49 protein-coding genes (2 of these 49 cut by a window edge) are annotated in these 57671 nt (G+C 60.9%); 21 read left to right on the forward strand and 28 right to left on the reverse strand.

Annotation, left to right across the window (positions count from 1 at the left end; genetic code table 11):
- The 12 genes from tagQ to tagH form a co-directional block, all read right to left on the reverse strand.
- Window positions 1-123, reverse strand: partial view of a type VI secretion system-associated lipoprotein TagQ gene (gene tagQ / locus AC3WK5_RS10515; RefSeq protein ID WP_103314763.1) — the 5' end (the start) only. It extends 807 nt beyond the left edge of the window; only the first 123 of its 930 coding nucleotides appear in the window; its start codon is at window positions 121-123; its stop codon lies off the left edge, out of view.
- Between the two features lie 84 nt (window positions 124-207).
- Window positions 208-1950 carry a formylglycine-generating enzyme family protein gene (locus AC3WK5_RS10520; protein WP_103314764.1) on the reverse strand — a complete coding sequence of 581 codons (1743 nt, stop codon included), beginning with the start codon at window positions 1948-1950 and terminating at the stop codon, window positions 208-210.
- Window positions 1943-3139 (reverse strand): ABC transporter permease, encoded by a 1197-nt coding sequence (locus AC3WK5_RS10525; protein ID WP_103314765.1) that lies wholly within the window; start codon window positions 3137-3139, stop codon window positions 1943-1945. The genes AC3WK5_RS10520 and AC3WK5_RS10525 overlap by 8 nt, the downstream gene beginning before the upstream one ends.
- Window positions 3139-3855, reverse strand: a complete 717-nt coding sequence (locus AC3WK5_RS10530; protein ID WP_103314766.1) for an ABC transporter ATP-binding protein — start codon at window positions 3853-3855, stop codon at window positions 3139-3141. The genes AC3WK5_RS10525 and AC3WK5_RS10530 overlap by 1 nt, the downstream gene beginning before the upstream one ends.
- The gene (locus AC3WK5_RS10535) at window positions 3855-6899 is read right to left on the reverse strand and encodes a serine/threonine-protein kinase (protein WP_103314767.1); all 3045 of its coding nucleotides are present in this window, start codon (window positions 6897-6899) and stop codon (window positions 3855-3857) included. Before AC3WK5_RS10535 ends, AC3WK5_RS10530 begins: the two co-directional genes overlap by 1 nt.
- Window positions 6896-7627 carry a PP2C family protein-serine/threonine phosphatase gene (locus AC3WK5_RS10540; RefSeq protein WP_054594699.1) on the reverse strand — a complete coding sequence of 244 codons (732 nt, stop codon included), beginning with the start codon at window positions 7625-7627 and terminating at the stop codon, window positions 6896-6898. The genes AC3WK5_RS10535 and AC3WK5_RS10540 overlap by 4 nt, the downstream gene beginning before the upstream one ends.
- Window positions 7628-8281 carry a type VI secretion system-associated protein TagF gene (gene tagF / locus AC3WK5_RS10545; RefSeq protein ID WP_103314768.1) on the reverse strand — a complete coding sequence of 218 codons (654 nt, stop codon included), beginning with the start codon at window positions 8279-8281 and terminating at the stop codon, window positions 7628-7630.
- Complete coding sequence (gene tssM / locus AC3WK5_RS10550; protein ID WP_103314769.1) at window positions 8278-11778, reverse strand: type VI secretion system membrane subunit TssM; 3501 nt, start codon at window positions 11776-11778, stop codon at window positions 8278-8280. Before tssM ends, tagF begins: the two co-directional genes overlap by 4 nt.
- A complete protein-coding gene (locus AC3WK5_RS10555; protein WP_103314770.1) occupies window positions 11775-13073 on the reverse strand; it encodes a DotU family type VI secretion system protein in 1299 nt (432 codons plus the stop codon). The genes tssM and AC3WK5_RS10555 overlap by 4 nt, the downstream gene beginning before the upstream one ends.
- A 6-nt stretch (window positions 13074-13079) precedes the next feature.
- Window positions 13080-14414: a type VI secretion system baseplate subunit TssK gene (gene tssK / locus AC3WK5_RS10560; RefSeq protein ID WP_054594703.1), complete on the reverse strand. Its 1335-nt coding sequence runs from the start codon at window positions 14412-14414 to the stop codon at window positions 13080-13082.
- A 15-nt stretch (window positions 14415-14429) separates the two neighbouring features.
- Entirely contained in the window at window positions 14430-14948 is a 519-nt protein-coding gene (gene tssJ / locus AC3WK5_RS10565; RefSeq protein ID WP_103314771.1) for a type VI secretion system lipoprotein TssJ, read from the reverse strand.
- Window positions 14949-15020: 72 nt separating this feature from the next.
- Window positions 15021-16442 carry a type VI secretion system-associated FHA domain protein TagH gene (gene tagH / locus AC3WK5_RS10570; protein WP_103314772.1) on the reverse strand — a complete coding sequence of 474 codons (1422 nt, stop codon included), beginning with the start codon at window positions 16440-16442 and terminating at the stop codon, window positions 15021-15023.
- Between the two features lie 404 nt (window positions 16443-16846).
- Here tagH and tssA point away from each other — a divergent pair, with 404 nt between their 5' ends.
- From tssA to AC3WK5_RS10625, 11 genes are all read left to right on the forward strand, one after another.
- A complete protein-coding gene (tssA, locus tag AC3WK5_RS10575) occupies window positions 16847-17872 on the forward strand; it encodes a type VI secretion system protein TssA (protein ID WP_054594706.1) in 1026 nt (341 codons plus the stop codon).
- A gap of 80 nt (window positions 17873-17952) precedes the next feature.
- Window positions 17953-18462, forward strand: a complete 510-nt coding sequence (gene tssB / locus AC3WK5_RS10580; RefSeq protein ID WP_007894500.1) for a type VI secretion system contractile sheath small subunit — start codon at window positions 17953-17955, stop codon at window positions 18460-18462.
- Between the two features lie 15 nt (window positions 18463-18477).
- Complete coding sequence (gene tssC, locus AC3WK5_RS10585) at window positions 18478-19971, forward strand: type VI secretion system contractile sheath large subunit (protein WP_054598202.1); 1494 nt, start codon at window positions 18478-18480, stop codon at window positions 19969-19971.
- 141 nt (window positions 19972-20112) lie between these two features.
- On the forward strand, window positions 20113-20601 hold the full coding sequence (locus AC3WK5_RS10590; protein ID WP_054594707.1) for an Hcp family type VI secretion system effector: 489 nt from the start codon (window positions 20113-20115) through the stop codon (window positions 20599-20601).
- A gap of 82 nt (window positions 20602-20683) precedes the next feature.
- A complete protein-coding gene (locus AC3WK5_RS10595; protein ID WP_103314773.1) occupies window positions 20684-21136 on the forward strand; it encodes a type VI secretion system amidase effector protein Tae4 in 453 nt (150 codons plus the stop codon).
- Window positions 21137-21168: 32 nt separating this feature from the next.
- Entirely contained in the window at window positions 21169-21561 is a 393-nt protein-coding gene (locus tag AC3WK5_RS10600; protein ID WP_256588199.1) for a hypothetical protein, read from the forward strand.
- Window positions 21555-22067, forward strand: a complete 513-nt coding sequence (tssE, locus tag AC3WK5_RS10605; protein WP_054594710.1) for a type VI secretion system baseplate subunit TssE — start codon at window positions 21555-21557, stop codon at window positions 22065-22067. Before AC3WK5_RS10600 ends, tssE begins: the two co-directional genes overlap by 7 nt.
- Window positions 22064-23923: a type VI secretion system baseplate subunit TssF gene (tssF, locus tag AC3WK5_RS10610; RefSeq protein ID WP_103314775.1), complete on the forward strand. Its 1860-nt coding sequence runs from the start codon at window positions 22064-22066 to the stop codon at window positions 23921-23923. The genes tssE and tssF overlap by 4 nt, the downstream gene beginning before the upstream one ends.
- Complete coding sequence (tssG, locus tag AC3WK5_RS10615) at window positions 23887-24939, forward strand: type VI secretion system baseplate subunit TssG (protein ID WP_054594712.1); 1053 nt, start codon at window positions 23887-23889, stop codon at window positions 24937-24939. Before tssF ends, tssG begins: the two co-directional genes overlap by 37 nt.
- Complete coding sequence (gene tssH / locus AC3WK5_RS10620) at window positions 24932-27610, forward strand: type VI secretion system ATPase TssH (protein WP_054594713.1); 2679 nt, start codon at window positions 24932-24934, stop codon at window positions 27608-27610. The genes tssG and tssH overlap by 8 nt, the downstream gene beginning before the upstream one ends.
- A 168-nt stretch (window positions 27611-27778) precedes the next feature.
- Window positions 27779-29719 carry a type VI secretion system Vgr family protein gene (locus tag AC3WK5_RS10625; protein ID WP_492574149.1) on the forward strand — a complete coding sequence of 647 codons (1941 nt, stop codon included), beginning with the start codon at window positions 27779-27781 and terminating at the stop codon, window positions 29717-29719.
- Between the two features lie 48 nt (window positions 29720-29767).
- Here the strand turns inward: AC3WK5_RS10625 and AC3WK5_RS10630 are convergent, their stop codons facing one another.
- The 5 genes from AC3WK5_RS10630 to AC3WK5_RS10650 all read right to left on the reverse strand — a co-directional run bounded on the left by AC3WK5_RS10630 (window position 29768) and on the right by AC3WK5_RS10650 (window position 32872).
- Window positions 29768-30031 (reverse strand): hypothetical protein, encoded by a 264-nt coding sequence (locus AC3WK5_RS10630; RefSeq protein WP_103314777.1) that lies wholly within the window; start codon window positions 30029-30031, stop codon window positions 29768-29770.
- Window positions 30028-30360 carry a hypothetical protein gene (locus AC3WK5_RS10635; RefSeq protein ID WP_103314778.1) on the reverse strand — a complete coding sequence of 111 codons (333 nt, stop codon included), beginning with the start codon at window positions 30358-30360 and terminating at the stop codon, window positions 30028-30030. Before AC3WK5_RS10635 ends, AC3WK5_RS10630 begins: the two co-directional genes overlap by 4 nt.
- Before the next feature lie 197 nt (window positions 30361-30557).
- On the reverse strand, window positions 30558-31091 hold the full coding sequence (locus AC3WK5_RS10640; RefSeq protein ID WP_103314779.1) for a hypothetical protein: 534 nt from the start codon (window positions 31089-31091) through the stop codon (window positions 30558-30560).
- The gene (locus AC3WK5_RS10645) at window positions 31088-32383 is read right to left on the reverse strand and encodes a PAAR domain-containing protein (RefSeq protein WP_103314780.1); all 1296 of its coding nucleotides are present in this window, start codon (window positions 32381-32383) and stop codon (window positions 31088-31090) included. The genes AC3WK5_RS10640 and AC3WK5_RS10645 overlap by 4 nt, the downstream gene beginning before the upstream one ends.
- Window positions 32384-32437: 54 nt before the next feature.
- Entirely contained in the window at window positions 32438-32872 is a 435-nt protein-coding gene (locus AC3WK5_RS10650) for a DcrB-related protein (RefSeq protein ID WP_054594718.1), read from the reverse strand.
- Between the two features lie 250 nt (window positions 32873-33122).
- Here AC3WK5_RS10650 and AC3WK5_RS10655 point away from each other — a divergent pair, with 250 nt between their 5' ends.
- From AC3WK5_RS10655 to AC3WK5_RS10675, 5 genes are all read left to right on the forward strand, one after another.
- Window positions 33123-35060, forward strand: a complete 1938-nt coding sequence (locus tag AC3WK5_RS10655) for a type VI secretion system Vgr family protein (RefSeq protein WP_103314781.1) — start codon at window positions 33123-33125, stop codon at window positions 35058-35060.
- An 18-nt stretch (window positions 35061-35078) separates the two neighbouring features.
- Complete coding sequence (locus tag AC3WK5_RS10660; protein ID WP_103314782.1) at window positions 35079-35513, forward strand: DcrB-related protein; 435 nt, start codon at window positions 35079-35081, stop codon at window positions 35511-35513.
- A 32-nt stretch (window positions 35514-35545) separates the two neighbouring features.
- A complete protein-coding gene (locus tag AC3WK5_RS10665; protein WP_103314783.1) occupies window positions 35546-35827 on the forward strand; it encodes a hypothetical protein in 282 nt (93 codons plus the stop codon).
- 96 nt (window positions 35828-35923) lie between these two features.
- Window positions 35924-40339 (forward strand): RHS repeat-associated core domain-containing protein, encoded by a 4416-nt coding sequence (locus tag AC3WK5_RS10670; protein ID WP_103314784.1) that lies wholly within the window; start codon window positions 35924-35926, stop codon window positions 40337-40339.
- An 11-nt stretch (window positions 40340-40350) separates the two neighbouring features.
- A complete protein-coding gene (locus AC3WK5_RS10675) occupies window positions 40351-40962 on the forward strand; it encodes an imm11 family protein (protein ID WP_103314785.1) in 612 nt (203 codons plus the stop codon).
- Window positions 40963-41074: 112 nt separating this feature from the next.
- On the opposite strand, the gene AC3WK5_RS10680 is transcribed toward AC3WK5_RS10675, so the two are convergent.
- The 3 genes from AC3WK5_RS10680 to AC3WK5_RS10690 form a co-directional block, all read right to left on the reverse strand.
- Window positions 41075-41350 (reverse strand): HU family DNA-binding protein, encoded by a 276-nt coding sequence (locus AC3WK5_RS10680; RefSeq protein WP_003195589.1) that lies wholly within the window; start codon window positions 41348-41350, stop codon window positions 41075-41077.
- A gap of 188 nt (window positions 41351-41538) precedes the next feature.
- Window positions 41539-42687 (reverse strand): NAD(P)/FAD-dependent oxidoreductase, encoded by a 1149-nt coding sequence (locus AC3WK5_RS10685; RefSeq protein ID WP_054594750.1) that lies wholly within the window; start codon window positions 42685-42687, stop codon window positions 41539-41541.
- Between the two features lie 34 nt (window positions 42688-42721).
- The gene (locus AC3WK5_RS10690; protein ID WP_054594751.1) at window positions 42722-42892 is read right to left on the reverse strand and encodes a rubredoxin; all 171 of its coding nucleotides are present in this window, start codon (window positions 42890-42892) and stop codon (window positions 42722-42724) included.
- A 201-nt stretch (window positions 42893-43093) separates the two neighbouring features.
- On the opposite strand from AC3WK5_RS10690, the gene AC3WK5_RS10695 reads away from it, so the two are divergent.
- Window positions 43094-43657, forward strand: coding sequence for a chorismate--pyruvate lyase family protein (locus tag AC3WK5_RS10695; protein ID WP_103314786.1), 564 nt, complete (start codon window positions 43094-43096; stop codon window positions 43655-43657).
- Window positions 43657-44547: a 4-hydroxybenzoate octaprenyltransferase gene (gene ubiA, locus AC3WK5_RS10700; RefSeq protein ID WP_054594753.1), complete on the forward strand. Its 891-nt coding sequence runs from the start codon at window positions 43657-43659 to the stop codon at window positions 44545-44547. The genes AC3WK5_RS10695 and ubiA overlap by 1 nt, the downstream gene beginning before the upstream one ends.
- A 213-nt stretch (window positions 44548-44760) precedes the next feature.
- On the opposite strand, the gene AC3WK5_RS10705 is transcribed toward ubiA, so the two are convergent.
- Entirely contained in the window at window positions 44761-45138 is a 378-nt protein-coding gene (locus AC3WK5_RS10705) for a COG4315 family predicted lipoprotein (RefSeq protein WP_103314787.1), read from the reverse strand.
- Window positions 45139-45289: 151 nt separating this feature from the next.
- Between AC3WK5_RS10705 and phoB the strand changes: the two genes are divergently transcribed.
- From phoB to AC3WK5_RS10720, 3 genes are all read left to right on the forward strand, one after another.
- Window positions 45290-45979, forward strand: coding sequence for a phosphate regulon transcriptional regulator PhoB (phoB, locus tag AC3WK5_RS10710; protein WP_003177195.1), 690 nt, complete (start codon window positions 45290-45292; stop codon window positions 45977-45979).
- 81 nt (window positions 45980-46060) lie between these two features.
- Complete coding sequence (phoR, locus tag AC3WK5_RS10715) at window positions 46061-47347, forward strand: phosphate regulon sensor histidine kinase PhoR (protein ID WP_256585114.1); 1287 nt, start codon at window positions 46061-46063, stop codon at window positions 47345-47347.
- A gap of 124 nt (window positions 47348-47471) precedes the next feature.
- The gene (locus tag AC3WK5_RS10720; protein ID WP_103314789.1) at window positions 47472-48812 is read left to right on the forward strand and encodes a hemolysin family protein; all 1341 of its coding nucleotides are present in this window, start codon (window positions 47472-47474) and stop codon (window positions 48810-48812) included.
- A 173-nt stretch (window positions 48813-48985) separates the two neighbouring features.
- Here AC3WK5_RS10720 and AC3WK5_RS10725 read toward each other — a convergent pair whose 3' ends face one another.
- The 7 genes from AC3WK5_RS10725 to AC3WK5_RS10755 all read right to left on the reverse strand — a co-directional run.
- Complete coding sequence (locus AC3WK5_RS10725) at window positions 48986-49882, reverse strand: M23 family metallopeptidase (RefSeq protein ID WP_103314790.1); 897 nt, start codon at window positions 49880-49882, stop codon at window positions 48986-48988.
- Window positions 49883-50097: 215 nt separating this feature from the next.
- Window positions 50098-50487, reverse strand: a complete 390-nt coding sequence (locus AC3WK5_RS10730) for a DUF6124 family protein (RefSeq protein ID WP_103314791.1) — start codon at window positions 50485-50487, stop codon at window positions 50098-50100.
- Between the two features lie 490 nt (window positions 50488-50977).
- On the reverse strand, window positions 50978-51913 hold the full coding sequence (locus AC3WK5_RS10735; protein WP_103314792.1) for a response regulator: 936 nt from the start codon (window positions 51911-51913) through the stop codon (window positions 50978-50980).
- 180 nt (window positions 51914-52093) lie between these two features.
- Entirely contained in the window at window positions 52094-52855 is a 762-nt protein-coding gene (phoU, locus tag AC3WK5_RS10740) for a phosphate signaling complex protein PhoU (protein ID WP_054594760.1), read from the reverse strand.
- 74 nt (window positions 52856-52929) lie between these two features.
- A complete protein-coding gene (gene pstB, locus AC3WK5_RS10745) occupies window positions 52930-53763 on the reverse strand; it encodes a phosphate ABC transporter ATP-binding protein PstB (RefSeq protein WP_054594761.1) in 834 nt (277 codons plus the stop codon).
- Window positions 53764-53934: 171 nt separating this feature from the next.
- Window positions 53935-55605: a phosphate ABC transporter permease PstA gene (pstA, locus tag AC3WK5_RS10750; RefSeq protein WP_054594762.1), complete on the reverse strand. Its 1671-nt coding sequence runs from the start codon at window positions 55603-55605 to the stop codon at window positions 53935-53937.
- 15 nt (window positions 55606-55620) lie between these two features.
- Window positions 55621-57671, reverse strand: partial view of an ABC transporter permease subunit gene (locus AC3WK5_RS10755; RefSeq protein ID WP_103314793.1) — the 3' portion only. 232 nt of this gene lie beyond the right edge of the window; 2051 of the gene's 2283 nt are visible here — the last part of the coding sequence; the start codon falls outside the window, past its right edge — the gene reads right to left on this strand; the stop codon is at window positions 55621-55623.

Consider the following 57671-nt stretch of genomic DNA (forward strand, 5'->3'; position numbering starts at 1 on the left):
GCTCGAGGCGACCTTGGCGGTCGGCGACGTGGCGCAACCGGTCAGTACGGTGCTGAAGCCGACGGCAATCAGCACCAAGTGACGCTTGGAAAGCGAAGCAAAAGGTTTACGGGAGGAAAGCATAGTTGTGTTCTCTTTTAAGTTTGACCAGCTCAGCACGGCCCATCGCCGCCTGAGTCCCTTCCAAGCTTGCTGTACAACGAACAATCAAGACCGCTGAGCGTTCGATGCGAGCAATTCCTTTAATATCGCCGCCGGGTCGGCTCGTCGTTGCTGACGATAATCACCGACATGGCGCACGAATAACGTCGCGCGCGTGACCAGGCTCTTGCCCAGTACTGGCTTGCGATCCAACTCTTCCTTGATACGTTGAAGCTGCGCCTGGATCACGGCATCGGTGTAGCGCGTGCCGGTTGCCAGGTTGTCGATGTAGATCGCCACCGCGCCGTCCAGCGCGCTGCGGCCGTTGTCGATGGCCGTGGCGAACAGCTTGGCGCTGGCCTCGTCCTTGGCGTCCACGGCCTGCTGGCGACTCTTCTGCAAATTGGTCAGGCGAATGTTGTAGTTGTTGACGGTCTCGGCCACCAGGGCCGCCGACTGGATCAGGTTGCCGGCCGCTTCCTCGCGCTGCTGGGCGATCAGCGAGACGTTGCGCTTGAGCTCTTCGTTGACCAGCCCCAACTCCGCTTGCAGGCGCGGGTCGATACTGGCGGAGATGATGCTGTCCAGGCGTTTGGTCGGATCCTGGGCGTCGTCGATGGCATCGGTCAGCGAAGCCAGCCGACCTTCTTTCTGCCATTGGGTAAACAGTTCCTTGTAGCGCGAACGTGGCGCCGACAACGCGCCAATCGCAACCCGGAACCCGGTGGTTTCGTTGCTTTGCTCGGTTCCGTCGGCGGCGAACAGCGGGTACTCACGACGCATCCCGGTGAACAAGGTGCCCTCGCCTTCCAGGTAGTTACCGCCCTTGACCACGAAGCCGCCGTAGGCGCCTTGGCGACGTCCGGCGTGCACGAGCTGGAAGGACTCCTGGACCATCTCGGCGGCGTTGCCGATCACGTCGAACAGGCCGATAGGGTTAGGCAGTTTGGTACCGATCGGCATCAGCCGCGCTGCCTGGCCAGTGCCACCGGCCACCTGGTTGAAGACCGCCCAGTCCGCCAGTGGCCCGTCGCCTTCACTGCCTTCCAGACGACGGGGAAACAGGCGCCCTTCCAGTTCCTGGCGGCTAACGGCCTGCCCGCCACGGGCAGCAAATTCCCATTCGACCTCGGTCGGCAAGCGCACAAAACCCAGCCCGCCCTCTTCAGCCGAGGTGCCGCGACCACTCACCGGTAGCAGGTCCTTGTGGTATTTCGTCAGCCAGGCGCTGTACACCGCAGAGAAGCGTTCGGCCTCGAATCGCGACAATTTCACCTTGGGCAAACGCCCGGCCATGCCTTGCGGGACCTCGGTTTTCAAGGCCTCGCAGGCCGGTGCCGGCTCGCCGCTGGCCAACGATTGCGCCTGGGCCATGACTTCGGCGTATTGGCGGGCGGTGACCTCGTATTTGCCGATGAAATAGAGCATCGGTTTGAGCGGGGTCTTGCTGTCGGTCTTGGGCATCAACGGTGTGATGGTCTTGCCCCAATCCTTGGGCAGATCCTTGAGGGTGAACTGGCCGTTGATAAAGTCCCGGCGGTAACCGGAGATGAACGACTGTTGATAACCGGCCTCGTCCTCACTGAATGGATAGCCGAGGCTGATCTCGCGGTCGTCCAGAGTGCCCTGGGCCAGGATGTAGACGTAACGAAACACCATCTGCCCTTCGCACGGCAGCGGCAGGCTGACGTCATCGGCTAACGGCTTGGGGTTGTCCAGTTTGTCTGCGCTTTCATCGGCACTCGCAAAACCAGCCATGCCCAAGCTGGCCAGGCTCAGCGCCACGGCGGCGCCCAGTAACTTATACATCTCGGATTCCTTCAAACGCCTGGATACGCGCCACTCGCCAGCCACCACACGCCGCTGCCACAGCGCTGACGCCGAGCACGGCCACGATGGCAAACGCGTAGTGACGCGCCAGCAGATGGCTGGCGTACTCGCCTGGCATCTGCACAAATAAATGGTTCAGGCCCGATTGCGCCAGGCCATACAGCCCGACACTCAATAGGGCGGCAAGGCCGGCGCTGTACAGCGCCTGCAACACCACAAACAAAAGCAACGCCGCCGTGGAAAACCCCAGTAGGCGCAACACCGACAAGTCTCGGCGTTTGCGCTCGACCGCCGCCAACGCGCCGGCAAAAATCGCCGCGAACGCTCCCGCCAAGGCCAATCCGGCGATGATCCAGAACACGATCGACAGGTTGCGGCTCAGCGATTGCACTTGGGCAATGGTCTGGGCCTGGGTCGAGACCAGCAGGTTCTGCGCAGCAAAGTACTGGCGCAGCGGCTCGACATCCTTGAGGCTGCGGGCGTACAGGCGAAACGCCGGATACACCCGCTGCTCCGACACGCCCACCGCATCGCCTGGCCAACCGAACGCCGGCACGGCGCGGCCGTCCCGGTAATCCTCAGCCGCTTCCAGTAACGTCAAGGGCGCGAACAATCCGTCCCGGGCGAAGGCTTCCAGCGGCAGAACGCGCAGCACCTGGACGCGAGTGCGTTGCGCTTCGCCACGACCGGCCACCTGCCGGCCGACACTGGCCACCAGCCAATCACCGGCCTTGGCCCCGAGCTTTTCGGCGGCTGTCTGGCTGAGCAGTACCTGATCCAGCCCTTGGGGCACCGGAAGACTGCCGAGCGAGGGGTCGTTGGCCGCGGTGGGGATCATTTCGACGGTCACCGTCGCGGCGCCAGCGGTCAGATCCGCCGTCGCGGCAATCTGTCGGGTGCGCGGCAAGGCGAAAGCCACGTCACTGCGCTGGCTCAACTGTGCGATAAACGTGGCACTGAACCGGCCGCCACCCAGGGGGATGATTTCCCGGGTGGCCGGGTCGTTTTCCAAGCGTTCGGTCAAACTGCTGACCAGGCCGAATTTCAAGCCGAACAGCACCAGCAGCGGCGCGACCACAGCCACCAACGCCAATACCGAACAGGCCGACAGCCACACATCGTTGCGGTAATCCTGCCAGGCCAGGGAAGCCACTAGCGTGTTGCGCATCAGCTGGCCTCCCCGAGGGTGGCGGTGACACCGCCATCGACGTCACGACGACAACTGATGCGCCGCACCTGCAAGCCGCTGGCACGTGCCAGCGACTCGTCGTGGGTGGCGACAACGCAGCACACGCCGTGTTCGCGGGCCTGGGTCACCAGCAATTGCATCACTCGCGCAGCATTCAGCGGATCAAGGGCGGCGGTCGGTTCATCGGCCAGCAGCAGACGCGGCCCATGGGCCAGGGCGCGGGCGCAACTCACCCGTTGCCGTTGGCCGACGGACAAATCACCCGGCTTTTTGCCCAGTTGATCGGCGATATCCAACGCCCCGGCCAGACGATCCACGCTACCGTCGTCTTTCAAGCCGAGCAGTTTGCGCGACAGGTCGATGTTGCCGCGCACGTCCAGAAAATCCAGCAGGCCACCGGTTTGCAGTACATAGCCCAAGTGCTGGCTGCGCAGGTCCGCCAAGGCGCTTTGCGCATCTGCGCGCCACAGCCCGCTGATGTCTGTCTTGGTGTGGCCGGGCGCAAAATCAAACTGCCCGGCCTGATCCGGAGCCAGCACCAGCGCCAGCAAATCCAGCAATGTGCTTTTGCCGCAACCGCTGGGACCAACCACCGCCAGTTGTTCACCGGCACGCAGTTGCAGCCGTGGAATTACCAGGCTGTAGCGCTGGCTGCCGGCGCCCCGGCTCTTGTGCACCGCGCTCATGTTCAGCATCACGGCAGCGTCGACAACGGAACGCGGTACAAGGCATCACCCGGCTCGGCATCGCCGAAACGCACCCAGTTGGCCAAGTCGTTATGGAAGGTTTCGTAGAGGCGGATTTTCGAATCCAGCTCGTCGATAAAGTCTTCCTGCTCGGCCACGCTCAGGGAAAGCCACAAGTCCTGGGTCATGCTCAACGACTTGCTGCGGTAGGGCAGCCCTTCCAGGTACTCACCCAGAACCCCGCCATCGGCCAGGTTGCCGCCCTTGCGCAAGGCCGAAGGATCACGGCTCATGTAGGCACTGGCACTGGCGATTTCCTGGAAGAAATTCTTCGGCGAGGTCTGGGTCTTGCGGGCGGCATCGACGATCAGTTTCAGCGATTGCTGCAAGTCGTTGAGCTGCAATTTGGTCAGCATCACGCACACCTGGAACGCCGGCAGTGCCGAGTTGGTCAGGTCGCGGTCGGCGGTCCAGGCGCTGACCAGTTGTGGCGCCTGACTGGCGGCTTTACGCCCCAGGAAGTCCATGTGCATCGCGTAGCCGACGGCTGCCGATTTGTCGGTCAGGCTCGGCGCGGCGCTCAGCAGCGGCACGGTTTGCGGCTTGTTGCTGCGCACCTGATGCACCAGGTCGGCAAACACCGAACCGATCTCGTCCACCCGCTCACCCAACTTGCGCACATCGGCGCCCGGTACCGGAATGTACAGGTCGCCGATCTGCGGGTTGGCGTCGGCGGTCAGGGTGCGATATTGGCTTTGCGCACCGGCGTGGGTTTTTTTGCCAGCGTCGCTGAGCAAGTGCAAGGCGTAGATTTTGATCTGCTTGCCTAGCGCAGCCTGACGCACTTCGGCCTCGTTCATTTGTGTGGAGGCATACGGGTCGTTCTTGCGCAGGGCGCCAGCATCGGTGACCAACAGAATCAAGCGCCCACCATAACCGGACCAATCCATGCCCTCGACCGCTTCCATCACACCGGCAAACGCATCTTCGTTGAACGAATGGCTCGAGACCGTGGTCGCCTTGACCTGCCGCGCCATGTCCATGAAACGCTGTGGGTCGCGACCCTGTTCCAGGGTGATCAAGGTTTTAGCGACGTACTCCAGACCCGGTGTTTTCTTGATGCTGTTGCGAAACCCCACCAGGCCGAAGCTGACGCTGTCCTGCTCGCCGCGCTCGGCGATGCGGGTTTGCAGCTGGTGCACGACCTCGCGCACCTGATCGATATAGGGCTGCATGGACACAGTGGTATCGACCACCAATACCACGGCGGTGCGGAATGCGTCGGCGTTGGCGGTAGTGATTGGCGTGTTGCTGGCGGCAGCCTTCGGAGCGCTACCGGGGTCGATGGACGCCACATTCAGCAACTGCACCGGCTGGCCGTTCTCATCGAAGCTCTCGCGCGAATCGAAGATCGGCAACAGGTAAAACTGGTTCTGCGGCACCGCGCTCGCGGCCGGTTCCAGGGCCAACACGCGTTGATTGTCTTCGTGGTTTTGCTGGCTCTTGAGCAGCAGGTTTTTTGCCGCTGACGGGTCGGCCAGCAGCTTCTCCACGTCGCCGGCCTGACGCAGAAACATCACCGGCGCACGGCCGGAGCGTTCGGTGAACTTGAGCACCAGGCTTTGCTTCCAGTCGCTGACCTGCGCGGCCGGTAACCAGCCGTCACTGCGCCCGTCAGTCGCCGCGCCGACACGCAGCCAAGGGCTGCCATCAACCTCTTTGCGCTGATAGACGTAAAGCACGGAAAACGCCGGCAAGGCCTTGCCAGGCGCCGCCCCCGCTTCGCTGGCGAGCGTCGCACCCGGCTTGCTGAGCACCCGCTGGAACAAGGTTTTTTTGCCGGCCATCAGCAGCGGACGCTGACCGCCATCAACCTCCATCGTCGCCACGGCGGGCGGCGTATTGACCTGGGGTGTAGAGGTCGGCGGCGCGGAAACCAGCGGCGGCTTCACGTCGGCATCGACTTTAGCATCACGGCCCAGCCACCAATAACCCACGCCGCCCAAGGCCAGCGCCACGGCCACCGCGACGGCAGCGAGTGCGAACATCGAGCCCTTTCGTTGCTCCGAGATCGAGGACTGCGGCGTCGGCTTCACGGTTGGCGGAGTTGGCGTGGGTCGGGGTTGCGGCTGCACAGGACCGCTGGGTATGTCGATAGACACCGGCGTCAATCCCGCCAGGTCATCGCCGGTCGACTTCAGCGACGTCGGAATCGGCAACGGGCGGATCGTGGTTGCTTCAACCGATTCCCCGGGCAGATTATCCAGCGCCCGCAATAGTGCCGCCGCATCCGGGAAACGGTCGGCCGGGTCCTTGGCCAACAGCTGGCGCAGCACCTCTTGATAACGACCGTGGTGCACCGGCAGCTCCGGCAAGGGTTCGGTCAAATGTGCCAAGGCCGTGGAGAGTGCATCGTTGCCGGTGTAAGGCAGTTTGCCGACGAGGATTTCGTAGAGCACCACGCCCAGGGCATAAAGGTCGGCCCGGCCGTCAATGTCCTGGCCGCGCGCCTGTTCCGGGCTCATGTAGCTGGGCGTGCCGACGGCGAAACCGGCCTGGGTGAACTGAGTACGGTCGTCCAGGGACTTGGCGATGCCAAAGTCCGAGAGCACCGCCGTGCCATCGGCACGGAACAGAATGTTCGCTGGTTTGACGTCACGATGAACCAGTCCCAGCCCATGGGCATAGCCCAGGGCCGAGGCGATCTGGCGGATGTAGATCAGACCCTGCTCCGGCGTCAGGCCGGCGGCGATACGCTCCTTGAGCGTGCCGTTGGGCAGGTATTCCATGGCCATGTAATACAGCTCACCGACATTGCCGATGTCATGGATGGTGACCGTATGCGGGTGAGACAGGCGCGCCAGGGTTTTGCCTTCTCGCAGGAAGCGCTCGCAGAAGCTCGGGTCGGCCGCCAGCGCGGCGGCCATGATTTTCAATGCCACCTTGCGCTCCAGCGAGCGCTGGGTCGCCAGGTAAACGCTGGCCATGGCGCCTTCGCCGATCTCACCGTCGATGTCGTAGCCCGGGATCAGAATGTTCACCGTGGGGTTCATGAAGGCACCTTCACGACGATGACGGTGATGTTGTCCGGAGCGCCGCGCATCAGGCCCAGGGACACCAGGCTGCTGGCGATTTCCCCGGGCTCGTCGTGGTTCAGTACCTCGGCGATTTCATGGTCCTCGACGGTCTTGTTCAGCCCGTCGCTGCACAACAGGTAACTGTCGCCGGGCATCAACAGCAGCTCAACCATCGCCAAGTCCAGTTGCGCATCGACCCCGATGGCGCGGGTGACGATATTGGCCCGTGGATGCACCCGGGCCTCGGCTTCGCTGAGCAAGCCGCTGTCCTGCAAATCCTGAACGTAACTGTGGTCCCGCGAGATGCCTTCGAGCAGGCCGTCACGCAGGCGATACAAGCGGCTGTCGCCCGCCCACAGACACACCCCGCGCAAGTCACGCGTCGCCAGCAACACCACAGTGCTGCCCATCATGGTCACGCCACGGTTGGCGGTTTCTTCGCGCACGGCAGCGTTGACCCGCAGCAGGTCGTTTTTCAGCGCTGCGGAGTATTCGTCCAGCGATCGGCCCACGGCAATGCTGCGCACGCTGTCGACGATCAGACTGCTGACGTAGTCGCCCGCCGCGTGCCCGCCCATGCCATCGGCGACCACCCACAGGCCGTTTTCCGGCAGGTCCAGGCAAGCGTCTTCATTCACCTGGCGGACCATACCGACATGGCTCTTGCTTGCAGACTTGAACGTCTTTCCAGCGCTTGGACGCATCTACACAACACCTTCTTGGCCGAGCAAAAATTGCGCAAAATCGGCGGCGACAGGCAGTCCCTGACACCGCAATAAAGCGGGGGCGATACGCTCCGAACCCTGGCCCCACCACAGACTGGCGCCTTCGCAGGCTTGTTCGGCAAGCGCAGTCATTCGCGCCTTTGGGTCGGTGGCATCAAAGCGATGCAGGCCGGCAAAACGGCTGCTTGGCGTGCGTGGCAGGCACGCCGGACTGCCCAGCGTCGTAAGGCCTGCACCGAAGGCTTCGAAGCTTGCCTCCACGCTCAACGTGCTCAACAGCAATTGCTCAACCTGTTCAAACCAGACATCCGAACTGCCCACCACCGACGCTGGGTCAGCGTCGTGATCCAGCAGCACCGCGACGGTCAGCGGAAAATACCGGCCCACTCGATCGATGCTCGGCATCACCACGCCAACGACGGCCTGCGGCCCACATACACCGGCCCCGACCATAAAGCGCCACAGCGGACTGACCAGATAGGCGTCCAGCCAACGGTCCCCGAGGCTGGCCTGGCTGGCGAGCAGACCCGCCGCCAGCCACGAATCCCAGGGGCCGATAAAACTCTGCGGCAAGCCACGGCTGACAAAGTCCCCGCGACTGGCCAACTTTCCATAGAAACCCGGAGTGCTCATAACCGCTCCGGCAGGCTGAAACCACTAAGCACACGGCTCTTGAACGGGTTGAAGGCGCTGTTGGCCCGCAGCTCGTAAGAGGCGCTGGCGCCGTCGACCCGCAGCCGCAGGTTGAAGCGATCCGGCGAGTTGCCGGCGGTCAGGTCTGATTGCTCCAACAGACGGAACCAGGCCCAGGGGCCATCCAGGGTGATGCCGGACCGACCACTGGCCGAGGGCGGCATGATCGAGATCCGCACCACGCCGATGCTGCCAGCGTTGGGCCATTGCATGGCGGTCGGACGGCTCGGGCCGTGGTCGTAGCTCAATTGCTGGCCATCGAGGTCAAGTAAAAACTGGGTGATGCTGGCGTCCATCGCCACGGGTTTGAGTTCGAAGCGCACCATCGGCTGGGTGCCGCCGGAACGGAAAAATGCATCCCGGATGGTCGCTGCCCGCTGGAAGGTTTGCAGCACGCCCGGGGCGATGCCGAGCTTCTGCGCGGCGCCCGGTTGCCAGCGCCAGGCCTGGGTCGAGGTATCCACATACGGCTGCAGGTACTTGCGGAAGTAGTTGTCCATCACCCCGCCCACGCCGAAGAACTGGCCGAAGTCGTCGAGAGTCGCGTCTCGCGCACTGCCTGGCGACATCGGATAACGCCCGGCCAGGGACTGGCGATAGATGTTCAGCACTTCGCTGGTCCAGGCCGCGTTCAGTTGATTGCGTACCCCGCCCATCATGGTGTTGGTGGTGGAGTTGACCACCGACTTGACCAGCCCTTGCACCAACGCTGGTTGGCGCTCGGCGTTGAGGCTGACCCGTGTCGCGGCCGCTGCGGCCTGGTTCTTGGCTTCGCCAAGCAAGGCGTCGCCGCTGGCGCCGACCATGGCGCTGACCTGCACATACAACGCATTCATGTCGGCCAGCAGGCCGTCGATGACCGCCGGCTCGCCTTCGTTTTTGCTGACGATGCTATTGAGTTCAGCAAAATGTGCGGTGATGGGATCTTCGCTGGACACCGGTGTGTTTTGCGTCGCCTGCTCATGGCCGAGCAAGGTGCCCAGGCGCTCCTTGAGCTTGTCGACCCCGCCGTCCACCGGCGCACCCTTGGCGGCCAGCAGGCGTTCTTCCTGTTGCAGGTCGGTTTCCTTCGCCACCGCCACCAGCAGTTTTTTCAACGGCGAGGTCGGGCCGGAAATCACCCTCAGCACATCGGCGGCCTGGGCTACGCTGGTGATCGGCACGAAGTCGATATCAGCCAGCAAGGCGTCCCATTGGCGCTGGTAATCCTGGAAATACAGGCGACGCACGTCGGCGGCCAGGCTGGCGACGTTCTGCTGTTCTGCCTGGTCGCGACCGAGCACCCACTGCTCCTCAGCCAGGGTGCCGGTCTGGTTCAGGCTTGTGAGCAAAAACCCTTGGCGATAACCCTTGGCGGTGAAGAAGCCGCTCAAGGGTTCGCCCAACGGCTTGCCGCTCTTGCGGCTGAACACCAGCGCCGCATCGCGCCCGGCCGCTTCGCTGATACGAAAGTCCGGGATGCCGTCCGGCAGTTTCTGCCGCTTGACCCGATCGTAGACACGCTGGGCCACCGGCAGTTGTTGCAACTGCCGACGCAGGTCGTCGATCAGGCGCGGGTCCAGACGTGCAGTGGGCGGATGGCGCTCGAACAGGGCCTGCAAGTGCTCCGCCAGGGCCATACGCTGCTCGGACGGCAAGTCGCGCGGCAGATTGCGGTCCCAGTCCAGGGCGATCCACGCTTTGATGAAGTCGGCATCGTAATGCTCGCTGTCGGCGAGCATCAGGTAGGCCTTCAAACCTTCATAAAGGAAGTCCGAATTGCCGCCGCCATGCAGTTGCTCTTCGATGCGCGTGAGCAAGCGTGGCGCAAAGACCGCGATCAACAGCTTGCGATAGACGCTGCCGGACTCGGCTTCAAGCATGTCGCCCTGATACAGGCCCAAGCCTTCGGCCCAGCTCGGTGCGTCGCCGGCCAGGTGCTTCACCGCGTTGAGCAACGGCAATACGGCGAGTACGTCCCGCTGGGCCGGGCTGAGGTTTTGCACGGTCTGGCCCAGGGGCACGACTTTCTGATCGACTTGCGCGATATACGCCTGGTTGGCGCGGTAGCTGACCACCCACAAGGTCCCGACCACCAGCACCAGGGCCACAGTCGAGGCCAGCACACCCCGAGTGATCCACTTGCGCCGACGTTCGACTTTCGGGTTCACCCCCACCAGCCCACGCTCGGCAAAAGCCACGGCGCTGAAGAGTTTTTCGATGAAGTAACTGCGCCCGGTGCCGTTCTGGCGCGCCAGATGTTGGCGGTCCAGGTTCATGCTCTGGGCCATGGAGCCGATCAGCCGGTCAATCGGGCTGCCTTCCTGGGTACCGCTGGTGAAATACACCCCGCGCAACAGCACCCGCTCTTCAAAGGCGTTGGGTTTGAATACGTCCTCAAGGAAGCTTTGCAGGCAATCCTTCAACGCGCCGAACTGTTGCGCGAAGCCGTAGATCAACTCGCGCCGCGCCGGGTCGCGTTCCTGTTGCAAACGCTCCACTAAACGATCGTTGAGGCGCTGTTCCAGGCCGGCGAATTCGCTTTGCAGATGGGCCAGCGGGCTGTCATTGCTTTTACCGTCATCCAGGGCAAAGGTCATACCCCAGACCTGGGTCCGCTCTTCCTTGCTCAGGGTATCGAAATACTCCATGAACCCCGGCACCAGATCGAGTTTGGTCAGCATCAGGTAGATCGGAAAACGCACGCCCAGTTGGGTGTACAACTCCTGGATACGCAGGCGGATCGCGGCGGCATGAGCGGCGCGCTCGGCGTCGCTGCCCAGCAGCAGATCGGAAAGGCTGATGGCGATAAACGCGCCGTCGATCGGACGACGGGCCCGCTGCTTTTTCAACAGGCCGAGAAAGCCCAGCCACGCAGCTTTATCCACCGTCGCATCACTGTCCTGGGTGGTATAGCGCCCGGCGGTGTCGAGCAGTACGGCCTGATCGGTAAACCACCAATCGCAATTGCGCGTGCCACCGACGCCGCGTACCGCCCCGGCGCCCAACTGCGCCGCCAACGGGAAATGCAGCCCGGAATTGACCAGCGCAGTGGTCTTGCCCGAACCCGGCGGGCCGATGATCACGTACCAAGGGAGTTCGTAGAGATTGCGACGCTCATCACCGCCCAGCTTGGCTTTCTTCAACAGCGCCAAGGCTTCGTCCATGCGCTGGCGCAGGGTTTCGAGCTCTTGCGCCGTGGCGACGCTGGTCGGGTCGGGTGGGGTTTGTGCCGCCAGGCTGCGCATGACTTCGGCGGCCTGACGGCGGGCCTGAATGATGCGAAACACCCGGTAGGCGATCCACACCGAGAACACCAGAATGATCAGCGCCCAGCGCCGGCCTTCGGGCACCAGGAATTCGAGCAGCGGCCCGATAAACCAGATGATCAGGCTCAGGGCTATCAGCCCCAGCAACGGAATGACCCAGCGGACGATAAAACTCAAAAACGCCTTCACTCGACCCCCTCCGCCAATACTGTGATTTCGACCCGACGATTGCGTGCGCGGCCCTCTGTCGTAGCGTTCGAGGCCAGCGGCTCGGTGTCGCTGCGGCCTTCGGCGCTGAAGCGCTCGGGCTGGCCGGTCTTGGCCGAAAGGATTTGCAGCACCGAAGTGGCCCGTGCCTCGGACAAGGCCCAGTTCGATGGAAACCGCAGGGTGGCAATCGGGCGATTGTCACTGTGCCCCGTCACCCGGACCTGGCCCTTGACCATGCGAATGGCCTCGGCGATGCGCAGCATCAGCGGCTGAAAATTGTCGACGATGCTGGCGCTGCCCGAAGCGAACAGCTCATCGCCACGGATGGTCACCACGGAACGATCAACGGCATCTTCCACAGCCACCCGACCGGCCTTGATTTCATCGGCAAGGAAGCCCGCCAGGCGGGGGCGCTCGATCAGTTTCGGTTGCACCACCGGGCGGTCGATCGCCTGCACCGGGATCTCGCCCAGGGCATGGATATTTTTAAACACCGGCTCGGCGTCGGCGGCCAGTTTCAAGCGCAGGCCGAACAGCAGTGCCAGCAGCAACGCCACGCCGATGGCCACGGCGATCCATGGCGGCATGAATTGCGCCAACCGGTCGCGGGCCACGGCGACGCCGCGCCAATGGGGCGACAGTTCACGCTCATAGTCGCCACGGGCGCTGCGGATGACCGCACTGGTGCGTTCACGCAAGGCCTCCAGTTGGCTGCGACCGTCGTTGATGACCCGATAACGCCCTTCGAAACCCAGACACATGCACAGGTACAACAGCTCCAGCAGATACAAACGTTCGCGGGGGCTTTGCAGGCAATGCTCCAAGAGCTGGAACACCTTCTCGCCGCCCTTGGCTTCGTTATGCACGGTGATCAGCAAACTTTGCTTGCCCCAGTCGCTGCTGCCGCCCCACGGCGTACTCAACACCGCTTCATCCAGCGCAGTACACAGGGCGTAACGGGCCAGCAACACATCGTTGCGCACCACACCGGCGGCCTCGGCGCGTTCCTCGAACTGGCGCAGGTAGGCCAGTAATTGCGCCCGCAGGCTCGCCGGCGCCGGGTGGGCAATGGTGTTGCGCAAGCGGCTCATCAAAGCCAGCAGCGGGCCCGCGGCGCTCTCCAGAGGGTTGAGACCTTCAGCTTTACCGGTCAACACCGGCGCGGCCGGCATCGAAAGCGGCGTGGACTGGGCGCGACCAGGATCCGGGCGGCCCGGGTCGGCGCCACGGCCACCGGGTGTCGGCATGAACTGGGTACGATCGTCGTTGTTCATTGCGGTTTATCCTCGGATCGCCCAGAAAGCCAGGTCCAGCCCCGGGAATTGCCCCGCGATGTAGAACGCAAATCCTCCGGAGTTGGCCAGTTGCTGCCAATGCTCGCTGCCCCGGTCGAGTTCGTAATAGGTGGAGCCTGCGTGATACGGGATCTGCCGCGGCGCCACCGGCAGCGGCAGCAGGCCGATGCCCGGCAATTGCAGGTTGACCAGGTTGCGGATGTGCTCCACCGAGCCGACCTTGCTCTGTTGGCCGAAGTGGCTGCGCAGGGTCTCGGCAGGCACGTCGGCGCGCACCACCAGGATGAAACTGGCGCTGTCGAGCAGGGCCTTGTCAGCCAGCATTGCCACATGAATGCCGTAGGCTTTTTCGACGATCGGAATCGGCGTGGCCTTACTGTCGATCAGCATCGACAGCGCCTCGCGCAGGGCTTGCATCACCGGCGCAAAACTCAGCGCCAGGTTGTCGTGCTGGTACTGCGGGTTTTCCTGCGGTCGCCGCCCGGAAGCGGTGAAGGTCGAAAACTCACCGGCCAGGCTCACCAACTCGCTGTAGAACCGCTCGGGGTGCAACGGGCTCAACTGGCTCAAATGCTGGATCAACGGCTGAGCGCGGTTGACCAGTTGCAGCAGCATGAAGTCGGCAATTTCCGAGGCACCGCCGGCACCGGAAGCGACCACCCGCCCGGCGAGGGCTTCGCCGCGTTGATGAAGCAGGCCCAGCAGTTCGCTGCGAAACGCGGCCAGGGGTTTGGAGGCGGATACATCCATCAGCGGTGGGATGTAAGTGTCGTCGAGCACCAGGGCGCGGTCGGCGCGCTTCTCTTTGATTCGCACCAGGCCGATGGCGGCGTAGTCGCTGATGCCATCCTCGGCAATCAACAATCGCAGCGCCCTGGAAGCCACTGCCACCGGCGCACGGTTTTCAAACGGCGCGTTGTCGTCCCGTACTTCGCGCACCTGGCTCACGTAGCGCGCAGCGCCCGGGGTTTCGCCTTCATCAACGGTGTCACGCGCTCCGGCACGCTTGAGCGGCAAGGCCAGGTACACCAGGCCATCGCGCAGGTCGGCATCGACATTCAGCGGGCTCGGCGCCAGGTCATCCTGGGGAATGTTGAATGGCGTGCCGTCCGGCAACAGGCCCCGCGCCGAGATGATTGCCAGTTTGCCCTGGGCCAACAGACCCTGATCAATCAGCAATTCGGAAAAACCCCAGGCGCCGGCCGACAACGGGCGGCTTCGGGCGTCGATGAGGTTTTCCAGATAACGGTCATGCTGCTGGAAGTGCTGCGTTCCAATGAACATGCCTTCCGACCAGACCACGCGATTGTTCCAGGACATGGGGGCTCCGATTGCTTATTGGGCAGGGCTGGATGGGGGAACAACGACGGCGCTGCGCACGGCGCGCACATCGAGGCTGATCTGGTATTCGGTGTATTGGCGCGGCGGGACATTCAACACCGTGCGCCACTGCGCCTGATCCAGTTCGCGATACCCCACCAGCACACCGATGTGGCGGGTGGCTGGGTCGAGGTCGCGTTGCAAGCTCAATTGCTGGCCGGGCTCGACCAGCACTTCGTCCTGGTCGAGCAGATCAGCGCCGAGCGTCGCCTGGGCCCGTTCGGCCAGGGCGAAATAATCGGAACGGCCGAAGGTGGCGGCATTTTTCAATTCGAAAATGCGCACCCGGACCGGGGCCGGCTGGCCGGTGCTACCGGGGTTGAGCCCGGCGATGGCGTGGAAGTGCAACTCGACGGCGGCGGTGTCAGCCTCGGCCTCGGCCTCAGCCACTTCGGGCTGGGGTTTGGCCGTATCCTTCGCACACGCGGTCAGCAGAAGCGCGGTGGCAACTGCGAGTAAAAACCTGTGAATCATCCTGCGTCCTCAATGACGTTTCAGCTATCCATTGTTCCGTTCGTTGCTATGTATCGCGTTATGAGTCGGTGCTCAGCCGCGGCGCGGCCTTGTACTGTGCTCTTCGTAGGCGCGGCTGAATTCCCGACCGAACAGGTCCTGGAAATCCTCTTGGGCCTCGCGGGAAATCTTGCTGTAGAGCTCGGTGAACTGCTGCCAGTACTGGGCCTGTCGCGAGCCATTGAAAAGGCTCGACAGGCCACCGGGCTTGCCCATGCGCTCTTCCAGTTGCGCCGGCTCGAAGCGCGCCAGCAGATGCTTGATCGCTGCTTCCACACCGGCCATCACCGCCAATTGGTGGGCACGCAAGTCGTCGAAGCTATCGCGCACCGCCAGGTCCGGCGCCATGAACGCCTGACTGCTGTGGCGCAGCAGCAACAGCATGGCTTCATCGACGTTGGGAGCGAATTTCAGCGGGTTGTTTTCCACGGGTTGAATCATCGTCTGCTGAATGCGGAACTCGCCCTTGAGGCTACTGCGGGCGCGCAAGACATCGATCAGGCCTTCGACCATCAGTCGATAACTGCGGCCGATGCTTTCCATCTGCGCTTCGGCCTGGGCCTTGTCCAGGCGCAACTGATCCAGACCTGCGCCGCGCAGGAAGGCTTGCAACAGGTCGGGTTGAGCATTGTCGGCCGGGCTGACCGGATTGACCTCGCGTTCGACGATGGCCACGGGCGGTTCATGCAGGGGTGCCGGCGCGATCGGTGTGCTGATTTGAGGCGCGGGTGACGGCGTAACCTCTGCAACAGGCAAGGGGGCGACAGGCAGCGGGGCAACCGCAACCGGCGCAGACTTATCGCTGAACAGGTCCCAATCTTCCGGAATCACCGAGGCCGACGCCAACGGTACAGGCACCGCCACGGGCGTTGGGTTGGGAATCGGGGTCGGTGGGCGGAAGTCATGCTGCTCGGCCGGGACATGGTCGGGCTGGGTGGCAGGCGGGACGCTGGTCGGGGACAGGAAGTCGAAAAGGTCCGACACTGTGTCCATGGCCGACCCGCCCTGGAAATGTGCGGGCGGGGTTATGGGCAACGACGTCGGCGTATTCGCAGCAGCGCCCTGGTGCCCCATCAGGGCCTCGAAGCTGTTGGACGAATCGGCGAAAGGGTTGCTGTCAGTCACCGGCAGACTGAAATCGATGCGCGCCTGGATGTCATAATCACCGATACGGATAACTTCGCCATCCTGCAACGGCTCGCTGTTTCCCTTGCGCAGACGAATGCCGGCCTTGACCAATTCCACACCATTAGTGCTGTTATCGGTTAAATAGTAGCGGCCATCTTTGTATTGAATAACGCAATGTTTGCCGGAAATAAGGCGCTGAGGGTCAGGCAATACCCAGTCATTATCAGAATTGCGGCCAATTGCCATCATGCCCCGGTCCATGGATTTTTCAGAGCACTGACCTGGGGTAATCTTGTGATAACTAGTGATAGTCAAACACAGCGACATCTTGCCTCCTTGCTGAACACTTTGCGCGCAGGCGAGTGAGGGCCTACGCCCGAGTGACTCTCGCCGACATACCTTGCAAACAACGTCGAAAACGCCTTTCAACCAGCATGATTGCTGATCTTAACCGGCTTGCGTGACAAAAAACCTGCATAAGTGCCCGCCTCGACCCACCGGTCGCGCGGGTTGTTAAGCACCTCACATCTGTCGCACAGGATAATAGCTTACCTTGACAAGGCATAAGTACTACACCAAAAATGCGCAAGTTCTTGAATATGAGCGACGGTACTTCAAGATCATTGCCCCTCAAAAGAGCAATTACCGTCAAGGAAACATGTGAAGTTCCATCGCGAACTCGCGTGTGAAATGCCCGACTCTGTCAGCGGGCGATAGGGAGATCAAATTCAGTGGAAGTACCTTCGCTGCTCGCCGCCGTTTCCGAGACTTCGCCTTGCGGTGAAGATCTGGAATATGACCAGGCATTTTTGCGCCTGGAACGCGACTCCCGCGGCCAGCCCGAGCGCAGCATGGGCGATTCGATATTGCCTGCCGAACCCCCTGAATGGAGCAGCATCCAGCAGCAAAGCCTGGAGTTGTTGCAACGCAGTAAAGACCTGCGTATCACCCATTTCCTTTTGCAAAGCTCCCTTGCCCTCGAAGGCGTCACGGGCCTGGCCCGCGTCCTGACGCTGATCGGCGAATTACTCAAGCAATACTGGGCCGACCTGCATCCGCGACTGGATGCCGATGACGACAACGATCCTACCGTGCGCATCAATGCCCTTGCCGGTCTGACGTCGGACACCACCATCCGCCTGCTGCGCGAAAGCATCCTGGCCCGCTCGCGTACCTTTGGCCCTGTCAGCCTGCGCGCCGCCGCCAATGCCAGCGGCCTGCAAAGCTTCCCTGACGAAAGCCTCGGCTCCGAGCAGCTCGCCGGGGCGTTCCTCGGCAGCGATCCCGAGCAACTGGAAATCACCCGCGCGGCCTTGCACGAGGCCCGCAATGCCGCCGAGACCATTGAGCAACAGGTTAGCGAATACGTCGGTTCCGCCCAGGGCGTTGACCTTGGCCCGCTGAAACAGCCGATCAAAATGGCCCTGCAGATCCTCAGTCAGTTCGCCCCCCAGAGCGGCGACGGCCCCCTGCCCGATGCCATTAGCGACGACAGCGCCGCGCCAGTTGAATACGCCACCGCACCGAGCGCACCGCGCAGTACCGGCACTGGCGAAATCAACAACCGCGACGACGTGCTGCGCAGCCTGGACCGGATTCTTGCGTACTACACGCGTCAAGAGCCTTCCAGCCCGCTGCCGGTGCTGCTGAACCGGGCAAAGAATCTGGTGCACGCCGACTTTGCGGCCATCGTGCGCAATTTGATTCCCGACGGCATGAGCCAATTTGAAAACCTGCGCGGACCAGACAGCGAATAAAAGCGAAAGGATCACGCAGTCACGTCACCGGTACCACCGATGACGCCAACACCGTCGCTTGAGCGACCAGGAGCAGCAACGTGGCGAAGCAAAGTTCTCAGAAATTCATCGCGCGCAACCGCGCGCCTCGAGTGCAGATCGAGTACGACGTCGAGCTCTACGGCGCCGAAAAAAAGGTCCAGTTGCCCTTCGTAATGGGCGTTATGGCTGACCTTGCCGGCAAGCCGGCCGAGCCCCTGGCCCCTGTTGCCGATCGCAAGTTCCTTGAAGTGGACGTCGACAACTTCGACTCGCGCCTCAAGGCCATGCAGCCACGCGTCGCGTTCCACGTGCCCAACGAGCTGACCGGCGAAGGCAACCTGAGCCTGGACATCACCTTTGAAAGCATGGACGACTTCAGCCCCGCCGCCGTGGCGCGCAAGGTCGACTCGCTGAACAAGCTACTCGAAGCGCGCACCCAACTGGCCAACCTGCTGACCTACATGGACGGCAAGACTGGCGCCGAAGAAATCATCATGAAGGCCATCAAGGACCCGGCGCTGCTCCAGGCACTTGCCAGTGCGCCGAAGCCAGCCGAGCCTCAGGCTTAATCAGGACGAATGATCATGACCGATTCAGTACGTGCAGACGCTCAGACACTGGGCACCACCGAAGAAGCCAGCGAGTTCGCCTCCCTGCTGCTGCAAGAATTCAAACCCAAGACCGACCGCGCTCGCGAAGCCGTCGAGACCGCCGTGCGCACCCTGGCCGAACAGGCCCTGGCGCAGACCGACCTGGTGTCCAACGACGCGATCAAGTCTATCGAGTCGATCATTGCCGCCATCGACGCCAAGCTCACCGCCCAGGTGAATCAGGTCATCCATCACCCGGACTTCCAACAGCTGGAAAGCGCCTGGCGTGGCCTGCACTACCTGGTCAACAACACCGAGAGCGACGAGCAGCTCAAGATCCGCGTGCTCAACATCTCCAAGACCGACCTGCACAAGACCCTGAAGAAATTCAAGGGCACTGCGTGGGACCAGAGCCCGATCTTCAAGAAGATGTACGAGGAAGAATACGGCCAGTTCGGTGGCGAACCTTACGGTTGCCTCGTGGGCGATTACTACTTCGACCAGTCGCCGCCGGATGTCGAGTTGCTGGGCGAATTGTCGAAAGTCTGCGCCGCCATGCACTCGCCGTTCATCGCAGCCGCCTCGCCGACCGTGATGGGCATGGGCTCGTGGCAAGAACTGTCAAACCCGCGCGACCTGACCAAGATCTTCACCACCCCGGAATACGCCGGCTGGCGCTCGCTGCGTGAATCGGAAGACTCGCGCTATATCGGCCTGACCATGCCGCGCTTCCTGGCGCGCCTGCCCTACGGCGCCAAGACCGACCCGGTGGAAGCCTTCGCCTTCGAAGAAAACACCGACGGCGCCGACAGCTCCAAGTACACCTGGGCCAACGCCGCTTACGCGATGGCGGTGAACATCAATCGCTCGTTCAAACACTTCGGCTGGTGCTCGCGCATTCGTGGCGTGGAATCTGGCGGCGAAGTGGAAAACCTGCCGGCCCACACCTTCCCGACCGATGACGGCGGCGTAGACATGAAGTGCCCGACCGAAATCGCCATTTCGGACCGCCGTGAAGCGGAACTGGCGAAGAACGGTTTCATGCCGCTGCTGCACAAGAAAAACACCGACTTCGCCGCGTTCATCGGCGCCCAGTCGTTGCAGAAACCGGCTGAATACGACGACCCGGATGCCACCGCCAACGCCAACCTGGCCGCGCGCCTGCCCTACCTGTTTGCCACCTGCCGTTTCGCCCATTACTTGAAGTGCATCGTGCGCGACAAGATTGGCTCCTTCAAAGAGAAGGACGAAATGCAGCGTTGGTTGCAGGACTGGATCCTCAACTACGTCGACGGTGACCCAGCGCACTCCACCGAAACCACCAAGGCCCAGCACCCATTGGCTGCGGCCGAAGTGATCGTCGAGGACGTGGAAGGCAACCCGGGGTACTACACCTCCAAGTTCTTCCTGCGTCCGCACTATCAGCTCGAAGGTCTGACCGTGTCGCTGCGCCTGGTATCCAAACTGCCTTCGGCCAAGGGTGCGTAACACCGCCCTTGATGTGTTCGTTCCCACGCTCTGCGTGGGAATGCCGCCCAGGACGCAGAGCTTCACCCGATGCGTTACCACGCAGAGCGTGGGAACGATCAGCAAAAACACAATGTGGTAGAGACCACACAGGGAGAAAACATGGCTGTTGATATTTTCATCAAGATCGGCGACATCAAGGGCGAGTCCATGGACAAGGCCCACAAGGACGAAATCGACGTCTTGAACTGGAGCTGGGGCATGTCCCAGTCCGGCAATATGCACACGGGTGGTGGCGGCGGTGCGGGCAAGGTGAATGTCCAGGACCTGTCGCTGACCAAGTATGTCGACAAGGCCTCGCCGAACCTGATGATGCACTGCGCCGCCGGCAAGCACATCGACAAGGTCAAACTGACCGTGCGCAAGGCCGGTGGCGAAAGCCAGGTCGAGTACATGATCATCAACCTGGAAGAAGTGCTGATCACTTCCCTGAGCACCGGCGGCTCGGGTAGCGATGATCGCCTGACCGAAAACGTCACCCTGAACTTCGCCAAAGTGCTGGTGGACTACCAACCGCAGAAAGCCGACGGCACCAAAGACGGCGGCCCGATCAAGTTTGGCTGGAACATCCGTCAGAACGTCAAGGCGTAATCGAAGATGCCCCCGTCGTTATGCGTCGGGGGCAGTTTGGTGCTTGCTCGAATCCAATCCTGTCCCATCCGGTGTCTGAGTCATGGCCAAGCCTTCGTTTATTAATTTGTGGAAAGCGTATTCCGATCTCCTGGTTACGTACCCTGACGCAAAGCCCTGTGATGGCCCTTGGGAAAACCAGTGTGCTATCCGCATGAGCGCGACACTCAATGCAGAGCTGACCATCAAGGTCAACAAATCCACCTATACCGAACCCAAGTGTGCACATGAGCACGCCCGGGGTGCCGAGTCGCTGGCGAACTGGTTGTGGAAGCATCATCTGGGGCGGCCAACCATTCTTGGCAACAGCGCCGAGGAGCGTCGCACGTTGATGGGCAAAACCGGGCTTATCTTCTTCAAGGACTGTTTCCAGCAGTCAGGGGAGTCTGCGGACAATCGTACTGGCGATCATATTGATCTATGGAATCGGGGCCTGACCCAAACCGGTGACCTCTTTTACAGATCCAGAGCTGTCTGGTTCTGGGAGCTCGCATAATGAAAAATCACCGGCTCACCATGTGCCTGGCGATGAATCTGATCAGCCTGAGCGCATGCGCCGAACATGCCCAAATGCCAACAACCCAGGCCGTCTTTGTTGGGCAGCAACTCAGACTGATTGACGACCAGGGTCAATGCACACTGGTCAAACCCGACCAGAGTCGCATGAAACTGGACATGGAATGGCCTTGCAGCTTCAGCCTGAATAAACAGCAGCAACTGCGCGTAGAGACGTTCAATAACATCCCGATATTTTCGGTCTGGCGCAGCGAGCACATGCCTGCGCCCAGCCGCGACTGCCTCAGCAAAATGCAGGCTGTCCGCCAGATCCCGGGGGGGCTGGAGGCGGGAGCGGTCAACACGTTTGCGTCCTGCGGCACAGGAGGGGACCAAAAAATGTATGTAGCGCCATTTACGTGGTAACCGAAATCGCCACCCGCGATCGCCTGCAACCGTCCCTGCTGGATCGGTTGACCGACGACGACCCGAGCAATCTCAAGGAAAGCGCCGACAAGCGCGTGCTGTCCCTGAGCCAACTGAAAGCCTCGGTGCTGCGTGATCTGGCGTGGCTGCTCAACACCACTTCATTGCTCGGCGCCGATGCGACGTTGCACACCCCGGCCGGTACTTCGGTGATCAATTTCGGGTTGCCAGCCCTGGCCGGCAACAGTGCGTCGAACGTCGATATCGCGGCGCTTGAAGCGCTTATCCACCAGGCCATCGCCACGTTCGAGCCGCGGATTCTGCGCCATACCCTGCGCGTGCGGGCCCGGGCGTCCGCCGAAATGAACCACAACGCCCTGAGTTTCGAGATTGAAGGCGATCTCTGGGCGCAGCCGGTGCCGCTGCGCCTGATGCTGCAAACCGACCTGGACCTGGAATCCGGCCATGTGCGGGTGGTCAACGCCGACCAGCGGAGACGCTCATGAACCCGCGCCTGCTGGAACTGTACAACCAGGAGTTGCTCCACGTGCGCGAAAGCGCGGCGGAGTTCGCCCAGGAATACCCGAAAATCGCCAGTCGGCTAACGTTGTCCGGTATGGACTGCGCCGACCCGTATGTTGAGCGCTTGCTGGAAGGGTTCGCCTACCTGACGGCGCGAGTACAGCTCAAGCTCGATGCCGAATACCCGACTTTCACCCACAATTTGCTGGAAATCGCTTACCCCCATTACCTGGCGCCGACACCGTCGATGACCGTCGTGCAACTGCAGGCCGACCCCGATGAAGGCTCGCTGAGCAGCGGCTTCCCGCTGCCCCGCGACACGGTCCTGCGTGCCGCCCTGGGTCGCGAAACCCAAACCTGCTGCGAGTACCGCACCGCCCACGCGGTGACGTTGTGGCCGCTGCAGGTCAGCCGGGCCGAGTACTTCGGCAACCCGTCCGCCGTGCTCGGGCGCCTGGCCGCCAGTGAACCCAAGGCCAAGGCCGGCCTGCGCCTGACCCTGCGTACCGGGGCCGAACTGCCATTCAGCAGCCTGACCCTGGACAACCTGCCGCTGTACCTCAGCGGCGCCGACGAGCAGCCCTTTCGCCTCTATGAACAGCTGCTGGGCAACGCCTGCGCCGTCTTCGCACGTCAGCCCGGCGGCGATTGGGTAGAACGCCTGCCGCAGGATGCACTGCGCTCCGTGGGATTCGACGATACCGACGCCGCGCTGCCAGTGGTCTCGCGAGCCTTCCAGGGCTATCGCCTGTTGCAGGAATACTTCGCCCTGCCCCACCGCTTTCTGTTTGTCGACTTCACCCAGTTGAACCGTGCGGTCAAACGCTGCGACGGCCAGGAACTGGAATTGATCGTGCTGTTCGACCGTCACGATCCGAGCCTGGAAGGCAGTGTCAGTGCCGCGCAGTTCCTGCCGTTCTGCACCCCGGCAATCAACTTGTTTCCCAAGCGCCTGGATCGCATCCACTTGTCGGAACGGGTCCATGAACACCATGTGATCGCCGACCGCACCCGGCCGATGGATTTCGAGATTCATTCCCTGACCACCCTCACCGGCCATGGGACCGGGTCAGAACAGCCTTTTTTGCCGTTCTATACGGTACGTGATCCGTCTCGTTACGGCCGCGATCAGGCCTGGTATACGGTGCGGCGCGAACCACGTGTGCTGTCCAGCGGCCAGCGGCGCAACGGCCCGCGCTCGACCTACATCGGCAGCGAAACCTTCGTCAGCCTGGTGGACAGCCAGCAGGCACCCTATCGCCACGACCTGCGCCAACTGGGCGTAACGGCGTTATGCACCAACCGCGACCTGCCGCTGTTCATGAGTGTGGGCAATGGCAAGACCGACTTCACCCTGGCAGACAGCGCACCTGTAGCGGCGGTGCGGTGCGTGGCAGGCCCGAGCCGCCCACGCGCCAGCCATGCCCATGACGCCAAGGCCTGGCGGTTGATCAGCCAGCTTTCGCTGAACTACCTGTCCCTCAGCGAGCAAGGCCAGGGCGCCGCCGCCCTGCGCGAACTGCTGCGCCTGTACGGCGACAGCAACGATACGGCGCTGCAATTGCAGATCGAAGGCCTGCGCGAAGTCAGCAGCAAGGCCTGCACCCGACGCTTGCCAATGCCGGGTCCGATCGTGTTTGGCCGTGGCCTGGAGATCACCCTGGAATTCGATGAAAACGCGTTTCGCGGCACCGGGGTTTTCTTGCTCGGCGCAGTGTTCGAACGCTTCCTGGCACGCTACGTGTCGATCAACAGTTTTACCGAGACGGTGATCCGTACCACCGAACGCGGCGAGATCATGCGATGGAAAGCCAAGCCCGGACGCCGTCCGACCCTGTGAGTACCCTGGAGGCGATGCACCAGGAGCCCTGGGAATATGACTTCTTCCAGGCATTGCGGCGCATCGAGTGCGAATCGCCTGAGCTGCCGCGCCTGGGCCATTCGTTGCGCCTGGCCGATGATCCGCTGCGCCTTGGGCAACAAGCCGATTGCACCTTCGCCCCGGCGACCCTGGCCTCGGTACAGCCGGGTATCGACGGCGCGCCGGCGCGGCTGGAGCAGTTCTTTTTCGGCCTCGGCGGCCCCAACGGCCCGTTGCCGCTGCACATCACTGAGTATGTGCGCGAACGCCAGCGCAACAACGCCGACAGCACCAGCAAACGCTTCCTGGATGTGTTCCACCATCGCCTGCTGAGCCTGTTTTATCGGGCCTGGGCCGAAGCGCGGCCGACGGTCAGCCATGATCGCCCGGACGATGACTATTGGTCGGCACGCCTGGCGGCACTGAGCGGCCGGGGTATGCCGAGCCTGCTCAAACAAGGGCTGATCCCCGACACCGCGAAGCTGCATTACAGCGGTCATCTGTCGGCACAAACCCGCTACCCGGACGGCCTGAAGGCCATTATCAGCGAATACTTCGGCCTGCCGGTAGAGATCGAGGAGTACGTCGGCCAATGGCTGGAGCTGCCGGAACGCAGCCGCGTGGGCGTCAGCGCCCATCAATTGGGCATGGATTTTTGCCTGGGTCGTTACGTCTGGGATCGCCAGCACAAATTCCGCATTCGCCTGGGGCCGCTCAAGCTCGATGACTACATGGGCATGCTGCCCGGCAGCCAACCTTTCAATGAGCTGGTGGCCTGGGTGGCCGAATACCTGGGCCATGAACTGGACTGGGACTTGAACCTGATCCTGGAACAGCCCGAAGTACCGGCACTGCAACTCAATGGCCGCTTCCGTCTGGGGTTCAATACCTGGCTGGGCCGGCCCGAAACAGATGCCAAGGATTTAATACTGGCCCGGCATTACGCCGAGCAAGCCAACACCTCACAGACCTCAAGGAGCCATGAGCATGGGTGAAATCAGTCGCGCCGCGTTGTTCGGCAAGTTAAACAGCGTGGCCTACAAAGCCATCGAAGCCGCCACCGTGTTTTGCAAGTTGCGTGGCAACCCTTATGTGGAACTGGCCCACTGGTTTCATCAGTTGCTGCAATTGCAGGACTCGGACCTGCACCGCATTATCCGCCAGTTCAATATCGAACCGGCACGCCTGGCCCGAGATCTGACCGAAGCCCTGGACCGTTTGCCACGGGGCTCGACATCAATCACCGACTTGTCCTCCCATGTGGAAGAAGCCGTGGAACGTGGCTGGGTCTACGGCAGCCTGATGTTCGGCGAAAGCCAGGTGCGTACCGGTTACCTGGTGCTGGGCATCCTCAAGACCCCGAGCCTGCGCCACGGGCTGCTCGGGCTATCGGCAGAGTTTGACAAGATCAAGGTCGAGGCCCTGAGCGAGCGGTTCGACGAATACGTCGGCGACTCGCCGGAAAATGCGCTCAGCGCCAGCGATGGTTTCAACGCAGGCAGCGTGCCCGGTGAAGCCAGCGGCGCCATGGCCCCCAGCGCCATGGGCAAGCAGGAAGCACTCAAGCGTTTTACCGTCGACCTCACCGAGCAGGCCCGCAGCGGCAAGCTTGACCCGATTGTCGGCCGTGACGAAGAGATCCGCCAGTTGGTGGACATCCTCATGCGTCGTCGGCAGAACAACCCGATTCTGACCGGTGAAGCCGGTGTCGGTAAAACCGCGGTGGTCGAAGGCTTTGCTCTGCGCATCGTCGCCGGTGATGTGCCGCCGGCGCTCAAAGACGTGGAACTGCGCAGCCTCGATGTCGGCCTGTTGCAGGCCGGCGCGAGCATGAAAGGTGAATTCGAACAGCGCCTGCGCCAGGTCATCGAAGACGTCCAGGCGTCGCCGAAACCGATCATCCTGTTTATCGACGAAGCCCACACGCTGGTAGGTGCCGGTGGCGCCGCCGGTACCGGGGATGCGGCCAACCTGCTGAAACCGGCTCTGGCCCGAGGCACGTTGCGCACCGTGGCCGCCACGACGTGGGCCGAGTACAAGAAGCACATTGAAAAAGACCCGGCCCTGACCCGTCGTTTCCAGGTGGTGCAAGTGGCCGAGCCGTCGGAAGACAAGGCATTGCTGATGATGCGCGGCGTGGCCTCGACGATGGAAAAACACCATCAGGTGCAGATCCTCGACGAAGCCCTGGAAGCGTCGGTCAAGCTGTCTCACCGCTACATCCCGGCGCGCCAGTTGCCGGACAAATCCGTGAGCCTGCTGGACACCGCCTGCGCCCGGGTCGCCATCAGCCTGCATGCCGTGCCGGCCGAAGTGGACGACAGCCGTCGCCGCATCGAGGCGCTGGAAACCGAGCTGCAGATCATCGCCCGCGAGCACGCCATCGGCATCGTCATCGGCGCCCGCCAGAGCAACAGCGAAAACCTGCTGGCCGCCGAGCGCGAACGCCTCGCCGAACTGGAAAGTCGCTGGGCCGAAGAGAAAACCCTGGTAGACGAATTGCTCGCCACCCGCGCCACCCTGCGCGAGCGCGTCGGTGTGGTGGACAGCGAGGATGGCAGCGAGACCAGCCACGCCTTGCGCGAAAAACTGGTGGACCTGCAACAGCGTCTCAGCGCCCTGCAAGGCGAAACCCCGTTGATCCTGCCGACTGTGGATTACCAGGCCGTGGCCTCGGTGGTCGCCGACTGGACCGGCATTCCGGTGGGCCGCATGGCCCGTAACGAACTGGAAACCGTGCTCAACCTCGACCAGCACTTGAAGAAACGCATCATCGGCCAGGACCACGCCTTGCAGATGATCGCCAAGCGCATCCAGACCTCCCGCGCCGGCCTCGACAACCCGAGCAAACCGATCGGCGTGTTCATGCTCGCCGGCACCTCCGGCGTGGGCAAGACCGAAACCGCCCTGGCCCTGGCGGAAGCCATGTACGGCGGCGAGCAGAACGTCATCACCATCAACATGAGCGAATTCCAGGAAGCCCACACGGTGTCCACGCTCAAGGGCGCGCCACCGGGCTACATCGGCTATGGCGAAGGCGGCGTACTGACCGAAGCCGTGCGGCGCAAACCCTACAGCGTGGTGCTGCTGGACGAGGTGGAAAAAGCCCACCCGGACGTGCATGAGATTTTCTTCCAGGTCTTCGACAAAGGCGTGATGGAGGACGGCGAAGGTCGTGTGATCGACTTCAAGAACACTTTGATTCTGCTGACCACCAACGCTGGCACCGAGCTGATTGCCCGAGTCTGCAAAGACCCGCAAAACGTGCCCGAGCCCGAAGAAATCGCCAAGGCCCTGCGCCAGCCGCTGCTGGAGATTTTCCCGCCGGCCTTGCTGGGCCGCCTGGTGACCATTCCGTACTACCCGCTCAGCGACGAGATGCTCAAGGCCATTACCCGCCTGCAACTCAACCGCATCAAGAAGCGCGTGGAGAACACCCACAAAGTGGCGTTCGATTACGACGATGAGGTGATCAACCTGATCGTCTCCCGTTGCACCGAAACCGAAAGTGGTGGGCGGATGATCGACACCATCCTGACCAACAGCCTGCTACCGGACATGAGCCGCGAGTTCCTCACCCGCATGCTCGAAGGCAAGGCGCTGGCAGGGGTGCGAATCAGCGCCAGGGACAACGAATTGCACTACGACTTCAGCGACGCCGCCTGACCTGACCGAAACACGGTCAATGTGGGAGCGGGCTTGCTCGCGAATGCAATCTGTCAGCGACATTGATATTGGCTGACACACCGCCTTCGCGAGCAAGCCCGCTCCCACACTGGACCCGGTTCCGACAGGGATATGCAGCTCGGCTCTATAACGTTTACGGGATTACTGATGCTATTCGAGCAACTCTCACGCCTGGCAAAAATCACCAGTCCCCTGGGGCCGGAGATGCTGTTGCTCAAAGACATGGGCGGCGGCGAAGAGCTGGGGCGGCTGTTCAACTATGAGTTGCAGCTGCACTCGCTGGACAATGCCATCGACCTCAACCAGTTGCTCGGCAAACCCATGTCCCTGAGCCTGCAACTGGACGGCAGTGGCGAACGTCATTTCCATGGCATCGTTGCCCGCTGCAGCCAGAACGTCGACCAGGGCCAGTTTGCCAGCTACCAGGTCACGCTACGGCCTTGGCTTTGGCTGCTGACCCGCACCTCCGATTGCCGGATTTTCCAGAACCTGAGCATCCCGCAGATCATCAAGCAGGTGTTTCGCGACCTCGGCTTTTCCGATTTCGAAGACGCCCTGAGCCGGCCCTATCGCGAGTGGGAATACTGCGTGCAGTATCGCGAAACCAGTTTCGATTTCGTCAGCCGCCTGATGGAGCAGGAAGGGATCTACTACTTCTTCCGCCATGAACAGGGTCGTCATGTGTTGGTGTTGGCCGATGCCTACGGCGCTCACACCTGTGCGCCCGGCTACGCCTCGGTGCCCTACTACCCCAGGAATGAGCAGCAGCGCGAACGCGATCACATCCACGATTGGCACCTGGCCCAGGAAGTCCAGCCGGGTTCGCTGGAACTCAACGACTATGATTTCCAGCGCCCCAGCGCGCGTATCGACGTGCGCTCGGCCATGCCCCGTCCGCACACCGCCGGCGATTATCCGCTGTACGACTACCCCGGCACTTATGTGCAAAGCGAAGACGGCGAACATTACGCCCGCACCCGCATCGAAGCCTTGCAGACCCTGCACGAACAGGTCGAGCTGGCCGGCAACGCCCGAGGCCTGGGCTCGGGTCATTTGTTCAGCCTCACCGGCTTCAGCCGCCAGGACCAGAACCGCGAATACCTGATCGTCGGCACCCGCTATTACATTTCCCAGGAAAGCGGGGAAACCGGTGGTGGCGCGCCTTCGGCACAGTTCGAAAGCAGCCTGACCTGCATCGACGCCCAACAAAGCTACCGCCCGCTGCCCAACACCCACCGCCCGATCGTCAAAGGCCCGCAGACCGCGTTGGTGGTGGGCCCCAAAGGCGAGGAAATCTGGACCGATCAGTTTGGTCGGGTGAAGGTGCATTTCTATTGGGACCGGCATGATCAGTCCAACGAAAACAGCTCGTGCTGGATTCGCGTGTCACAGTCATGGGCCGGTAAAAACTGGGGCTCGATGCAGATCCCGCGGATCGGCCAGGAAGTCATCGTCAGCTTCCTCGAAGGCGACCCGGACCGGCCGATCATCACCGGCCGCGTCTACAACGCCGAACAGACCGTGCCCTACGACCTACCGGAAAACGCCACCCAGAGCGGCATGAAAAGCCGTTCGAGCAAGGGCGGCACGCCGGCGAATTTCAACGAAATCCGCATGGAAGACAAAAAAGGCGCCGAGCAGTTGTACATCCATGCCGAGCGCAATCAGGACATCGTGGTCGAGGTCGATGAAAGCCACTCGGTGGGCCACGATCGCAACAAGAGCATCGGGCATAACGAGACGGTGCGTATTGGTGAAGACCGCCTCCGGGCGGTACAGCGCAACGATGCCTTGTATGTCGGAGGAACCAAGAGCGACAGCGTCAGCACCCAATACCTCATGGAGGCGGGATCGCAAATTCGACTGGTCTGTGGCAAAAGCGTGTTGGAGTTCAATGCCAGTGGCGAGATCAACATCTCGGGCACGGCGTTCAATATCTACGCCAGTGGCGATGGCAATATCGACACCGGCGGCCGTTTGGACCTCAACTCCGGAGGCGCAAGCGAAGTGGACCCCAAAGGTAAAGGCATCAAGGGTGTGATTGATGCGGCGGTGAAAGCATTATTCCCGGCAAAAGCCAAACACTGAGTTCACGCAAGGAATAACGCCGGCCTCAGCGCCCTTGCCTTTCAACGCTCAGATGGCCGTGCCGCGGTTTGTTCCCGGCTGGATCATCAACAGTTCGTCCAGCTCGCGCTTTCTGCAACGCATGACAAACGGCAGTGCGGCATCCGGATCACGCCTGAACAGCTCAAAGGTTGCACGGTCGATTTCATAGTATTCCTCGTAGTCGGCCATGCCATTGCTGACCGGTATGGAGACGTAGAATCGACCGGCGTCTTGTTCGATGCCCACGGAGAACATATGTTCGCGGTGGATCAGAGCATCTTGAAACTTCACGCGTTCGTCAGCAGGTATTGACCCGGCTGCGTCCACGCGACTCGCAAAAATTGACCGCTCAGCAGTTGCTCGTCACGAAGATATTCGAAAACTTCGGAGGGACACCATTCCTTACCCGCCGAAAAGGCCACCCCTAATGAACGTAGTTCATCGAATACCTTAGCCTTCTGCTTGTCGTCCGCGACGTTCAAAACATAGATATCTTTCTCTGTCGCATGCAAAAACCCGATAGCGCGCAGGAGCGAGTCCAGCGCGTTATCAATGATTCGAACACGGATCAAGTCACCGTCCGCTTTTTTTACGAATGCCTTCAGCACATCATTAATCACTGACCAGTACCTTGGTTAACGTGGTAATACCGTCCGCATCCTGGGTAGGAATCGACTCGACAACCATTTCTGGAGCTCCACCCGGCAAGTGTTTGCCTGGCCCCAGGAAATATTGGTTCCCCCCCCATCGGACTTCTGGGCATGCGCCCTACGACATCACCGCCCTGCCGGATCTTGAATCCATCTTTAAGCGCTCCTCAGAGATTGGCAGGCACGAAGTCCGGCCCTCCAAGCTTGTCCCTGACTGCCAGGGCGGTACGCATCAACGGCCCCCATAAACCGTTCTGGCTGTTCCAGCTGCCACCAGCCCAACGTGTATCCAGGATAAGCGCTGCCTTATTGATCTCAAGCTGCCGCTGAAGGGATAAGGCCACGGCCCCCATGTCGATTTCGAACAGCTCGGCATAGAGCCCCTCGGGCTGTGCGCGCTTTTTGCTCAGGCAAAATCGGTAATACCAAACCCAGACCGCTGCGACATAGATCGCCCGATTACGATCGGGGTAGGTCGCGAGAATCTTGAGCAAAGCCGCCACGAAACGTGCGGGGAAGTTGGCGTCGCGGGTCTGCTGCCAGTAACGCAACACCAGCAAATCGAAGGCCACGACGATATTCTGCGGTTCATCGTAGTCGTTTTTGGCTTCTTGAAAGTAGAACGGCTCGCCTACAAGGAATTTATCCAATTCGTCATTTGCCAGGGCAAGCAGCAATACATTATCTGGATGGGTACTCATTGAATTCTCACTACATCAGGGTTCGCGAGCAGAAAATTGATGTCGTTCTGGTGTGGAATGCCCACCTTATCCAATACCGCCTCGCGCATGCCACCCGGATGGGTCAGGCCGCCAGGACGCCATAGCGGGTTCGCTCCCCGCTCGTTACCGCTTGGCATGACCACCTTGGGATTGTTCAGGTCCATCATGTAAATTTCCTTGCCGGTAAAGGAGCCCGGGTCATAGCCCAGGGCAGACTCCAAAAGTGAAAGATCGCCGGTCTTTTTAAATTCGCCGACCACACCGTGCAGGTCTGATTTGGCCATGACGTACTTGGTATCGCTAAAGGTCGCGTACATGGGGTTGGCAATATCATCCGGGGTAAATAGAAACGCACCGCCTTCATCCTGGAAGACCTTAAGATGCTTGTCGATATAGGAAGCCTCAAGGTACTCAGAGGGATCCGGCCGGCTGGACTTGGGAATCGCAACGATATCGTCTGCCGTGTAACCCGGTTTGAAGCTCACCGAGCGTGGCTTGGGCGCAGCACCGATTTTTGCCATTTTCGGTCCCAGGCCCAAAAGCGCCAACCCAGCGACACCCTGCAGCAGATCCCGATAACCGGGCCCCAAGCGATCACCCAAATCCCCTAGCAACGCCATGCCAGCCATCATCGTGCCGCCAATCACCACGAAACCGGCTAACGCGGCAAGGCCCGCCATGGCCGCGAGTACTGCAGCCCCCCCCACAGCCAGCAATCCCAGTGCTTCCAACCCGGTATGCATCCACCCCTCGATATCCAGGACAAACGCCACCGACACCGTTGGCCCACCGATAAACGTATTGGGGCTGCCGCTCTTGATATGAGCACCGCAAACCATTTTGCTGTGCAAGCGTGCTGCCGGTTTGCCGTTGATGAACACCGTGGCACTGCCTTCAGCGATCAATACCGGAAAGGGCCACATCGGATGATTCATCGGCAGCCCGGAGCAGCTGGAAGCGACGTCCTCTCCCGCTCTCATGGCATTGAGGCTGTTGATATAGACATTGAAACTGCCCATCTGCAACTTGCCCGTTGTGGGTTCGGGCAAATTGAAGATGGTGGAAAGCCCCTTGACGATCTGGAACATCGACAAGCCGCCGGCCGCAATCGAGCCGGCAAAAATGGCCACCGCCACACCACCGGTGGCGACGGTCGCGGCGATGACCGCGGCACCGATCAAGGCGCCGGCTACGGCACCGGCGACCATCGCTGCGACCCCGAATCCATGGGCTATTTCGTCACCCAGACGTGCTGCAGCCTGTGCATCCATTGCGCGCATCTACCTTACTGATGTGTATGACTGCTCAGTGGGACGTATGGATGCTCAGATGATTGGAGGCTGTGGCTTGAACGAATGCATCGCCAGCTTCCAGGCCTGCTCGTGATAGGCGAAGTCATTCGGTGTCGTGGTCAAGGTGGTGATCAACACGGACGGCTTACGCTCGATGAACACCTGGCGCAGCATCAGTTCGCGCCCCTCGCGTTGCCAGGTGTAATCCAGCAATGTGGCGGTATGCCCTTGCAGCACCGTGTCCCAGCGCTGAACCAGCTTGAAACCCGGCAGTTGCTGCTCCGCACTTTTGAGTTGGCGGTCCACGTATTCTGCAAATGGCGCGTCGCCCTGGGTAGCATCGCGACTGATGACGAAACTGGCTTCTTTAGCAGGGCCGACTGCTGGCAGCTTAAAAATATTGATGCTCTGGTCCTGCCAGGTATCGGGGATTTCGAGATCGGCTTCTTGCATGCGGTAAGAGGTCACAGTAATCGCTTTCCATAGACGTGAGGTGACGCGCAGGGGAGCAGATATTCAGGTAATGCCTGGCAACAATCAAGAGTCTGGTTCCTCTCCCCCAAGTAACGAACTACATTATGACTTCAGCGCCATCGCCCTTGGCGGTCGCGCGTCTCTGTACGAACTGCCGAAGGTCGCAATCTCTTGATCTTTAAAGTCAAAAGGCTGCAATCTTCGGCAGCGTCAAAAGGATTGCGACAGCGAATAAGGACAGCCCATGTTATTCAACCAAGCCTCACGCCTGGCAAAAGTCACCAGCCCCCTGGGGCCAGAGGTGCTGTTGCTCAAAGACATGGGCGGCGGCGAAGAGCTGGGGCGGCTGTTCAACTATGAGTTGCAGCTGCACTCGCTGGACAATGCCATCGACCTCAACCAGTTGCTCGGCAAACCCATGTCCCTGAGCCTGCAACTGGACGGCGGTGGCGAGCGTCATTTCCATGGCATCGTTGCCCGCTGCAGCCAGAACGTCGACCAGGGCCAGTTCGCCAGCTACCAGGTCACGCTGCGGCCTTGGCTTTGGCTGCTGACCCGCACCTCCGATTGCCGGATTTTCCAGAACCTGAGCATCCCGCAGATCATCAAGCAGGTGTTTCGCGACCTCGGCTTTTCCGATTTCGAAGATGCCCTGAGCCGGCCCTATCGCGAGTGGGAATACTGCGTGCAGTATCGCGAAACCAGTTTCGATTTCGTCAGCCGCCTGATGGAGCAGGAAGGGATCTACTACTTCTTCCGCCATGAACAGGGTCGTCATGTGTTGGTGTTGGCCGATGCCTACGGCGCTCACACCAGTGCGCCCGGCTACGCCTCGGTGCCCTACTACCCCAGGAATGAGCAGCAGCGCGAACGCGATCACATCCACGATTGGCACCTGGCCCAGGAAGTCCAGCCGGGTTCGCTGGAGCTCAACGACTATGATTTCCAGCGCCCCAGCGCGCGTATCGACGTGCGCTCGGCCATGCCCCGTCCGCACACCGCCGGCGACTATCCGCTGTACGACTACCCCGGCACTTATGTGCAAAGCGAAGACGGCGAACATTACGCCCGCACCCGCATCGAAGCCTTGCAGACCCTGCACGAACAGGTCGAGCTGGCCGGCAACGCCCGAGGCCTGGGCTCGGGTCATTTGTTCAGCCTCACCGGCTTCAGCCGCCAGGACCAGAACCGCGAATACCTGATCGTCGGCACCCGCTATTACATTTCCCAGGAAAGCGGGGAAACCGGTGGTGGCGCGCCTTCGGCACAGTTCGAAAGCAGCCTGACCTGCATCGACGCCCAACAAAGCTACCGCCCGCTGCCCAACACCCACCGCCCGATCGTCAAAGGCCCGCAGACCGCGTTGGTGGTGGGCCCCAAAGGCGAGGAAATCTGGACCGATCAGTTTGGCCGGGTGAAGGTGCATTTCTATTGGGACCGGCATGATCAGTCCAACGAAAACAGCTCGTGCTGGATTCGCGTGTCGCAGTCCTGGGCCGGTAAAAACTGGGGCTCGATGCAGATCCCGCGGATCGGCCAGGAAGTCATCGTCAGCTTCCTCGAAGGCGACCCGGACCGGCCGATCATCACCGGCCGCGTCTACAACGCCGAACAGACCGTGCCCTACGACCTGCCGGAAAACGCCACCCAGAGCGGCATGAAAAGCCGTTCGAGCAAGGGTGGCACACCGGCGAATTTCAACGAAATCCGCATGGAAGACAAAAAAGGCGCCGAGCAGCTGTACATCCATGCCGAGCGCAATCAGGACATCGTGGTCGAGGTCGATGAAAGCCACTCGGTGGGCCACGACCGCAACAAGAGCATCGGGCATAACGAGACAGTGACCATCGGCAACAACCGTCTGCGCATCGTCAAGCAGGAAGACATTCTGTCGGTGGGCCAGCGCAAGACCGACAGCATCAGCCAGAGCTACGTCATTGAAGTGGGCGAGAACCTGCGGCTGGTCTGTGGTGAAAGCATCCTGGAGCTCAATGCCAGCGGCCAGATCAACCTGACCGGCGTGCAAATCAGCTTCTATGCCAGCGGTGATGCCGAGTTCAACACCGGCGGCGTGCTGCACCTGAACAACGGCGGCGGCGCTGGCGCCACGCCTGATGGCCAGGGCGTCAAGGCGAGCATCGACGCCAACATCAATGCCGCGTTTCCCAAGTCCAAGAGCTAATCACGAGAGCTGTGTTCCATGACCTACCGAATCAATGAATTCCAGTTCCAGCTGCCGGAAAGCGAGTTACTGGACGCGTCGATCAACATCCTCAAGTTCGCCGAACTGGGCACTTCGCTGATCGTCAGCCGCAGCTTGCTGGCCGACGGCGAAACCCTGCAAAGCAACTTCGACGACCAGCTCAAACGCCTGGAAAAACAAGTGCAGGATTTGCGTTTTCAACCGGGCGTCGCCGTGCGCCTGGGTGCCAACCAGGACGTCGAAGGCATCGAGTTGCGCAGCCAGTTCAACAAGGGCAACGACAAAGTCTTCCAGTACCAATTGGCGCTGGTGTTGCCCGGAACCCGCAAAATGCTCGCCCTGAGCTACGTGAAGGCGGAAAAACTCGGCGATGCCGAAGCCGCGCATTGGGCGACCATCAAGAATTCGCTGTTGTTCGACGTTCCGGCCTGATGAGCACCCTGCATGTCTGACGCACTCTGAAGATGGAACAACTGGAAGACGATTACCCTGGCGATGCCGAATGGCAAATGCTTGTGCGGTTATACGAAGAGGAGTATCTCGACGACAACGCCCGCACACTGGCCAAAGCAATGGATGGTCACCTCGATATGGCCGTCATCCTCAACGGTAAAAGAGGGCTTGAGGAAGGGTTGTGGTGGATCGAACAGAAAGTGCCCGCCCTCGGTAACAAACGGCCGGCCGATTGCCTCAAAAATCAGAAGCTGATCAAACGCCTGAGAATGGCGCTGATGAGTATGCCGTAACCTACAAGGAGCAAGGTGCAATGGAAGGCATCGAATTGCGCAACAAGCACAGCGATTGTGCGGCGGCCAGACGCTTGCGTCGGATGAGCCCCCTGCATGTCTGACGCACTCTGGGCCGCCCGGCTGGGCGATGCACTCGACCACACCTCGATGATGGCCGACATTCTTGGCGGCGTGCTTGAGGTAGCGGCCAACATTGCGATTACCGCGCTGGCCACCGCTGCCGTGGTCGCGGCCACCGGCATCACCGTCGCCACCGGCGGCCTCGGTTGCTTCCTGCTCGGCGCGGTGGTGGGCACGATCGTCGGCCTCGCCATGAGCAAGACCGGGGCCGACAAAGGCTTGAGCAACCTGTGCGAGAGCTTCAGCAATTCGCTGTTTCCGCCCACGGTGCAGGCGACGATTCTCACCGGTTCCACCAACACCCTCACCAACAACATTCCCGCTGCCCGCGCCGCCGGGGCGATCCCGTCCCATGTCGCGCCGGCCGGTACCGAGCTGGAGACACCCGAGCCCGAAGCCGAGCCCAGCTATCTGGACATGGCCGAGAGCTTCTTCTCCCAGATGTGGCGCCCCACCGTCGCCACCCCGGCGCCCGGCGCGGTGCCCAAGCCGCTGGACCTGGTCACCTGCATGAAGCATCCGCCGATGCCGCCGCAGTTTCTGGCCGAGGGCTCGGACAAAGTCACCATCAACGGCCAACCGGCCGTGCGCAGTGGCGACCGCACCACCTGCGACGCCAAGGTGGTGGGTTCCGGGCTGATCTCACCCAACGTCACCATTGGTGGCGGCTCGGTGGTGGTGCGCGAGATCCGCAGCGGCAAGACCCCGGGCGTAGGGCTGGCGGTCACCGCGTTGCTGATGCTCAAGGGCGGCAAAGGCAAATTCTTCAGCAAACTGCCGTGCATGCTGATCGGCGGCGCGACGTCGATGGCTGTCAGCAGCGCCATGAGCGCGATGGCCAACGCGGCCATGGGTTCGTCGAACCCGGTGCACGCCGCGACCGGGGCCAAGGTGCTGGGGGGCGACGATGAGCTGGACTTCATGCTGCCCGGTGTCTTGCCGATCGATTGGCAGCGCTTCTACAACAGCCGTGACGAACGCCGCGACAGCTTGTTCGGCGCGGGCTGGAGCGTGTCCTACGAAGTGTGCGTGGAAATCCTGCCTCACCCGGAGGGCGGGGAAACGCTGGTCTACACCGATGAACAAGCACGGCGCATCGATATGGGCTCGATTCCTCTGGGCGGCGCGGTGTTCAGTGCCGGTGAAGGGCTGAGCGTTCGACGGCACGTTAATGGGCAGTTGTTGATTGAAAGCGATGACGGCGTATACCGTTTGTTCAATCCAACGCCGGGCAATACAGCGCTGCTGCGCCTTGATCAATTGGGCGACCGCAACGACAACCGCATCTACCTCGACTATGACGAAACCGGACGATTGTCGCGCCTGCGGGATACTTTCGATCTGGTGCAGGTCGAGCTGATTCATGAAGGCGGTCGCGTGGCTCGGGTGGAACGCCTGTACCCCGACCAACGTCGCGAAGTGCTCGTCAGCTATGGCTACGATGCAATGGGCAATCTGGCCGAGGTGCGCGACGCCACCGGCCAGGTGCAACGGCGCTTCAGCTACGACGCCGGGCGGAGAATGGTCGAGCATCAATTGCCCACGGGGCTGCGATGCTTCTATGAATGGGCGTTAGTTGAAGACCTTGAATGGTGCGTGGTCCGCCACTGGACCGACGAGGGCGATACTTACCAGTTCGACTATGACCTCGTCGCCGGTGTCACGCGCATCACCGATGGCTCGCAGCGCGTCAGTACACGGCGCTGGAACAGCCAGCACCAGATCACCGAGTACACCGACAACCTCGGCCAGACCTGGCAGTTCGAGTGGAACGACGAACGCCAACTGCTCAGCGCCACCGACCCGCTGGGCGGGCGCTACGAATACAGCTACGACGACGCCGGCAACCTGATCGGCGAAACCGACCCGCTGGGCCGCAGTGACTCGACCCTATGGCTGGAACACTGGGCCTTGCCGCTGGTGGAAACCGATGCCGCCGGCAACAGCTGGCAATATCGCTACGATCAGCGCGGCAACTGCATCGCCGAAACCGATCCGCTGGGCCATGTCACCCGCTACCGCTACGACACCCACGGCCAGGTCGTCGAGATCATCGACGCCACCGGCAAAAGCAAAAAACTGCGCTGGAACCCGTTCGGCCAACTGATCGAACACATCGATTGCTCGGGTTACCCGACTCGATTCAGCTACGACAACCGGGGCTATCTGCAAACCATCACCGATGCCCTCGGCGAACGCACCCAGTTCAGCTACGACGCCCAGGGGCGGTTGCTCAGCAGCCAGTTGCCGGACGGCCGCACCGAGCAATATCAGCGCGACGTCAGCGGCCAGCTGACCGGTTATACCGACCCGGCCGGGCACACCACGCTCTATCAACATAACCGTCGCGGCCAGGTACGCCAGCGCACCGACGCCCATGGCCGGCAGGTGCAGTTCGGGTATGACCGCTACGGGCGACTGCAAGCGCTGACCAATGAGAACGGTGAAAGTTATCGGTTCGCCTGGGATGCTGGAGACCGGCTGACCGAACAACAAGACCTCGACGGCAGCGCCAAGCGCTACACCTACGATCTGCTGGATAACGTCGCGGCGGTCACGGCGATTCCGGCGCCTTACGGCAACGGTCTGGCCGTCGTCCCCGAAGCACCGCCGGCCCCCATCGTTCATCGTCTGGAACGCGACGCCGTTGGCCGGCTGATCGCCAAAGTCACCGACGATGGCCGCACCGACTACAGCTACGACCCACTGGACCAGCTCACCGCCGTCACCTTCACCGACAACCACGGCAACGCACAAACCCTGAGCTTCGCCTACGACGCCCTCGGCCAGTTGCTCGCAGAACAAAGCACGGCCGGCAGCCTGCACCACCACTACGACGAACTCGGCAACCTGATCCAGACCCAACTGCCCGACGGCCGCTGGCTCAATCGCCTGTACTACGGCAGCGGCCACCTGCACCAGATCAACCTCGACGGCCAGGTCATCAGCGACTTCGAACGCGACCGCTTGCACCGCGAAGTGCTGCGTACCCAAGGCCAGATCAGCACCCGCAGCGAATACGACCGTAGCGGCCGCTTGCGCTCACGCCAACGTCGCCACGGCAGCCAGCCCTCGCTGCTGCCGGCAGCGGTGCAAAAGCACTTCGAGTACGACCCCGCCGACAACCTGATCGGTAAACTCGACCAGCAACCCGCCGCGCAACACCGCCAACTGCTGCACTACGACGCCACCGGCCGCATCATCGCCAGCCAGGACAGCCCGCACGGCCAGCGCGAAACCTTCGCCTACGACGCCGCCGCCAACCTGCTGGACGCCCCGCAACCCGGTGCCGGGCTGGTGGTGCACAACAAACTGCTGACCTATCAGGACAAGCGTTATCGCTATGACGCGTTTGGCCGGCTGATCGAAAAACGCAGCGCTAAACGGGGCCTGCAACGCTTCGCCTACGATGCCGAAAGCCGGTTGATTGAAGTGCGCAACGAAAACGGCAGCGTGGTCAGGATGACCTACGACCCGCTGGGCCGACGCATTGAAAAAACCGAGCACGACACCCACGGCTACCCACTCGGCGAAACCCGCTTCACCTGGGACGGCCTGCGCCTGTTGCAGGAACATCGCCATCAGCAGACCAGCCTCTACCTCTACGAAGACGAAGGTTACGAACCCCTGGCCCGCGTCGACGGCACCGGCCCGCTGCAAAAAATCCGTTACTACCACAACGACCTCAACGGCCTGCCGGAACAGCTCACCGAAGCGGACGGCCACAACGTCTGGCAGGCGACTTATCGGGTGTGGGGCAACACGTTAGAAGAGGTGCGCGAGCCGTACTACATTGAAGAGCAGAACCTGCGATTCCAGGGACAGTACCTGGACCGGGAGACGGGGCTGCATTTCAATACGTTCAGGTTCTATGATCCGGATGTGGGGCGGTTTACGACGCCGGATCCGATTGGGTTGGCGGGGGGAATCAATCTTTATCTGTATGCAGCCAACCCATATGTCTGGATTGACCCCCTGGGCTGGAGTTGTACGTCATCTATAAACCGACGTATCGGTCGTCTGAAAAAACAGGGGTACCAGGATCACCACATACTGAGCGACAAACACGACAGTACGAAAAATCACCCTCTGCTGAAATTGGCAGGGTTCGACCTACAAAGCCGGCAGAACAAAATATTCCTGCCCAATAAGGCCAGGGCCATGACTGATGGGCGTCGATCAATCCACGAGGGACGCCATGCGGGTAGAGTCAACCGAAACCTTGGAAGCAAAATGGACCAGGTGGAAAAAATCGGCAAACGAGACAATTGGAATCAGGCCCAATACCGCAAAGCGTTGGATAAAATAGTGTCCAACGAGCGCAAATTACTCCGCTCGGGCGAAAGGCAACTGAATAAAAATGCACGCCCTGGCGCTCATTACAATTAGGAGATCCAGAAATGATCTTAAGCTGGAAAGCCCCTATTTATTACAACGATAAATTGATTGGCTCATACGATGCCGAGCGCGGCTCCTATGAAACGGCAGGATCGAACTTTGACTATTTGTCCCTACTGACAGGTGAGCCTTACCCTGCCGAAATGGATAAACCCAAAATATTTTTCCCATGCCAAAAGAAAAAATTGTTGGCTTACGACTGCTTATGGTTATTAGGCGACATCCCGTTGGTGAGCCAACGGTTAGCGAGTTTCCTCGTCCAGAACGCCGGTCACCATATTGAGCTCTTGACTCCCACAAGTATTGCTGCCGACGGGGAGGAGGTGAGCGAAGTCTATTACATCGTCAATGCTGCCCAGGCGATAAGCGCGGTTGATCACAGCAAGTCGGTAGCAGAACTCTCTGACGATGGCTCAATACTCTACTTCAATGAAATTTGGCTTCATGATGACGCCGTAGGAATGGGCGCAATTGCGCGCGAGCGTGATTCGGGAGATCTTTTGATTTCCCGAGAGCTGGCGGACGCCATGATCGAACAAAAATTCAAAGGCGACAAAGGACTAGGCTTTTACACCGCTGAGCGCTCATTCTCCCCCTATAAAAACCAAGCGTGATCTACCAGTGGAAGGCATTCGCTAAAATGCACCAATCAGCGCTCACAAAAAATGGGCACCCGATCCAGTCGGCGTGCCCATTTTTTTACCGCCCCGAGACGGTGCTTACCTGTTACGGATTGACGCTGTCTTTCAACGACTTGCCCGGCTTGAACGCAACGGTGTTGCTGGCCTTGATTTTCACTGGCTCACCGGTTTGCGGGTTCTTGCCGGTGCGCGCGCCACGGTGGCGTTGCAGGAAAGTACCGAAGCCCACCAGGGTGACACTGTCTTTACGGTGCAGAGCGCCGGTGATCTCTTCGAGGACGGCGTTGAGTACGCGGTTAGCCTGTTCTTTGGTGAGGTCAGCCTTTTCAGCGATTGCTGCGGCGAGATCTGGTTTACGCATGAGTGAAGCCTCTTTGACGGTTTTTTGTTGTTATGTCCGTGCTGTTCTTCCGGAACAGCGCCCAAGGCGCCGCAGGCTCTACTCTGCGGCAGACGGAGTGAGGATGGCATGCGGTTACGAGCGGCGCCAGTCTCGGGGCGACCTTTGTAGAGGCAAAAGCGGGGTGATTCCGACAGAACGACCGGTATTTACGCCAAAAGCGCCGGAAGCTCCTTGTTTAGAGCCAGTTTCTCCATCACTGCCGCCCCGGTGAGCGCGTAACCCAACAATTTTCCGCTGGCATCACGGCACAGCGCCTTGATGTCGGCGCCCTGCCCTTCGACGGTCCAGGCACCTTCAAAACCCCGTGGTGGCGGGGAAACCACCAATGGACAGACCGGTGTTTTCACGGTAATCGGCATCGCACCGTAGCTGACCGCTGTCGGGTTGCCGGCCAGGGTTTGCGCCAGCGCACGCGCACAACTCATCAGGGGCATCACGTACAGCAAATTCAGCCCATCGACCTCGGCGCAGTCGCCCAAGGCATAAATATTGGCGTGTGAGGTCTTCAGATGACGGTCAACGACCACACCGCGGTTGATCTGCAAGCCGGCAGCGGCCGCCAGATCGATGCGCGGGCGCAGGCCAATGGCGGAAACCACGACGTCGCAGGGGATCACCTGGCCATCGGACAAATGCCCTTCGAGCCCGTCATCGGTGCGTTGCAAGCTATTGAGTACCGGGCCGAGGTGGAACTGCGCGCCCAGGCTTTCCAGCCCAGCCTGCACAGCTGCGGCCGCCGCCGGGTGAAGCAGCGTCGGCATGACTTGTTCGCACGGCGCGACCAGTTGCACCTCGTAACCACCGAGGATCAGGTCGTTGGCGAACTCACAGCCGATCAGGCCAGCGCCGAGCAACAACACCCGACGCTTGCCGGCAGCCGCTGCCCGAAAGCGTGCGTAGTCTTCGAGGTCGTTGATCGGGAAGATCGCCTCGGGCGCATCGCCCTGCACCGGCACCCGCACGGTTTCCGCGCCCCAGGCGAGGATCAGGTCGCGATAGGCCACGGCTTCTTCGCCGATCCACAGGCGTTTGTGGCCCGGGTCGATGCCGCTGATGCGCGTATGGGTCCGCACTTCAGCCTTCAGCTGTTCGGCCATGGCGCCAGGCTCGGCCATGCTCAGGCCGTCGGCGTCCTTGTTCTTGCCGAAACCGGTGGAGAGCATCGGTTTGGAGTAAGAGCGTCCGTCATCTGCGGTAATCAGCAGCAGCGGTGTTTCGCCATCGAGTTTGCGAAACTCCCGGGCCAGGTTGTAGCCAGCCAGCCCAGTGCCGACGATCACGACAGGTGCGTTCATTCCTTACTCCTCTTCAATTCATCAAAATCTGTGATCAGGCAGCGATTTCGATCATTTCGAAATCCATTTTGCCGACGCCACAGTCTGGACACAGCCAGTCTTCCGGTACGTCCTGCCACGGGGTTCCGGCCGCGATGCCGTCATCCGGCCAGCCGTCGGCTTCGTTGTAGATCAGCCCACAGACCACGCATTGCCACTTTTTCATTACTTGTTTCCTCAGGTTCTCAGGCTTTTACCGGCGCGAACGATCACCCGATAAGGGTTTGCCGTCCGGCTCAAGGCGTTTTGTACTGATCGGGCGCAGCAGATGCAAGTCTGTTCGCGGCCACTACCCGGTCTGATCAGTCAATATCACCGACCGACATGGTAAGCTCGCCGCCTCATTTGCTGCCAATACTGACTCACTGTGCCGCACTCAAAACCCCTCGCCCCTGCTCTGTTCTGGCTGCCACAAAGCCAGCTGACCCCGCTACCCGACGCGCAAACCCTCGACTGGCTGTTCGATGAGGGCTCGCTCACCCGCCGCCTGACCCGTTTGTCGGATGACGGCTTCAGCGTGACGCCATTGCTCGAAGGCTGGCAGCCTTTGCGCTCAGACGAATGCGCCGCACTGGAATTGCCCGAAGGCAGTGAAGGCTGGGTTCGTGAGGTGTATTTGCGCGGTCATGGCGAAGCCTGGGTGTTTGCCCGCAGTGTGGCGGCCCGTAGTTCGCTGCAGGACGGCGGGTTGAATATGGATGAGTTGGGCAGCCGCTCCCTGGGCGAGCTGTTGTTTTGCGATCAGGCGTTCCAGCGCCGCGCCATCGAGGTTTGTCACTATCCTGTCGAATGGTTGCCAAGTGAGTCTCAAGCACCGGAACTGTGGGGCCGGCGCTCGCGTTTCGACCGGGGGGACCTGAGCGTGCTGGTTGCGGAAATATTCCTGCCAGCCCTGTGGCGCGCTGCCGGCGCGAATACGGAGAACTGCTGATGTACCAAAGTCTGCTCAAGTCATTGAATCGCGTGAACCCGCGCGCCTGGGACTTCATCCAGTTGACCCGCATGGACAAGCCCATCGGCATTTACCTGCTGTTGTGGCCAACGTTGTGGGCGCTGTGGATTGCCGGCAAAGGCTCGCCGTCATTGGCCAATATCGTGATTTTCGTCCTTGGCGTGGTGCTGACCCGTGCGGGTGGCTGCGTGATCAATGACTGGGCCGACCGAAAAGTCGACGGGCACGTGAAACGTACAGAACAGCGGCCCTTGGTCAGCGGCAAGATCAGCTCCAAAGAAGCGCTGGTGTTCTTTGCACTGCTGATGGGCGTGAGCTTCCTGCTGGTACTGTGCACCAACGCAGCCACGGTCTGGCTGTCGTTTGGCGGTCTGGCGCTGGCCGCCACTTACCCGTTCATGAAACGCTACACCTATTATCCGCAAGTGGTGCTGGGCGCGGCGTTCTCCTGGGGCATGCCGATGGCGTTCACCGCCGAAACCGGTGAACTGCCGGCCATCGCCTGGTTGCTGTGGATTGCCAACCTGCTGTGGACGGTGGGTTACGACACCTATTACGCCATGACCGACCGCGACGACGATTTGAGGATTGGTGTGAAATCCACGGCGATTCTGTTTGGCGATGCCGATCGGGTGATCATTCTCACCCTGCAAGGCCTGGCCCTCGGATGCTTGCTGCTGGCCGGATCGAAATTCGAGCTGGGCGGCTGGTTCCATCTCGGGCTGCTGGCTGCGGCCGCGTGCTTTGCCTGGGAATTCTGGTACACCCGCGACAGGGACCGACTGAAGTGTTTCCGGGCCTTCCTGCATAACCATTGGGCCGGATTGGCGATTTTCGTCGGGATCGTGCTGGATTACGCAACTCGCTGATACCCACGTCCCTGTAGCAGCTGGCGAAGCCTGCGTTCGGCTGCGAAGCGGCCGTAAAATCAGGCGCTGCGTTCTTTCAGGCTGATTGTGGAGGCAGGATTTACGACTGCTACGCAGCCGAACGCAGGCTCCGCCAGCTGCTACGGATCGCGTAAAGGCAAACCCGCCCTCAAAGGGGCGGGTCTGCCAGAGGTTCAGATCATTGTGTATGGATCAGTGCTTCGCCATGTGCCACATATTTTTGAAACCTTCACCGTTCTTGTCGCCGGGCTTCATGTCCATTTTGTAGGTGTACATCGGCTTGCCGTCATAAGTCCATTGCATCATTCCGTCGTCGCGTTTGATTGGCTTCCACTCTCCCATGGGCTTGGCATCCATCGGGGCCATCATCGGCGGCCAAGTCTTGGCGCAATCACCGTTACACATCGACTTGCCGCCTGTGTCCTTGTCGAACGTGTACAAGGTCATGCCCTTTTGATCGACCATCATGCCGTCCTTCATCATTGCCGGCTCGGCAGCGAGCGCGAGTGTCGGTAATGCCAGGGCAGCGGCCAACACCAAGGCTTTGAACGATTGAGCGTAGTGAGTCATGGAAACCTTCCTTTGTGGTTGTCAGGATTCGAACTTAGAGCGTAGTTCAGGATTGCGCTGATCGCCGCACGGCTAAAATACTGTCACACGACTGCAATAATTCCGTTATCTAATGCGGCGCAAGACAGTTAAATGACAAGAGGATTAAGGCATGGTTGGCAGGAGCATTCTGATCGTCGACGACGAAGCGCCCATTCGCGAAATGATCGCCGTTGCGTTGGAAATGGCCGGCTATGACTGCATGGAGGCCGAAAACTCCCAGCAGGCCCACGCCATCATTGTCGACCGTAAACCGGACCTGATCCTGCTCGACTGGATGCTGCCCGGCACTTCAGGCATCGAGCTGGCCCGACGTCTCAAGCGTGATGAGCTGACCGGGGATATCCCGATCATCATGCTCACCGCCAAGGGCGAAGAGGACAACAAGATCCAGGGCCTGGAAGTCGGCGCTGATGACTACATCACCAAGCCGTTTTCGCCACGCGAGCTGGTTGCACGCCTGAAAGCCGTGCTGCGTCGTGCCGGCCCTACCGATGGCGAAGCACCGATCGAAGTCGGCGGCCTGCTGCTGGACCCGATCAGCCACCGCGTGACCATCGACGGCAAACCCGCCGAGATGGGCCCGACCGAATACCGCTTGCTGCAGTTTTTCATGACCCATCAGGAACGCGCCTACACCCGCGGGCAATTGCTCGATCAGGTCTGGGGCGGCAATGTGTATGTCGAAGAGCGCACCGTCGACGTGCACATTCGCCGTTTGCGCAAAGCTCTCGGCGATGCCTACGAGAATCTGGTACAAACCGTGCGTGGCACCGGCTACCGGTTTTCTACCAAGGCCTGAGCCGGCCCTTACCTGCTCGACACGCTGACAAGGACGCAAGTTTAAGTGAACCAAAACTGGCATGGCACTCTGATCCGCCACATGCTGTTACTGGTCACCGGCTGCCTGGTGATCGGCCTGATTACTGGCTATTACGGCTGGAGCCTGGCCGCAGGCCTGGGCATTTACCTGGCCTGGACCCTCAAGCAATTGCTGCGCCTGCACGAGTGGCTGCGCCTGCAAAAGCCCGACGAACCACCACCCGATGGCTATGGCCTGTGGGGCGAAGTGTTCGACAGCATCTATCACCTGCAACGGCGCGATCAGCGCGTGCGCGGACGCCTGCAAGCGGTGATCGACCGGGTTCAGGAGTCCACCGCAGCGTTGAAAGACGCAGTGATCATGCTCGACAGCGACGGCAACCTGGAATGGTGGAACCGCGCTGCTGAAACCTTGCTGGGCCTCAAGACCCCACAGGACAGCGGTCAGCCGGTGACCAATCTGGTGCGTCATCCGCGCTTCAAGGAGTATTTCGAGCAGGACAACTACGCCGAGCCGCTGGAAATCCCTTCGCCGACCAACGACCGGATGCGGATTCAGCTGTACATCACCCGTTACGGCAACAACGAACACTTGATGCTGGTGCGCGACGTCACCCGCATTCATCAGCTTGAGCAAATGCGCAAAGACTTCATCGCCAATGTCTCCCACGAACTGCGCACGCCGTTGACGGTGATCTGCGGCTACCTGGAAACCCTGCTCGATAACGTCGAAGAGGTGAATCCGCGCTGGAGCCGTGCGTTGCAGCAAATGCAGCAACAGGGCGGACGCATGCAGACGCTGCTCAACGACTTGCTGCTCTTGGCCAAGCTCGAAGCCACCGATTACCCGTCGGACAACCAGCCGGTGCCGATCGACAGTCTGCTGCAATCGATCAAAAGCGACGCCCAGGCGCTGTCCGGGCAGCGCAACCAGCACATCACCCTGGAAGCCGATCCGTCGATCATGCTCAAGGGAAGTGAAGCCGAGTTGCGCAGTGCGTTCTCGAACCTGGTGTTCAACGCCGTCAAATACACCCCGGACGGCGGCAACATCCGCATCCGCTGGTGGGGTGACGAACAAGGCGCGCACCTCAGCGTGCAGGACTCGGGAATCGGCATCGACAACAAACACCTGCCGCGCCTGACCGAGCGCTTCTACCGCGTCGACTCCAGCCGCAACTCCAATACCGGCGGCACCGGGCTGGGCCTGGCCATCGTCAAACACGTTTTGTTACGTCATCGTGCGCGAATGGAGATCAGCAGCGTGCTCGGCCATGGCAGCACGTTCACCTGCCATTTCGCGCCGGCACAGGTGACAAAATCGCGGGTCAACTCGCTGACCGACTAGCGCGAAGGTTGACTGAACACTAGGCAATCGACCTGTCAGCCGCTACATTGGCTGACTTGGGCCTGCCTTTCAGGCTCGGCAATCCCCTTTCTTTTCGAATATACGGAACCCGCAAAACTCCATCATGGACCCTTCCCCTGGCGTGACCCTCGCTTCACTCTTCGCCGATTTCGGCATGATTCTTTTTGCACTGATCCTGGTTTTGCTCAACGGCTTCTTCGTTGCGGCGGAATTTGCCATGGTCAAACTGCGCTCGACCAAGGTCGAGGCCATTGCCCATAAAAACGGCTGGCGCGGGCAGATCCTGCGCACCGTACACAGCCAGCTCGACGCTTACCTGTCGGCGTGTCAACTGGGTATCACCCTCGCCTCCCTGGGCCTTGGCTGGGTCGGTGAACCGGCGTTCGCGCACATTCTCGAACCGTTGCTGAGCGCAGTCGGCGTCAACTCGCCGGAAGTGGTCAAGGGTGTGTCGTTCTTCACCGCCTTCTTTATCATTTCGTACCTGCACATCGTGGTCGGCGAACTGGCCCCAAAATCCTGGGCCATCCGCAAACCCGAGCTGCTGTCGCTGTGGACGGCGGTGCCGCTGTACCTGTTCTACTGGGCGATGTACCCGGCCATTTACCTGCTTAATGCCAGCGCCAACACGATCCTGCGGATTGCTGGCCAAGGTGAACCCGGCCCTCATCACGAGCACCATTACAGCCGTGAAGAACTGAAACTGATCCTGCACTCCAGCCGTGGCCAGGACCCGAGCGACCAAGGCATGCGCGTACTCGCCTCCGCCGTGGAAATGGGTGAACTGGAAGTCGTCGACTGGGCCAATTCCCGGGAAGACCTGGTGACGCTGGAGTTCAACGCGCCGCTCAAGGAAATCCTAGCGCTGTTCCGTCGTCACAAATTCAGCCGCTACCCGGTGTACGACAGCGAACGCCAGGAGTTCGTCGGCCTGCTGCACATCAAGGACCTGCTGCTGGAACTGGCGGCGCTGGACCACATTCCCGAGTCGTTCAACCTGGCCGAGCTGACCCGCCCGCTGGAACGCGTATCGCGGCACATGCCGTTGTCGCAGTTGCTGGAGCAGTTCCGCAAGGGCGGTTCGCACTTCGCCGTGGTTGAAGAGGCTGACGGCAACATCATCGGCTACCTGACCATGGAAGACGTGCTGGAAGTGCTGGTTGGCGACATCCAGGACGAACACCGCAAGGCCGAACGCGGGATTCTCGCTTATCAACCGGGCAAATTGCTGGTGCGCGGTGACACACCGCTGTTCAAGGTCGAACGCCTGCTGGGCATCGATCTGGACCACGTCGAAGCGGAAACCCTCGCCGGGCTGGTCTATGAAACCCTGAAACGGGTGCCGGAAGAGGAAGAAGTGCTGGAAGTCGAAGGTTTGCGGATCATCATCAAAAAGATGAAAGGCCCGAAGATCATTTTGGCCAAGGTGCTGATGCTCGATTGAACCCTGCGCGAGCCCGCTGTTGTGGCGAGGGAGCTTGCTCCCGCTGGGTCGCGTAGCGGCCCCAAACCCTGCAATAGCGCTCGTCCTGACACACCGAGCTGATCTGTTTGGGGACGGCTTCGCCGTCCAGCGGGGGCAAGCCCCCTCGCCACAATTGATCGCAGTGACCTGGATTATTGTTTGCCGAGCGCAAAGTTCGGCAAGCTGCCCACCGGTTGGTTGAACTGGTACGGAATCGACACCAGCCCCAAACCGCTATTGCGCTGCACCACGAAGTGCAGGTGCGGCCCGCTGCTGTTGCCGGTATTGCCCGACAACCCCAGCGCACTGCCGACTGCCACCCGCTGACCTTCGCGCACACACACCGAGCCGCGCTGAAGGTGCAGGTACACGCCCATGGTCCCGTCATCGTGCAGCACTCGCACGAAATTGCCCGACGGGTCGGTGCCGCGTCCGCTCTGGTGGTTTTCGGTTTTCACCACCACCCCGCCACGCGCCGCGATGATCGGCGTGCCTTCAGGCATCGCGATGTCCATGGCATAACGGTTCTTGACCCCAAAATGGCTGTATCGGCCATTAGGGCCCTGAGTCAGGTGGAACGGACCACCACGCCACGGCAGCGGATACCGATAGGCCAACGTGGTATCTGTGGGGTTGCCCAGCGAATAGTTGAACGTCGGGGTATAGGCCAGCGGCTTGCCCGGCGTAATCGCCGTGAGCAACGCCAGACGCACGGTGCTGCGCGCCGGCAACACCCGGCGGATCGGCTGTGCCGGCGCACCCTTGACATTCTTCAGCCCGGTGAAGCTCAGCTCGACCTCTACCGGCGCATACAAATCGTTGCGCACAAACACACTGTGCGTGTCCCTCTGCTTCTTGATATCGAGAAGTACCTGGCGCTCAAGGTGCTCCTCCATGCGGTCGCGGAACACAAAGATCCGCGCGCCATGGGATGGGCGGTCACTGTAGGAGACCACACCCGTCACGCTGGTGGATTTATAAATAGTGATAGCCACAGCCGAGGTGGAGGCCATGAACAGACCACAGAAAAACAGCAATCGCGTGAACATAGGCAAGGTTCTGTCGAGGAAGGCCTGAAAACAGCCTAGCAGCCAGAATCGACCTGCGTAGTCGGCAGATGTTTCAAATGATCGCTCCCAAACCTTTGATGATCGTTCCCACGCTCCCGCATCCTGTGACGCTCTGCGTCACGCACCAAAGCGGACGCGGAGCGTCTGGGGCGGCATTCCCACGCAGAGCGTGGGAAGGATCAACTAACGATCAGCTACATCTTGACCCGGTACTCCGTTGGGTTCGGTGGGTCGAGGTTGTCCATGGCGCGGTCGATCAGCAGTTGGGCGCCTTCGGCCATGCGGTAGATGGCGAGGGCGACGTTGCGGCGGGAGCCTTCGATTTCGAAGGCGAGGTCGCCGGCAATGGCTTTGATGGAGGCGATGTCTTCAGAGGCGTTGGCCAGGAGGCTGTCGGTGTCGACGTCGGGGGCGACGATGAAGAGTTGGCCTTTGCGGGCGTCGGCCAGGTGGATTTTGGGTGGGGGCGTGCCCAGATGGTGGTCGAGGGCGCGTTCGGCGGCTTCGTGGAGTTTTTTCGAATCGATGGATTCGTAGGGGGAAGTTGCTGGGTCTTCTGGTGGATTCGGTGTCGGCTTAAACATAGGTGAAACTCCGCAATATGGAGCTGACCCTGTTTCGCTTGCACTTCGAAAGAGGTGGCAGCTGTGCATAGGTGTGCAAGACCGGCGGAGTTACCCGGCAGACCCGAAGGTCTCCCATACACAGCAGCCATAACGATTCGCGAGCATAGAAAAACGCTCGATGAATTGCCATAACCCATTGTGTACCCCGCCGGACTTGCACGTCCGTGTCACCGTTTTTTGGTGACAAGGTGAGACTAGCCCTAGTCCGCAGGCCGGGATAGTTACCGAACACCGCTACAACTTGAAGGAAATGTCCGAGGACGTGGGAACGCTCAATGAGCGCTTCAGGGAGAGATGCACTGAGTTCGATGGCCTCTTCGCGAGCAAGCCCGCTCCCACACTTGATCGGCGTCGGACACCCTTTAGGTGATCGACACACAACCAGTGTGGGAGCGGGCTTGCTCCGGGCGGCGTTCCGACGAAGACGGACTAACAGGCGACGAAGTACTTACGCGCCCGGTACGAAGTGCTTCTGTGCCGTGCCGCGGGCGATCAGGCGGGAGATGTAGTCGAGCTTTTGCGCGTCCTGGTCGACGAAGCGGAAGGTCAGTTGCAGCCAGTCGCTGTCGGGTTTCGGCTCATGGGCGACGATGGCGTGCAGGTAGCCATTCAGGCGGGCGACTTCGGCGTTGTCGCCCTGCTCCAGGTCGAGCACGGCGCTGTCGAGCACTTGCGGCAGGGTGTCGGTGCGCTTAACCACCAACAAGGCTTCCTTGATGCTCAACGCTTTGATGACGCATGGCTGAGTACCACTGGGCAGGCGCAGTTGACCTTGGCCACGACCACCGGCCGGAGCCGCGGACGCCGCTGGTGCCTTGACCGGCGGGCTGTTGAGCAGACCGCGAGAAGGCGCGGCAGCGGCGGCGGGCTTGGCGAACGGATTCACCGCAGCCGCTGCAGGGGCGACGACACCAGCCTTGCCGCCCGTGAGCGCGCTGAGGGAGTCGTTGCCGAACGCCGAATTCATCTTGGTGGGTGCGCTGTTCATCAAGGTGTCGAGTTTGCCGACCTTGTTCAACGCCTGCTTGACCTTGGTCAACAGCTGCTCGTTGGTGAACGGTTTGCTGACATAGCCAGAAACGCCGGCCTGAATCGCCTGAACCACGTTTTCCTTGTCGCCACGGCTGGTAACCATGACAAACGGCATGCTCTTGAGATTGTCCTGCTCACGGCACCAGGTGAGGAGTTCGAGGCCAGACATTTCCGGCATTTCCCAGTCGCACAGGACCAGGTCGAATGCTTCCTTGGCCAGCATGGCCTGGGCCTTTTTGCCGTTGACGGCATCTTCGGTCCGGATACCCGGGAAGTAGTTGCGCAGGCACTTCTTTACCAGGTCGCGAATAAACGACGCATCGTCCACGACCAACACACTGATCTTGCTCATCCAACACCCCTATAAAAATCCCGGCAAGCATAACGCTGGCTGATGGCACTTTGCCAAAACTCTTCAGTCACGCCGGGACTTTTCGTTCGCGGGTGCTGCTTTTTCATTCGGCGTTTCAATTCGAAAGCCACACAAACAAAAACGCCCGGCCAAAGGGCCGGGCGCTTTACTTGGGCAATCTTACTTATCGTCAGCTTTGCCCGGAACATTAGCGCTTTCGGCACTTGTGCCTTCAACTTCTTCCTTCATGCGCTTGAGGCCCAGGTGACGGACATCGGTACCGCGCACCAGGTAAATCACCAACTCGGAAATATTGCGCGCGTGGTCGCCAATCCGCTCCAGCGAACGCAGCACCCAAATGATGCTCAAGACCCGCGTGATCGAACGCGGATCTTCCATCATGTAGGTCGCCAGCTCGCGCAGCGCGGTCTTGTATTCACGGTCGATGACCTTGTCGTACTGGGCCACCGACAGCGCCAGCTCGGCGTCGAAGCGGGCGAAGGCATCCAGTGCGTCGCGAACCATGTTGCGCACCTGGTCGCCGATGTGCCGAACTTCGACGTAACCGCGCGGGGCCTCGCCTTCTTCGCACAGCTGGATGGCACGGCGGGCGATTTTGGTCGCTTCATCGCCGATGCGTTCCAGGTCGATGACCGACTTGGAGATGCTGATGATCAACCGCAAGTCGGACGCAGCCGGCTGACGACGGGCCAGAATGCGCAGGCATTCTTCGTCGATGTTGCGTTCCATCTGGTTGATCTGGTCGTCGATCTCGCGCACTTGCTGGGCCAGGCCCGAGTCCGCTTCGATCAGTGCAGTGACCGCATCATTGACCTGCTTTTCGACCAGCCCGCCCATGGCCAGGAGGTGGCTGCGCACTTCCTCGAGCTCAGCGTTGAACTGCTGGGAGATGTGGTGGGTAAGGCCTTCTTTACTAATCATGTTGGCGTCCTTGGAGCGTCCGGTAAGGTGCGGTCTACCGCAGCGATGGTTAAGCGAGCAACGCTAGCGGCATCCTAGCCATAACGACCGGTGATGTAGTCTTCGGTCTGCTTCTTCGCCGGATTGGTGAACAGGGTATCGGTGTCGCCGAATTCCACCAGTTTGCCCATGTACATGAACGCCGTGTAGTCGGAAACCCGTGCGGCCTGTTGCATGTTGTGGGTCACGATGACAATGGTGAACTTGGATTTCAGTTCGTAGATCAGTTCTTCAACTTTCAGCGTCGAGATCGGGTCGAGTGCCGAACACGGTTCGTCGAGCAGCAGCACTTCCGGCTCGACCGCGATGGTACGAGCGATCACCAGACGTTGCTGCTGGCCACCGGACAAGCCCAGTGCCGACTCGTGCAGACGGTCTTTCACTTCATCCCAGAGTGCCGCGCCTTTCAACGCCCACTCGACGGCTTCATCGAGCACGCGTTTTTTGTTGATGCCCTGAATACGCAGGCCGTAGACCACGTTTTCATAGATGGTTTTCGGGAACGGGTTCGGCTTCTGGAACACCATGCCGACGCGACGACGCAGTTCGGCCACGTCTTCGCCCTTGCGGTAGATGTTGTTGCCGTAGAGGTTGATCTCACCTTCGACACGGCAGCCATCGACCAGATCGTTCATCCGGTTGAAGGTGCGCAACAGCGTTGACTTGCCGCAACCGGACGGGCCGATGAATGCGGTCACGCGCTGCTTGGGAATGTTCATGCTGACGTCGAACAGCGCTTGTTTGTCGCCGTAGAACAGGCTCAGGCTCGGCACTTCGATGGCCACGGTTTCCTGTGCCAGGTTCAGGCTCTGTTTGTCGCGACCCAGGGCCGACATGTTGATGCCGTGGGTGTGTGTTTCGTGCTGCATGGGAAACTCCCTGTGCTAACAAATTCGGTTCGGTTGACCGCAGGCCTGGCCTGCGATTACGCAATTCTTTGTAGGAGCAAGGCTTGCCTGCGATGGGGCCGGTGAGTGTTAACCGGTTCAACGCGGTGATGCCATCGCGAGCAAGCTTTGCTCCTACAGGGTCGGTGGTGATTAGCTATCCAAAGCTTTGTATTTCTCGCGCAGGTGGTTACGGATCCACACTGCCGACAGGTTGAGCGTGGCGATCACCAGCACCAGCAGCAGCGCCGTGGCGTACACCAGCGGCCGTGCGGCTTCGACGTTCGGGCTCTGGAAGCCGACGTCATAAATGTGGAAGCCCAGGTGCATGATTTTCTGGTCGAGGTGCAAGTACGGGTAGTTGCCGTCCACCGGCAGCGACGGCGCCAGTTTCACCACACCCACGAGCATCAGCGGCGCCACTTCACCGGCGGCGCGGGCCACGGCGAGGATCATCCCGGTCATCATCGCCGGGCTGGCCATCGGCAGCACGATCTTCCACAAGGTTTCAGCCTTGGTCGCGCCGAGGGCCAACGAGCCTTCACGCACGGTGCGAGGAATCCGCGCCAGGCCTTCTTCGGTGGCCACGATCACCACCGGCACCGCCAGCAGCGCCAGGGTCAGCGAGGCCCAGAGCAGGCCCGGCGTACCGAACGTCGGCGCCGGCAAGGCTTCAGGGAAGAACAAACGGTCAACCGAGCCGCCGAGTACGTAAACGAAGAAGCCTAGACCGAACACGCCGTAAACGATCGCCGGAACGCCCGCCAGGTTGTTCACCGCGATGCGGATCAAGCGGGTCATCGGCCCCTGGCGTGCATATTCACGCAGGTAGACCGCTGCCAGTACGCCGAATGGAGTAACGATCATCGCCATGATCAGGGTCATCATCACGGTGCCGAAGATCGCCGGGAAGATCCCGCCTTCGGTGTTGGCTTCACGCGGGTCGTCGCTGAGGAACTCCCAGACCTTGTTGAAGTAGAAACCCAGCTTGGTCAGGTAGCTCATGGCGTTCGGCTGGTAGGCATGAACCACTTTGCCGATGCCGATTTCGACTTCTTTGCCGTTGGCATCGCGAGCGGTCAGGCTGTCGCGGTTGAACTGCGCGTGCAGGTCGCTCAGGCGTGCCTCGACGTCTTTATAACGAGCGTTCAGCTCAGCGCGCTCAGTGTCCATGTCGGCTTGCGCGGTCGGATCGAGCTTACCTTCAAGCTCCAGCTTGCGGCCGTGCAGGCGAATCCGCTCAAGGCCGGCGTTGATCGCGCCGATGTCGGTTTTTTCAAGGCTTTTGAGTTGTGCCGCGAGCTTGTTGACGCGGTCCACCCGCGCTTGCAGCTCCGGCCACGCCGCTTCGCCTTCAGCGATGACCTTGCCGTCCTGTTTGACGTTGAGCAGGTAGCCGTAGAAGTTACCCCACTCACGGCGCTCGATGGTCATCAGTTCGCGCGGCGTGCTCTGGTCGGTCAGCCACTCGCCGACGATCCAGGTGAAGTCATTGCCGTTGATGTCACGGTTACCGACCTTGATCAGCTCGCGGGTCATGAATTCCGGGCCTTGATCCGGCACTGGCAAACCCGCGGTTTTCAGACGCTCACGCGGCACTTCTTCCTTCTGCACCACTTCGCCGATGACGACATGGTTGGCCTGGCCCGGCACGTTGTAACTGGCGTGCATCAGGTCTGCCGGCCAGAAGTGGCCCAGACCGCGCACGGCAATCACCGCCAGCAAACCAATGGTCATGATGACCGCGATGGACACCGCGCCACCGCTGATCCAGACGCCGGGAGCGCCGCTCTTGAACCATCCTTTCAGGGAGTTCTGTTTCACAGACTTCTACCTTTCTTAAAGCGACGAGTATTTCTTGCGCAGACGCTGACGGATCAGCTCCGCGAGGGTGTTCATGATGAAGGTGAACAACAGCAGCACCAGCGCCGACAGGAACAACACGCGGTAGTGACTGCCACCGACTTCCGACTCGGGCATCTCTACCGCGACGTTGGCGGCCAGGGTGCGTAGACCTTCGAACAGGTTCATTTCCATGACCGGGGTGTTACCGGTGGCCATCAACACGATCATGGTTTCCCCGACCGCACGGCCCATGCCGATCATCAGTGCCGAGAAAATGCCCGGGCTGGCGGTCAGGATCACTACGCGAGTCATGGTCTGCCATGGCGTGGCGCCGAGGGCCAGGGAGCCCAGCGTCAGGCCGCGCGGCACGCTGAATACGGCGTCTTCGGCGATCGAGTAGATGTTCGGGATCACCGCAAAGCCCATGGCCAGGCCGACGACCAGTGCGTTGCGCTGGTCGTAGGTGATGCCCAGGTCGTGGGAGATCCACATGCGCATGTCGCCGCCAAAGAACCACGCTTCCATGTACGGGCTCATGAACAGCGACAACCAGCCCACAAACAGAATCACCGGGATCAGGATCGCGCTTTCCCAGCCGTCCGGCACTTTCAGGCGAATCGACTCGGGCAGGCGACTGAAGATGAAGCCGGCTACCAGAATGCCGATCGGCAAGAGCATCAACAGGCTGAAAATGCCCGGCAGGTGCCCTTCCACATACGGTGCGAGGAACAGGCCGGCAAAGAAGCCAAGAATCACCGTCGGCATCGCTTCCATCAATTCGATGACCGGCTTGACCTTGCGACGCATGCCCGGCGCCATGAAGTACGCGGTGTAGATCGCCGCAGCGACCGCCAGAGGTGCGGCCAGCAGCATCGCGTAGAACGCGGCTTTCAGCGTACCGAAGGTCAGTGGCGAAAGGCTCATCTTGGGTTCGAAGTCGGTGTTGGCCGCGGTCGATTGCCAGACGTATTTAGGCTCGTCGTAGTTTTCGTACCAGACCTTGCTCCACAACGCGCTCCACGAAACTTCCGGGTGCGGGTTGTCGAGCAGCAGCGGTTGCAGCTTGCCGCCCTGCTCCACAATGATCCGGTTGGCACGCGGCGACAGGCCGAAGAGGCCCGCACCATCCACCACCTGGTCCACCAGCAAGGTGCGGTGAGCGGTGCTGTGGAACACCCCGAGCTTGCCGGCAGTGTCGAGGGCGACGAAGCCTTTGCGACGTTCTTCGGCGGTGATTTCAACGATCGGCGTGGTACCCATCTGGAAGGTGCGGATCTGTTTCAGCCGTTGCTCGCCATCGGTATCGCGAGCCATGAACCACTGGGCCAGACCACCCTTGGAGTCGCCGATGATCAGCGAGATGCCGCCCACCAGTTGAGTACTGGCGGTCACTTGCGCTTCGCCGTCATCCAGCAGTTTGTAGCGACCGTTGAGGCTCTTGTCGCTCAGGCTGAAGACGTCGGCCTGGGCGCGACCGTTGACCACGTATAGCCACTGCTGACGCGGGTCGACGAAGATGTTCTTCACCGGCTCGGTCATTTGCGGCAGCTCGATACGCTTCTGCTCGTTGGTGACCTCACCGGTCATCATGTTTTCTTCGCTGCTCAGCGACAGCACGTGCAATTGCGAACCGGTAGAGCCAGCGAGCAGCAGGGTCGAATCCGTCGCATTGAGGCTGACGTGCTCCAGAGCACCGCCCTGCTCGTTCAGTGCGATCGGCGTTTCGCCGTACGGGAATTCGATGGCCGGCGAGATGGTTTTCTTGCCGTCCGGGTAACTGACTTTATAGGTGTGGCGGAACACCAGTGCCTGACCGTTGGACAAACCCACGACGACCAGTGGATGGCCGGGCTGGTCTTTACCAATGGCAGTTACGCTGGTGCCGGCCGGGATCGGCAGATCAATGCGGCTTAGCTCGGCGCCACTGTCGACGTCGAAAAACAGCGCCTGGCCCTTGTCGGAAACCCGCATGGCGACCTGGTTCTGTTCTTCGAGAGAGATCATCAGCGGTTTGCCGGCGTCTTGCATCCAGGCCGGGGTGATCG

It is taken from the genome of Pseudomonas sp. FW306-02-D09B (assembly GCF_058782685.1).

Excerpts from the sequence above, each read along its gene's own strand:
- AC3WK5_RS10720 (WP_103314789.1), top strand. The coding sequence starts at position 47,472 with ATGGACCCTTCCCCTGGCGTGACCCTCGCTTCACTCTTCGCCGATTTC.
- tssH (WP_054594713.1), top strand. The coding sequence starts at position 24,932 with ATGGGTGAAATCAGTCGCGCCGCGTTGTTCGGCAAGTTAAACAGCGTG.
- AC3WK5_RS10645 (WP_103314780.1), bottom strand. The coding sequence starts at position 32,383 with ATGGATGCACAGGCTGCAGCACGTCTGGGTGACGAAATAGCCCATGGA.
- tssJ (WP_103314771.1), bottom strand. The coding sequence starts at position 14,948 with ATGATTCACAGGTTTTTACTCGCAGTTGCCACCGCGCTTCTGCTGACC.
- tssG (WP_054594712.1), top strand. The coding sequence starts at position 23,887 with ATGGAAAGCCAAGCCCGGACGCCGTCCGACCCTGTGAGTACCCTGGAG.
- tssF (WP_103314775.1), top strand. The coding sequence starts at position 22,064 with ATGAACCCGCGCCTGCTGGAACTGTACAACCAGGAGTTGCTCCACGTG.
- AC3WK5_RS10530 (WP_103314766.1), bottom strand. The coding sequence starts at position 3,855 with ATGCTGAACATGAGCGCGGTGCACAAGAGCCGGGGCGCCGGCAGCCAG.
- pstB (WP_054594761.1), bottom strand. The coding sequence starts at position 53,763 with ATGCAGCACGAAACACACACCCACGGCATCAACATGTCGGCCCTGGGT.
- AC3WK5_RS10655 (WP_103314781.1), top strand. The coding sequence starts at position 33,123 with ATGTTATTCAACCAAGCCTCACGCCTGGCAAAAGTCACCAGCCCCCTG.
- AC3WK5_RS10555 (WP_103314770.1), bottom strand. The coding sequence starts at position 13,073 with ATGAACAACGACGATCGTACCCAGTTCATGCCGACACCCGGTGGCCGT.
- AC3WK5_RS10685 (WP_054594750.1), bottom strand. The coding sequence starts at position 42,687 with ATGAACGCACCTGTCGTGATCGTCGGCACTGGGCTGGCTGGCTACAAC.
- AC3WK5_RS10735 (WP_103314792.1), bottom strand. The coding sequence starts at position 51,913 with ATGAGCAAGATCAGTGTGTTGGTCGTGGACGATGCGTCGTTTATTCGC.
- tssC (WP_054598202.1), top strand. The coding sequence starts at position 18,478 with ATGACCGATTCAGTACGTGCAGACGCTCAGACACTGGGCACCACCGAA.
- AC3WK5_RS10600 (WP_256588199.1), top strand. The coding sequence starts at position 21,169 with ATGAATCTGATCAGCCTGAGCGCATGCGCCGAACATGCCCAAATGCCA.
- AC3WK5_RS10625 (WP_492574149.1), top strand. The coding sequence starts at position 27,779 with ATGCTATTCGAGCAACTCTCACGCCTGGCAAAAATCACCAGTCCCCTG.
- AC3WK5_RS10520 (WP_103314764.1), bottom strand. The coding sequence starts at position 1,950 with ATGTATAAGTTACTGGGCGCCGCCGTGGCGCTGAGCCTGGCCAGCTTG.
- AC3WK5_RS10670 (WP_103314784.1), top strand. The coding sequence starts at position 35,924 with ATGTCTGACGCACTCTGGGCCGCCCGGCTGGGCGATGCACTCGACCAC.
- AC3WK5_RS10725 (WP_103314790.1), bottom strand. The coding sequence starts at position 49,882 with ATGTTCACGCGATTGCTGTTTTTCTGTGGTCTGTTCATGGCCTCCACC.
- AC3WK5_RS10690 (WP_054594751.1), bottom strand. The coding sequence starts at position 42,892 with ATGAAAAAGTGGCAATGCGTGGTCTGTGGGCTGATCTACAACGAAGCC.
- AC3WK5_RS10590 (WP_054594707.1), top strand. The coding sequence starts at position 20,113 with ATGGCTGTTGATATTTTCATCAAGATCGGCGACATCAAGGGCGAGTCC.
- AC3WK5_RS10680 (WP_003195589.1), bottom strand. The coding sequence starts at position 41,350 with ATGCGTAAACCAGATCTCGCCGCAGCAATCGCTGAAAAGGCTGACCTC.
- tagH (WP_103314772.1), bottom strand. The coding sequence starts at position 16,442 with ATGTCGCTGTGTTTGACTATCACTAGTTATCACAAGATTACCCCAGGT.
- AC3WK5_RS10525 (WP_103314765.1), bottom strand. The coding sequence starts at position 3,139 with ATGCGCAACACGCTAGTGGCTTCCCTGGCCTGGCAGGATTACCGCAAC.
- tssK (WP_054594703.1), bottom strand. The coding sequence starts at position 14,414 with ATGTCCTGGAACAATCGCGTGGTCTGGTCGGAAGGCATGTTCATTGGA.
- tagF (WP_103314768.1), bottom strand. The coding sequence starts at position 8,281 with ATGAGCACTCCGGGTTTCTATGGAAAGTTGGCCAGTCGCGGGGACTTT.
- AC3WK5_RS10540 (WP_054594699.1), bottom strand. The coding sequence starts at position 7,627 with ATGCGTCCAAGCGCTGGAAAGACGTTCAAGTCTGCAAGCAAGAGCCAT.
- AC3WK5_RS10595 (WP_103314773.1), top strand. The coding sequence starts at position 20,684 with ATGGCCAAGCCTTCGTTTATTAATTTGTGGAAAGCGTATTCCGATCTC.
- AC3WK5_RS10705 (WP_103314787.1), bottom strand. The coding sequence starts at position 45,138 with ATGACTCACTACGCTCAATCGTTCAAAGCCTTGGTGTTGGCCGCTGCC.
- AC3WK5_RS10640 (WP_103314779.1), bottom strand. The coding sequence starts at position 31,091 with ATGAGTACCCATCCAGATAATGTATTGCTGCTTGCCCTGGCAAATGAC.
- AC3WK5_RS10665 (WP_103314783.1), top strand. The coding sequence starts at position 35,546 with ATGGAACAACTGGAAGACGATTACCCTGGCGATGCCGAATGGCAAATG.
- phoB (WP_003177195.1), top strand. The coding sequence starts at position 45,290 with ATGGTTGGCAGGAGCATTCTGATCGTCGACGACGAAGCGCCCATTCGC.
- AC3WK5_RS10535 (WP_103314767.1), bottom strand. The coding sequence starts at position 6,899 with ATGAACCCCACGGTGAACATTCTGATCCCGGGCTACGACATCGACGGT.
- phoR (WP_256585114.1), top strand. The coding sequence starts at position 46,061 with ATGCTGTTACTGGTCACCGGCTGCCTGGTGATCGGCCTGATTACTGGC.
- AC3WK5_RS10660 (WP_103314782.1), top strand. The coding sequence starts at position 35,079 with ATGACCTACCGAATCAATGAATTCCAGTTCCAGCTGCCGGAAAGCGAG.
- ubiA (WP_054594753.1), top strand. The coding sequence starts at position 43,657 with ATGTACCAAAGTCTGCTCAAGTCATTGAATCGCGTGAACCCGCGCGCC.
- phoU (WP_054594760.1), bottom strand. The coding sequence starts at position 52,855 with ATGATTAGTAAAGAAGGCCTTACCCACCACATCTCCCAGCAGTTCAAC.
- AC3WK5_RS10675 (WP_103314785.1), top strand. The coding sequence starts at position 40,351 with ATGATCTTAAGCTGGAAAGCCCCTATTTATTACAACGATAAATTGATT.
- AC3WK5_RS10730 (WP_103314791.1), bottom strand. The coding sequence starts at position 50,487 with ATGTTTAAGCCGACACCGAATCCACCAGAAGACCCAGCAACTTCCCCC.